Raw genomic sequence first — 57,671 nt, forward strand, 5'->3', positions numbered from 1 at the left:
CTGCGGGGTCTCAGCCTTTCCTCTATTTCCCGCAGGAGTCGAGCATCATCCGCTCCATTACACTTCGTTTTTTAAACCTTTTTCAAAACAATAAACACGAATTTTCATGCAAATTAATTACATAATAGTTCGTGTTTATTGTTGAATGAAATGCTTATGTCCCAGCCTCATGTATTTGTCATGTAAAGATACTATTAGTTAATTAATGCTTGTAGGGGAGATGGTATACGTCCGCCTCGGTCAATGAGTTTAGCTGAACTAAATGGATTAACTCCCATTACAGGTGCTCGACCTAAAAGACCGCCGAATTCTACGATTTCTCCCTCTTTCTTTCCAGGGACAGGAATGACACGGACAGCTGTTGTTTTTTTATTAATCATTCCAATAGCTGCTTCATCGGCAATGATTGCTGATAACGTAGCTGCTGTAACATCTCCAGTCAGGGCAATCATATCAAGTCCAACAGAGCATACACAAGTCATTGCTTCCAGTTTAGAAAGGGTTAAGCTGTCATCTAAAATTCCTTTAATCATTCCATTATCCTCACTTACTGGAATGAAGGCGCCACTTAATCCACCAACATAACTACTTGCCATTGCTCCACCTTTTTTAACTGCGTCGTTCATTAAAGCTAATGCTGCAATGGTCCCATGTGTTCCGACACGTTCCAAACCAATCTCTTCTAATATTTCTGCAACACTATCATTAATAGCATTAGTCGGTGCAAGGGATAAATCCATAATTCCAAATGGTACATCTAAACGTTCCGCAACTACTCGTCCAATTAATTCCCCAGCTCGAGTTATTTTAAAAGTTGTTTTTTTGATGATTTCTGAGACTTCTCCTAAATCAGCTTCAGGATATTTCTTCAATGCACTTAATACAACGCCAGGTCCACTAACACCAACATTGATTACAACTTCTCCTTCACCTGCTCCATGGAAGGCTCCAGCCATAAATGGGTTATCTTCAACAGGATTACAGAAAACCACTAGCTTAGCACATGCTAGACCATTTTGATCTTTTGTATTTTCAGCAGCTTTTTTAATTATTTCACCCATTTGTTTTACTGCATCCATATTAATACCGGTTCTAGTCGTAGCAACAGATACGGAGGCACAAACGCGTTCTGTCACAGAAAGTGCCTCTGGAAGGGCAGCTAATAATGTTTGATCACCTTTAGTAATCCCCTTATGTACAAGGGCAGAATATCCACCTATAAAATCTACATTTAAATCTTTTGCGGCTTTATCTAATGTTTTTGCTAGGGTTACTGCTTGTTCTACTGTACTATTTCCTAGAATTTCTGCAATTGGAGTGATAGAAATACGCTTATTAATAATGGGAATTCCATATTCCTTTTCAACAGCATTTGCTACTTCCGTTAATTTGCTTGCATACTTTGTAATTTTTTTATAGACAGACTCATTTAACTTTTGAAAATCTGAATCAGCACAATCATAAAGGCTGATTCCCATCGTAACAGTACGAATATCAAGGTTTTCCATCTGTACCATATTAATGGTTTCCATCATTTCATTCAATGCAATTTTCATTTTCTGACCCTCTTTTCTTAAACACGGTGCATGGATTGAAAAATTTCTTCTAATTGGATATTAATTTTTAAATGAAGTTGCTCGCTTAATTCATCAAATTGTTTTGTTAAGTTATCCAAGTTCTCTTTATCGGTAATATCTACTAACATCATCATTGTAAAGAAATCTTGTAGGATAGTTTGACTGATATCTAGGATATTAATGTGATTATTAGAAAGGATTGTTGTTACCTTACTGATAATCCCAATTTGATCTTTTCCAATGACACTTACGACTGCTCGACGTTGTTGAACCATTATTTCACCTCATACCTCACAATTTTGTTTGCTTCTCAAATAAAACGATTTAATGAATGTATGAAAAAAACAGATTGGATACACCAATCTGTTTCAAAGGATAAGAAGAACCAGGACATGATTATAAATATGCATTGGTTGTTCTTCTGTCCTTTTACCTGAGATTGTGAATCCTTCGGTGCCGTTTGGGAATCCAAACGGTCTCTCCAGAAGCTGCTCCTGTTATAGTTTGATCCATAACATTCATAGCATGTAATTTATTTAAGAAATATAATGTGATGTTAACAGTTTTTTTTCATGTGGTCAACCAAATATTTCTTTTAAGCGCATGGAATATTGGAGCGGAAATTCACTTGGAAAATGGGATAAGTTTGTAGCTATTAATAGGGATAAAAAAGGTGATAATGTTTATTATATAACGAAGGATGGAGGTGAAGAAGATGTCAAAAGCACATAGAGAAAAAGAAAGAGAATGGGCTGTTCGTAAGCAGAAACAAAAGCCTCATGGGAAAGTAAAAACAAAAAAAGAATTGGCGGAAGAATAGTTTCTTCCTTATTATATGTAATATATAAAGCGCATACAAAAAAGAAGTCAATAAAAGGAGGCAATCCCTATATAGACTTCTTTTTTGACCATTATTTAATGATACGATAGTTTTTGTGGTTAACAACTGTTCTTTGCTCTAATTCTAAATCACGATAATTATTCATATAAGTTAAGTCTACAATAACTGAATTTTCATTTACTTTTTCAACAATTCCTTGTAACCCTCTAAATTCAATTATATTTCCAACCTCAGCTCTTTTCACTCAAATCTCTCCTTATCATTCCAAATTTTATATAAATTCTGATTATAGTTTGCACTATTAGAACTTATTCGTAAAAAATAGCAATATAGTAATCTTAATAAATATATACTATGAAACTGCAAATAAAATGTGTATTATTTACTTTTTTGAAATAGTCTTTTTTCGTTGCAACTTGAAGGTAAGTTCTACCTAGCATGATGAAATAAAGGGAAATGCTGTTTATCGAAAAATTATGTATTTTTAATATAAAAGAAAGTGAAGGAAGTAATTTTGGACTTCATTATCCTATTTTTGACTATCACTAATGGTTACACTATCCTAATATTAGATGATATTATAACATAATTAAGAAAAATATCCATAATAATATCAAAAAATAATATTAAAAAAGGAAAAGTGTAGAATTCTTTGCTTAAAATATTACAATAAATTAAAATATGGACTGAAAAAAAGATAGAAAGGGTAATTGGTGAGTGGTATGAATAAGGAATTGGCAGAAGAAATATTAGAGCAGTTAAAGAATAAAGAAATAGAAAGTTATCGAGTTAAAAAAGAGGAATTTCTCACTTTTCGATCAGAATTGGTAAAGAGAGAAGACTTTAAGCATTTTAAAGGAATTGCAGAAATTGGCGGAGATGTTACATATAAATATATGGACGAGCCAAGAAGTTGAAAAATAGGGCACTTAGCTTTAGATCCACTTTAAACGACGGACACTGAAAAACTGTTTGCTAATTATTCATCGGTGGAGTTTTAAGGCAACTCCACTGATGGAAATCTTTTTATTCCTTTCTATCCAAATTAACATAGAAAATGAGTTTATTTAAATGATTTTAAACTGGTGAAATGTTTACCTTTTATGGGGAGTAAAAAATATAGATTAACTTGTTGAGGAGATTAGCAAGGACGGAAAGTACCACTACAGGAAAAAAGGAGACCACTGCAAATATTGGAGTGGTCGAGTGAGTGGAAGAATATTCAGATGTGTGTAATAAATACCTACTCTTTTAAAGCGTATCTTTATTATCCATTCGAGAAAGTTCTTTTAAGCCGTTGATTATCTTCTGTTTTGCGTCATTATCTTCCGTTCCTTCAAAACCATATTCAAATAGACTCCCGATTTTTTTCTTCCAGGTTATATGGCCAGGCATAATTATCTCGTTTCCATTTAAAATGAACTGAAGTTGTAATAATAAGCGCGAATCATCAACAGGTAAGTTATATTCTGTCCTAAATCTTAATCCATTGGGACTTATATTATAGATAAGAGCATGCCCTTTACTAGAAAGTGTGTCTTCCTCAACCTTTAGTGTAAATATAGCGTCAAGAGAATCATTCAATTGGTAACGAAAAGCTTCATTACGTTTGTATCTCATATTCTCCCTCCCTTTATTTTTTTCTCCAATAAAAAATTATATTTATCATGTTAAATCGCGTGAACTTGACGAATACGCCCGCTTTATATTTTCAAAGGAAAAAACTTCAGCATTTATCCCACTTTTCAAACTTTATAAGACTTAACCGTAAGCTTATGGAATTCGAGGGAAAAAGAGGGGAATCAACTGTCTGTACAAAGCTGAATCGTTCCAACTAACAATCAGTGGATAAATGACGCATACCACTGAAACGGTTAATTTTATTAGTTAAACTATACATACTTGAAAGTTCAATAATATTAAAGCTTGTTTAACGAGATATTGCAATATATTTTTCGACTAATAAATGTTTTCTATACAAATGTTTGAAGGATTTGTTACAGAGCTTTGTCACCATTTTAAGCTGTTTTCATAATATGTCCGCTTTTAATTATAATTATCTTTTTAAGTGGACAGTCACCATTTTTAATTGTATAAAAGTTGATAATTAGGGGATTTTACTAAACAGGAAGTAACTTCACACCAAGGCTAGGTTTATCAAATAAAAAATGCTAATTTTCGCCATAAAGTGAACAAATTTTTGTCGTTTAATAAATTTTGATTGTCTAGATAAGAAAGAAATGCTATTCTTTCATTTGAGATGTCTTTTTCAAAAACTTAAATTGCCTGCCTATTTTGAACAGGTCATTATATGTTCTCATCTTTTTAGAAGATGCTATAAATGGTTGTGAAGAAAGTTTGTGTGCATAGACAGCGATATTTTTCGACAAAATACATAGCTTTCGGTTTACAATTGTAATATAAAAATTATATATTATTAATGATAAACAATTGTTAATTTATATTAAGGTTGTTTAAGTTTGAAAAGTTTATCTATATGGTTACATCTTATAACTTAATCGATAAAGGAGAATGATTTTATTATGGTAGAAAAACAATTTAAAGTTATTGCAGATACAGGAATTCATGCTAGACCAGCAACGCTTTTAGTACAAGCAGCTAGCAAATTTGATTCAGATATTCAATTAGAATACAAAGAGAAAAAAGTAAATCTTAAATCGATTATGGGTGTTATGTCATTAGGAATTGCTCAAGGTGCTGAAATTAAAATTATCGCAGAAGGTAATGACGAGCAAGAAGCTATTAATGGATTACAAGAAACGTTAAATAAAGAAGGTTTAGCAGAATAATGAGTTTTTTACAAGGAATTGCTGCATCTAGTGGAATAGCCATTGCAAAAGCTTATCGTTTAGTTGAACCAGATCTTTCATTTGAAAAGACTAGTGTAGAAAATGCTGAAAATGAAATTTCTCGTTTTCAAGATGCTTTAACGAAAGCAAAATCAGAATTAGAAGCTATTCGTGAAAAAGCTAATAAAGAGCTTGGGGCGGATAAAGCTGCGATTTTTGAAGCGCATTTATTAGTATTAAGTGATCCAGAATTAATTGCACCTATTGAAGATAAAATTAAAACAGACCTAGTGAATGCTGAATACGCATTAAAAGAAACAACAGATATGTTTATTACAATGTTTGAATCAATGGATAATGAATATATGCAAGAAAGAGCTGCAGATATTCGTGACGTGACAAAGCGTGTAATGTCTCATCTTTTAGGCGTACATTTGGCAAATCCAAGTATGATTTCTGAAGAAGTAGTTGTTGTTGCAGAAGATTTAACACCATCTGATACAGCACAGCTTAACCGTCAATTTGTTAAAGGATTCACAACTGATATTGGCGGTAGAACTTCTCATTCAGCAATCATGGCTCGCTCTTTAGAAATTCCTGCTGTTGTCGGTACTAAAAAGGCTACAGATGAAATTAATAATGGCGATTTAGTAATTGTTGATGGATTAAAAGGAGAAATCCATATTAATCCAACACCTGAAATGGTAGAAAGCTATAAAAAGACTGCAGAACAATATGAACAACAAAAAGCAGAATGGGCAAAACTTGTGAATGAACAAACAGTTAGCTCTGATGGTGTTCATGTAGAGCTTGCAGCAAATATTGGTACACCAAATGATTTAGAAGGTGTTATTAATAACGGTGGGGAAGCAGTTGGTTTATACCGTACTGAATTCCTTTACATGGGTAGAGATCAGCTCCCTACAGAAGATGAACAGTTTGAATCTTACAAAGCTGTCCTTGAAGGAATGAAAGGGAAGCCAGTTGTAGTTCGCACATTAGATATTGGTGGAGATAAAGAGCTTCCATATTTAGATTTACCAAAAGAAATGAACCCGTTCTTAGGTTTCCGTGCAATTCGTTTATGTCTAGAGGAGCAAGATATTTTCCGTACGCAATTAAGAGCATTATTACGTGCAAGCTCATATGGAAATCTAAAGATCATGTTCCCAATGATTGCTACATTAAATGAGTTCCGCCAAGCAAAAGCTCTTTTAGAAGAAGAAAAAGCTAACTTAACAAGTGAAGGCGTTCAAGTAGCAGAAAAAATTGAATTAGGTATCATGGTTGAAATTCCTTCTACTGCAGTTCTTGCAGATCAATTTGCTAAAGAAGTTGACTTCTTCAGTATTGGTACAAATGACTTAATCCAATACACAATGGCTGCTGACCGTATGAATGAGCGTGTTTCTTATCTTTACCAACCATACAATCCTTCTATTTTACGTCTTGTTAAAATGGTTATCGATGCAGCGCATAAAGAAGGTAAATGGGCAGGTATGTGTGGAGAGATGGCAGGAGATGAAACAGCAATTCCTTTATTATTAGGATTAGGCCTAGATGAATTCTCTATGAGTGCTACATCTATCTTAAAAGCAAGATCACAAATTCTAAACCTTTCTAAAAAGGAAATGGAAGAATTAGCAGAAAAAGCATTACAAATGTCTACAACAGAAGAAGTTATGGAAGCAGTTAAAGCTGCAGCAAAACTTTCTGAATAAAATAGGTTTATCCTTAAAAATAGTGGGTATAAATAAAAATAGCATAAGCTCTTTTACAAGTTAGCTTAACGCTATTCTCATTTTCCCCTTATTTGAACTGACTAGATGATTCTAGTCAGTTTTTTATGTGGTTATAAAGATTCATACATGAAAAGCAAAGGATAGAGGTAAAATATTCGTATATTCATTCTTAAACTCTATGACTATAATGAGTAAGGAAAATAGGTGGGAAATCAACTCGACTATTTTTAAAGGGTCCGAGTGGTTTGAGGTAAATGCCCTCACTCATGAGTTATCAGGGCACTGAAAAAGTCTAGTTTTCCAAATAAAATGAGGTTTTATTTATTTGAAAGTGAATAATAAGCCTCGGAAAACAAAAACCTACACTAAGTTAGAATGGTTTGGTAACTACCATTCACCAGGTAATTCACTTTTTCAGTGGCCACTGAGTTATACCGAGTAGGCTCTATTTTCTCGCAAGGATGTAAAGTACTTTTAGCTGTTATCGTATAACAAACTTTACGAAAATAGTTTTTCCATATTATTGGACAGGTTTATGGAGAATAAATAATGGGAAGTGGTTTAAAAAAGGATTTTTTATTATACATATGTACAAAGAATTGCTTTTTCGTTTATGTTAAGTGCAAAAAAAGTCAGGACAGAACAATAAGGAGTTGAATAAAGTCACATGGATTTTTATCAAAAGGAAAAAGACGTCGTATTAAAAGAGTTACAGTCATCTGCACAAGGTTTATCATCAGACAAAGTAAAGTCACTTTTGGAAAAAGAAGGATATAATGAGCTCCAAGATAAAGAAAAAGTGCCAACATGGAAGCTCTTTTTAGAAACGTTTAAAGATCCGATGGTTATTGTGTTATTAGTAGTAATCATTATCCAATTGATAATGGGTAAATTTGTCGAATCCTTAATCATATTTTTAGTACTATTGCTTAACTCGGTTATTAGTGTTATTCAAACAAAAAAAGCAGAAAGTTCATTAGATGCCTTGCGAAATATGAGTGCACCAGAGGCTAAGGTGAGACGAGATAACACGAATAGTACAATTCCAGCCCGTGAGCTAGTTCCAGGTGATATTGTTTTCCTAGAAGCTGGTGACTATGTTCCAGCTGATGGACGAATTGTAGAAAGTGGTTCCTTAAAAGTGAATGAGGGGATGTTAACAGGGGAATCAGAAGCGATTGAGAAACAAGATAAGGTTATATTAGAAGAATCTGCGCTTGGTGACCGTATTAATATGGTCTATAGTAGTTCGCTGGTTGTTTATGGACGAGGTACTTTTGTAGTAACAGGTACTGGAGAAAAAACGGAAATAGGTAAAATTGCAGATATGCTAAATACTGCTGAAGAAAAACAGACACCATTACAACAGAAGCTTGCAGAATTTAGTAAGAAATTAGGAGTAGGAATTCTTCTTTTATCTATTCTTATTTTTGCCATCCAAGCATTAAGAATATGGTTGGGAGATGAAACGGTAGATGTCACCACGTCTATTTTGAATGCATTATTATTTGCAGTTGCAGTGGCGGTGGCCGCTATTCCGGAGGCTCTATCCTCCATTGTTACGATTGTTCTGTCTGTTGGAACAAATAAAATGGCTAAACAAAGTGCTATAATTCGTAAATTGCCTGCAGTAGAAACATTGGGTTCTACAAGTGTGATTTGCACAGATAAGACAGGGACATTGACACAAAATAAAATGACCGTAACAGATTACTTCATTCCAGAAGGAGAAAGAGAGCATCTCCCAGAAGATCCCGCCCATTGGAATCAATCAGAAAGATTACTCTTAAATATAGCGGTTTTATGTAATGATTCTTATATTAATAAAGAAAATAGGGAAGTAGGAGATCCAACGGAAGTTGCTTTGATTAATTTCTATAATGATGGAAAAAGAAGCTATGAAGAAATTCGTTTAAGATATCCAAGAGAAGCAGAACTACCGTTTGATTCAGATCGAAAGTTAATGTCTACCGTCCATACGATTGATAATCAACGGCTTATGCTTATAAAGGGTGGCCCAGATGTAATGTTCAGTCGGGCTACGAAAGTGCTAGTCAATGAAAAAGAAGAACCTTTTACAAATGAATGGTTAAACAAATTTCAGGAAGCAAATGAAGATTTCTCCCGTCAAGCATTACGAGTACTAGCATATGGATATAAAATCATGCCGAAAGATAAAATGACGATTACGGAAGAAGAGGAAGCAGATATTATCCTAGTAGGGTTAAGTGCCATGATGGATCCTCCCCGAGAGGCAGTATATGGATCAATTGAACAAACAAAGAATGCAGGTATACGTACTGTGATGATTACTGGGGATCATAAAACAACTGCCCAGGCAATTGGTCGCAAAATCGGTTTAATGGAAGAGAACGATATTGCCTTAACTGGTCAAGAGTTAGATGCTTTATCGGAAGCAGAATTAGACCATAAATTGGAGGATATATCTGTTTATGCTCGTGTGTCTCCTGAGAATAAAATTCGAATTGTTCGAGCGTGGCAAAAGAAAAATCGAATTGTTGCTATGACAGGAGATGGTGTCAATGATGCGCCAGCTTTAAAACAGGCTGATATCGGTATTGCAATGGGAAGTGGAACCGATGTGGCCAAAGATTCAGCAGATATGATCTTAACAGATGATAATTTTGTATCAATTGTTAATGCTGTTGGTGTAGGAAGAACTGTTTTTGATAATATAAAAAAATCAATTGGTTATTTATTTGCAGGGAATTTTGGAGCAATTATTGCTATATTATTTGCGGTAATAGCAGGTTGGGCTAATCCTTTTACAGCATTACAGCTGTTATTTATTAATTTAGTGAATGATTCCTTACCAGCGATTGCCCTTGGCATGGAAAAATCAGAGCCAGGCGTAATGAAGCGCAAACCAAGGGATGTTAATGAGGGAATCTTTGCCGGCGGAACACTTCGAGCAGTCGTTGTAAGAGGAGTATTAATTGGTATAGCAGTTATTATCTCCCATTATATTGGATTACAACATTCGGATGAATTAGGAGTCGCTATGGCTTTCACCACCTTAATTCTTTCACGTTCTTTGCAGACTTTTGCTGCAAGATCTAGTACACAAACGATTTTTGGTGTTGGGTTATTTTCCAATAAATATGTATTAGGTGCTGTTGGAATATGCTTCTTGTTATATTTGATTACTATCTTGCCATTCGCTAGAGAAGTCTTTGCTATTCCAGCTTCGTTTGGCATGAATGAATGGTTAATAGCAACTGGCTTAGCAATCGCTGCTGTAATTGCAATGGAAATAATGAAAGTCCTTATAGTGAGGATATTACGTAAATAAGTTGAAAAAAACTACCCTTTATATAAAATCGGTGTAAAGATTTGTATAATGGGTAGTTTTTCAGTCATTGTGAGTACGACTTTAGAAGAGAATTTAGACATTTATAAATGTTTTCATGTTACTATAAAGAAAAACAATGTTTAAATAAAATTGGAACATTGTATAAAGGAGAGGAATAGCATGTTGGCAAAAGAAACTACTACCATTGGCTTTATCGGTACAGGAGTAATGGGGAAAAGTATGGCAAGACATTTATTACAGGCAGGTTATCCTGTTATTGTACATAATCGCACGAAAGAAAAAGCAAGCGACCTTGTAGAAGAAGGTGCAGAATGGGTAGACAGTCCATACGAGATGGCTTTAAAGGCGAATGTAATTATTACGATTATTGGTTATCCAAAAGATGTAGAAGAAGTCTATTTGGGGGAGAATGGATTAGTTAACAATGCAAGTGAAAATACCTATTTAATCGATATGACAACATCTACTCCTAGCCTTGCGAAGAAAATATATGAAGAAGCAAAAAAGAAAAATATTTATGCTGTGGATGCGCCAGTTAGCGGTGGAGATGTAGGAGCAAGAGATGCAAAATTATCTATTATGGTTGGTGGGGACGAAGAGGTGTATAAAGAACTTCAGTCCATCTTTGAGATATTAGGCACAAATATCGTTTATCAAGGACCTGCAGGCTCTGGTCAGCATACAAAAATGTGTAATCAAATTGCTATAGCCTCTACCATGATTGGCGTTTCAGAAGCAATTGTTTATGCAAAGAAGGCAGGATTAGATCCAGAGAAAGTTCTAGAAAGCATATCAACTGGTGCAGCAGGAAGCTTCTCTTTAAGTAATCTTGCGCCAAGAATGATAAAAGGCGATTTTGAACCAGGTTTCTATATAAAGCATTTTATTAAAGACATGCGGATTGCTCTTAAAGAAGCAGAAGAAATGAATATGGAAACACCTGGTCTATCTCTTGCAGAAACATTATATAGCCATTTATCTGCTAAAGGAGAAGAAGAAAGCGGCACACAAGCTTTATTTAAATATTGGGATTGATAATAAAGAGCTTCCACATCTGTGGAAGCTCTTTGCTTCTAATTCATATACGTTGTCATATATTTCTCTAATCGATTACATGCTTCTTCTAATGTTTCCATTGAATAGGCAAATGAAATCCGGAAATATCCTTCTCCTAATGCAGAAAAAGCACTGCCAGGAACAACCGCTAAATTTACTTTATCAACTAAATCGAGACAAAAGTCAAAGGAATTCAACTTTGTTGTCGGTACTTTTATGAAAAAGTAAAAAGCACCATCTGGCATTACTACGTCCAATCCGATAGAAGTTAAGCGATTATATACATATTCTCTTCGCATTCGATAGTCATCTCTCATTGGCTCGGCATCATTTATACCAACTGTTAACGCCTCTAGTGCAGCTCTCTGAGAGACAGAGGAGGCGCAAGTTACATTATATTGATGTACTTTAATAATTTGCTGACTAAGATATGCTGGTGCAAATAATAGTCCAATTCTCCAGCCGGTCATACTATGGGATTTAGATAGTCCGTTAATGACAATGGTTTGTTCACGGAGAAACTCAGCAATAGATACATGCTTTTGATCATAGAGTAATTCACTATATATTTCATCTGCTAAAATAAAGATGTCTTTACCCTTAATAAGAGCAGCAATTTCCATTAATTCTTCTTTCGATAAGCTGACTCCTGTAGGATTGGATGGGTATGGCAAGACAATACATCTAGTTTTTTCTGTGATGTATTTTTTTATTACGTCAGCTGTAAAACGAAAGGAGGTATCACGAATGTCTGCATATACTGGAATAGCATCACATAAACGGATAATTGGCTCATATCCAGGATATACAGGACCAGGGAGTATTACTTCGACTCCTTTATCGAGAATGGTTCGAAAGGTAACATCTATTGCTTCACTAGCTCCAACTGTAACAAGCACTTCATTAGAAGGATCATAAGAAAGATTATATTTATTATGTACGAACTGTGATGCTGCTTTCCGTAATTCTAGCTCCCCAGCATTATGTGTGTAGGAAGTGAAATTTTCGTCAATAGACGTTTTAGCAGCTTCTTTAATATGAAGAGGTGTCGGAAAATCTGGCTGACCAATCGTTAAAGAAATCATCCCTTCCTTTCCAGCGACCATATTAGAGAACTTCCTAATGCCAGAAATCTCAATATTTTTAACTTTTTTATTGATTAAATGTTCCATATTAAGTCTCCCATCATAATGTATTCTATTATGATATCAAAAGCGGAGATTATTGAAAACCATAGACAAAATAAAAAAGAGCAGTGACAAAAAAATCAATCACAGCTCTATCTATTTATCGTGAATTAGTAACCATAATCCCAATCAACGTCTTCTTCCATTAGGAATAATTGCTCATGATTCTCTAATTTTTCCGTTATTTGTACAGTTTCTTCGTGTTTTTTCCATGCTTCTAAGTCAATATTTTCTAAAAAAGTTACAGATAAGTCTTCATGAAAAAGAATTGCAGTACCCTTCATTGTGTACTCGTCCTCTCTTTAAATATATTTTAGCAATTATCTTTTCATTCTCTCCTTCACTTGCTTACACTTTTAGATTATTCCAATTGCACTAAATCGTCTAGGTCTTTGTTATACTTTTCACGAAATAGTAAAAAAAATATAAACATTTTATGAATATTTAAAGAAGGAAGGAAACAAAGGAATTCATTAATTGTATAAAAATTGTAAACCTTTCACCTATTACATAAAAAAGGTTGTTTAGATAATAAATTCCATTTATCATAAGAATAGGAGGGGGAAATTAAATGGTAACAACAATACATATAGAAAAAAACGAACAACCTGAATATGCAGGATTTTGGATTCGCTTTGGAGCATGGGTAATCGATAGTATTATTATCGGGATTCCCTTATTAATTCTTTCAAATGTCATTTTTGCTTTGTTTGTAAATTCAATGGAAATCCCGGAAGAGCTATTAATGGATCCAGCAAGTGTAGACACATTATCTGATGCAGAAATGTTATCGATAATAGGACCGATGATGACCGCATTTTTTGGAACAATGGGTATATGTTTGCTTATTAGTCTTTTTTATTATTCGCTACTTCATTCATCAAAATGGCAAGCGACAATTGGGAAAAAACTTTTAGGGTTAAAGGTAACAGATAAAAATGGGAATAGATTATCTTTTTGGAGAAGCCTAGGAAGATATGTAGTATCAAGTCTTTTATCGGGAATCCTTTTGATTGGTTTTATTTTGGCTGCTTTTACAGAGAAAAAACAAGCATTACATGATTTAATTGTTGGTTCTCTTGTGGTGAGAAAATAATGCGTTTTATTTCCTATCGGGGACAACGAACAGTAAATAAAATGTCATACTTGCTTTTTGGAGAGGAGAGCTTGATGGATGGAGTCAGTAACAAATAAAGTTCAAATGGAAAAAAAAGGATGGGCGTTGTATTTTTCCTTGCCCATTCTTTCTTGGGCATTATATGATGCTGCTAATACCATTTTTTCGTCTAATATTAATACAGTCTTTTTCCCCTTCTATTTAAAGGGAATGATTGGTTCAGGTGAGGTACAGCAACAAATAGCATCCACGTTTATTTCGTATGCAAATGCCCTTGCAAGCATTTTATTAGTTATCTTTACACCGTTATTTGGAGTAATTATGGACAGAACAGGAAAAAAGAAGAAATATATTGTAATCCTGACACTATTAACAGTGCTAGGAACAATTGCAATGGGGATCTTTTCGTCTATTGAGTTTTCACAAACGATACTTGGAATACCATTGTCCTTAGGTTTCGTGGTTCTTTTTTTTGTACTATCGAAATTTACGTATCATTCTAGCTTAGTATTTTATGATTCAATGATTTCTGATTTAGGTAGCAAGGAACAAATCCCGTTAATTTCCGGATTTGGTGTCGCAGTAGGTTATATCGGAACACTTATTGGATTATCTGTTTATTTATTTATAGATGACGGGGCTTTTAATCAATCATTTATACCAACTGGGATTCTCTTTTTGCTCTTATCCTTGCCATTATTTTTTTTCATTAAAGACAAACCAAAAGAAAATGTCCAAAAGCAATCTATTTTCTCAGGCTATGGTGAAATAGTGGAAACCTTTAAGCAGATGAGGAATTATCGAAAGATTTTTACTTTTATGCTTGCCTATTTTTTTCTTAATGATGCCTTAGCAACTACAATTGCTATGATGGCAGATTATGCAAATACAGTTATTGAAATAAGTTCAGGTAAATTCATTATTCTATATCTTGTGTCAACTATTGCAAGCATCATTGGATCCTTTATCTTTGGATATATTGCAAAAAAAGTTGGAGCATATCGAGCTGTACGATATGTAGGGATATTATTAGTTATCGCTTTGATTATTGCAACATTTGCTTGGAATCAAGGGGCATTTTGGATTGCTGGGAGTCTTTTTGGAGTTGCTCTAGGGAGTATGTGGGTAACGACAAGAACATATATTGTTGATATTACTCCAGAAGAGAAGAGAGGCCAGTTCTTTGGACTATTTGCCTTTTCTGGTAAGGTATCTTCCATTATCGGTCCATTTGTATATGGTACGATTACACTCATATTTGCTGATTTAGGAAATATAGCGAGCAGGATGGCGCTAGGCTCGTTAATTATTTTAACTATTATTGGATTAGTAATCCATGCACGCGTAAAAGAAGAATGGTAGGCTAGGCTGTTCAAGAAGGCTAACGAAAGCAGATATTCCGTAAATGGTGAAACCAATGGAAAAAGCTGCTTGATTGTTGCCTTTAGGAACAGTCTTTTTTAATATAACTGTATTAGGTATAGTAATTGTTGGCTAGATGGATTAAAAAAGAGGATATTGTTAGCGAGCAAAGATAGTTTCTAATTGGAGAAAATTGAATAAACTTACTTTAAGAATAGATAAATAGTCCGATATAAAGAATAGGTAAATAACTGAAAAGTGGATTTCATAAATGAACGAATTTTTAGAACCACGAAAGGACAGAAATAAATGAAAAACGACAAAGGAATACTTTTAGAATCTGGAACAAATGAGCTTGAAATTGTGGAATTTAGTGTTGGAAAGAACAATTTTGGTATAAATGTTATTAAGGTGAAGGAAATTATTAATCCAGTACCGATTACTCCAATACCACATGCCCATCCCTATGTAGAAGGAATAATGGAACTAAGAGGAGAAGTATTAACAGTAGTTAATCTTGCAAACGTATTAGGATATGCTCCTTCTGATACTCCTGAAAAAGATAAATATATTGTTTCTGAATTCAATAAAACAAAAATTGTTTTCCATGTTCATAATGTTACACAAATCCACCGGATATCATGGGAAAATATTGAGAAACCATCTGAGACTTATTATGGATCAGAAAGCCAAATAATTGGTGTAGTTAAATTAAACGGAGAGATGATTTTACTGCTGGATTTTGAAAAAATAGTGGTAGATATTAATCCTGAATCCGGAATTAATGTACAACAAGTGAAAAAATTAGGGGAAAGAGCAAGAAGTGATAAGAAACTAATTGTTGTGGAAGATTCTGCCCTTCTAAGAAAATTACTGGAAGATACGTTGAGCGCTGCAGGCTTTCAATACATTACATTTTTTGAAAATGGTCGTGAAGCATTAGCTTATTTAACAAAAAATGTGGAGAATGGTACTTCTATAGACGAGGTTGCCCAGTTAATGATTACAGATATTGAAATGCCACAAATGGACGGGCATCATCTAACAAAGCTAGTTAAAGATAATACAAACTTATCTAAGTTACCTGTCGTTATATTTTCGTCATTAATTACAGAGGGTTTAAGACATAAGGGGCAGGTTGTTGGAGCAAATGCCCAAGTAAGTAAACCAGAGATTAACGAATTAATTCAAATTATCGACGACATCATTTTATAATACTTATGTTTTAAAAGAAAAGTATGTGATTTAATGAAAGCTGCCAAGCTATTTTGACCTTAAGAGCAAAATAGCTTGGCAGCTTTTCTTTGTTAAAGAGATAAGTTGATTAGAGGGATTAGCCCCTTTGCAAATAGTTGAGAAAGAGCAAAAATTAATAGCTTTCACCGAGCTTTTTAAATACTGGTTTTTGGTATTGCTTTTTGCGGAATGTTTGATTAGGTGGCGAATCTTCTTTTAAACCAGTGTAAACGGATAAAAGCTTTTTTGATTGTGTTAAGGATAGAGTTGATTTGGGATTTCGAACACTTTGATTGAGAGATCCTAAATGTGGCAATTCCTCAAAATCCTTTTTAGTTGGAGGTAGATGAAAAGTATAGTTTTTACATGCAATTAATAGATCTGATTGTTGTTGGCTATATTTTGGATTGTTTGAGAAGTGTAGACCCATTTTTTTTGCTTTGCCTTCTGCTAATAGCTTATGTAAACTGTCATGCTTCAATTTATATAAAAACTTTGGGTTTGGAGCAGTTTTTGCATGACGATTTACAACAGAAATTGCTTGGAGAAGATTTTCAACAGTAGGTTGTATTGGTGGTGGATATTTTTGCTGCTTATTCAATCGGTTAATGCTCCTTTCTTACTAAATTGTACAAGTTATTATACTATTTTTACGAGAGAAAAGGAAATAAAAAGAGAATATCTTTTCCGTTATTTCTTTAAAATTAGAATAATAATCTAGGATTAGCCCTTTTATACGAATAAACTAAATTTTTTATCTATTTAAGTACAAACTTTCATATATATGCCGATAAAAGTAGTAAAAGAAAATTAGATTGGATAGCGATTGTTAATAGAGTTAATCTTATTCGAAACAAAATAATATATCGCTGCATGTTAGGAATGAGATGGATGAACGAATTTAACAAGAATAATGCAAGTAAGAAAATGATAGCACAATCTAAATCAAATATAGAAAATATTATTTTTGAAATTATTTTTATGTATATAAAAGATATGGTATTTATTATGAAAGCAGAAAAAGACAATACTTTTCGGTATATCTTTGTCAATGAGGCTGCCTTTTTATTTTCTCAATTACCAATTGATTTCATAGGGAAAGGGTTTCAAGATGTCTCTTCTAAGAAAATAGCTGATAGATTACAACAGGAATATACGATTGTATGTGAAACAAAGAAGAATCATATTTATACAGATCAAATACTGACAGATAATGGCGATATCATTTATGCGGAATCTGTTTTGACGCCTATTATAGATGAACAGAATGAAGTAAAGTATATTGTATCCATCACAAGAGATATTACAGAGTCCATTAAAGAAAAACGATTGTTGCATGAAAGCGAACAGAAATATCGTTCATTAGTTCAAAATAATTTAGATGCCGTATTCACGGTTAGCTTAGATGGGGTTATTCAAGAAGTGAATCCAACTGGATTAAAGTTAATTGACTTTAGTGATGTAAAACTGCCACTGTTTTCACTGTATGAACTCATAGATGAGGGGAATACCTTATTTTACGATAGCTTTAGAAAATGCAAATTAACGGAAACATCCCAATCGCTAGATTGTAAGTTAAAAAGCAAAAATGGAAAAAAACTGTCCATTCATACAAAATTTGTTCCCATTAAAGTGAATGATACCATTAGAGGTATTTATGTTATCTTAAGGGATATTTCTGAACGTGCGGAAACGGCAGAAAAAATTCGCTATATGTCCTTTCATGATCAGCTAACGGGTCTTTATAATAGAAGAGCCCTTGTTGAAGATTTAAATCTGGAGATTAAGAAGGCTGAAACAGAGAAAGTTACGTTTGCCTTAATGACGATTGATTTAGATCGGTTTAAATATATCAATGATACATTTGGTCATATTGTCGGAGATCAAATTCTCATAAAAGTTGCGGAACGATTATTAGAATTTAAAAATCATAAATGCCATGTATATCGACAGGGAGGAGATGAATTTAATATTCTCCTGTCCAATACAAATAGACAAGAAACAGCAAGCTTAGTTCAACGTATTATCTCAAGTTTTGCAAATTCCTTCTACTTAAACTCTCATGAATACTATATTAGCCCGAGCATCGGAATTAGTATGTATCCATATGATGGAGATGACATGGAGAAAATCATTAAGAACGCGGATGAGGCACTTTTTCGCGTGAAAGAAAGAGGTAAGGCACATTATCAATTCTATCGTTCTGATATGACTTCAAATTTAACAAATGTAGTATCATTAGAAACAAAATTGCGAAAAGCAGTCCAAAAAAATGAACTAAAATTGTATTATCAGCCACAAATTGATTTAAAGAGTCATACATTTAATAGTTTTGAAGCATTATTAAGATGGGAGAGTCCTTCATTGGGACTAGTTGCACCCAATGATTTTATCCCACTTGCTGAAGACACAGGTCTCATTATTTCTATTGGAAACTGGGTAATCGAAAAGGCATGTGAGCAAATAAATACATGGAAAACTTTATACCATAAGGATGTGCGTATAGCAGTTAATATCTCACCAAAGCAATTTCAACAACCCAATTTTGTTGAAATGATACGTTACTCTATTCAAAAATTTAATATTAAACCGTCCTTGCTGGAGATTGAGATTACAGAAGGGGTTATGGAGAATATTAAAGAAGCAATTCCTATTTTGCGAAAACTAAAGGATTTAGGGGTTATTATCTCTGTCGATGATTTTGGAACTGGTTATTCTTCTCTAAGCTATATTAAGCAATTTCCGATTGATGTATTAAAAATTGATCAATCCTTTGTAAAAGATGTGGTTACAAATGCAAAGGATGCTGCCATTACGACAACGATTATTCACTTAGGACAAAATTTAGGGATAGAAGTTATTGCAGAAGGTGTGGAAACGAAAGAGCAAGAAGACTTCTTAAAAGAGGCAAATTGTCAAAAAGCACAAGGCTTTTATTATTCTCGACCATTGACTTGTGAAGAGGCGGAGCAATTTCTTAAGGATTTTTAAACATGAATAGAAAGATGGAAACATAAACTTATATTAAGCGAGTTAATAAAAAGGAAGACCCTAGAAGGATAGCTGGACGCATATCTTTTTGTTAGTACTTAAAAAAATGTAGGGTTGAGTCTATTTGAAAGAAACACGTTGATTGCAGCGCACAGATAATTGCTTTTTGGAGGAAAAGAATAAGGGAATTTGGATTTACACTCGGAATCCCTTCTTTACTTTAACAATTATCAATAGGTGGATGCAATCAACGCTAATCGTTAAATGTTGTTGCAAACAAATTATGAATACGTTCTATTTATTATCCTTTTTATACACTTTTACCGATAACTAATAGCTCTGGACTTTAAAGCATGCCAAGATTTAATAAAAGTCTTTTTATCGACTTTAACATTCTTTTTACCTGATAAGGGGTCATTTAAGTAAACATGATTCTTACTGAAGCCAACTAATACAACAGCGTGTAGGTCTAATGGTGTTTTAATTGTTTTTCCATTGTGTTTCCATGATTCCCATCTATCTGGTAAACGATAATCACCTGTTGTCCAAACTACAATTGGATAACCATTTTGAACATGTTTCTCTAAATCATGGAAAGAATATTTCGTTAAGTTAACGGCTCTTTCTGGGAGGTATTTGTTAACTAGATCTTCCATTGGCTTATCAAATACAGCATACCCAGGCTTTTTTCCAGTCATATCACCTACGAATCCAATAGAGGGGTCTCCCCATTCGATAATATTGCCATTTTTTCGAATCAATGGGTCTATGTCCTTCTGAATATTTTTGTAAAGCTCCATTTTATTTACTTTAACACCAGCGTAATTCAAAACCATCGTTAAACTGGTCACTTCACATCCATATTTTAGTTCAGGATTTTGTTTTATCAAAGGAACATCAAGCAATACACTTTTGTTCGTGCTAGATTCTTGATGTAGTTGTTCTACTTTTGGCTTACTCTCTTCAATATGGAAATATTCCCAAGTTTGCTCGGACCCGAAAAAGGGAGTGAGCAACAGTAATAGCTTACACAACTGCATTTTACTACCTCTTTCTTGCCAACTCCTATTTTTTATCATACGAAATTTCAAACAAAATTATAAGGACATATTATTACCAACACCTTATCCTTTTTTTATTGTGCTTGCCTGTGGAATGATATCATCGGATGAAACTGTGTTTCAGCTAAAAATTGAAAGAATTTTCTATCAATGTTTCTTTAGCTAAGGATTTATATGATATAATAAGGTTTATTTTAATTCTTAGAATAAAGTGAAGAACCTTTGCCTACTTACTGTCTAAAAATAAATATCATCAAAAAAAGGACGAAATGATTTATAACGGAAGCGATAAGCAAAGGAGTTTGCTTTTCTTGTGGGGAGGCTATCAAAATATGGATGCTTTGGATATTTTGACTGATTTAGAAAATGTCATCCCTTATTTTCAAGCTATATTTAGCGCTGATGAACATCGAGTAATCGGTTATGAAATATTAGGAAGATATAATGGAGCAGATGGTGTTGAAAGCCTTGGAGATTTCTTTTTTGATGAAGGAATTCCTGATGAATATAAAATTGAGGTAGATCAAGTTATTTTAACGAAGGCGCTGGATAAAGCGTTGTCCCTTGACGAGGATGTATTGCTCTTTATCAATAGAGATGCTGAAATCTTGATGAAGGATGATGGAGAATCATTTTTAGAAACATTGCTGGAATATGAAGGGAAAGGCTTCAAGTTAGATCGAATCGTTCTGGAGATTTCAGAGCGAAATTATCATGGGCAATTTTATCATTTAGATCATTTATTACTTTATTATCGAACATATGGCATTAAAATTGCCATTGATAAAATGGGAAGTGATAGTAGCTATTTAGACAGACTCGGTGATTTAGCACCTGATATCCTAAAAATTGATTTATTAGCTTTGCGATCTACATCTACCTCGCATGCTTACCAAAATGTTTTATATTCGCTATCTATGCTTGCTCGAAAAATTGGTGCTACTTTATTATTTGAAAATATTGAGATGGTATATCAGCTTCAATTTGCTTGGAAAAATGGTGGGAGATTTTATCAAGGATACTATTTACACTATCCTGAGGCAAATTTCGTTGATCGCAATTGTAGAAAAGAAATATTAAGAGATTTGTTTCATGAGTTCATTTTTTCAGAAAAGAAAAAACTATCAACAATTTTTGAATTAACAGAGGATTTTCAAGTTCAATTACAGTCATTGCTTGTTAAATATAAGAAATATTCTTCCTATGAAGAGCTTTTGAAATTACTTACTGCTGATTTAACAGATGTTGCTTTTCGAATGTATGTATGTGATGAAGATGGATTTCAAAAATCTGCAAATATTATTAAATACGATAGTGATTGGATTATTCAGCCTGAATATGCACACAAAAATTGGAGTTGGCGACCATATTTCCTAGAAAATATTATAAAAATGAGGAATGAAAAAAGAGGGATATTGTCTGATTTATATAGTGATATCGAAACAGGAGAAACAGTAAGAACTTATTCATACCCATTAAACGCCAAGGAATATTTGTTTATTGATTTATCTTATAATTTTCTTGATCGAAAGAAATTGCTACTTAGTTAAAACAAGCTGAAGAGATTTTCTCTTCAGCTTGTTTTTATGCCATAAATTAAGGGTAAAGTTTAAATGAAATAAATAGAGAAGGAGAGAGTAGGATGAATAAAAGCTTCTTTACTATAGTGATTATTTTGCTTCTTGGTATATTTCCATATTCCGCACATGCTACCAGCCATTTGACAAGTAGGGATGAAGTCTTTGCTTTTGTAGAAAAGGCATTTCGAGCACAGGTGTCATTAAGTAAAGAAGCGAGGGATATGGAGGAGATACAAGAAATATTGGCACCTTATTTTTCGGAGAAACTAATCTATTTATTTCTTAATGAAAACTTGACTGGAGAAAATGGGGCATTTTATACATACGGTAATGAATTCGGAAAATATTATCTGCCTTTTTATCAGTTATCCGATCAAACCTTTATAGAAACAGAAGAAAATAGTATTCTTCTATATGAATATTATGAACCAATTATATTTGGAGAAAAAGTATATGAAGGAGCCTATGAAGGAGTGCTTATAAGAAAGGTGAATGAGAATTGGATTGTTACGAATATGCTGACAGATAAAGAGGTAAGAACCATTATAAATAACAAAGAAAATAACTATAGTACATTGGTTTATATGCCCTTGTTTGCAATAGAAAATCAAGTAACTTATATCAGTAACAATTGGAAAAATCATAATGTACAAACGCTAAAATAGCTTGTAAGAGTTATTTTCTAGATTTTGAGGTATTAGCTATAATGAAAGTGTGGCGCACTTTTTTACGTATAGTGTACGCCACATTGGTGACTTGCTGTTAAAGATTTAAAGCAATTTTAAGTTTTTCCAAATCGAAACCATAAATTACAGTTCCATCTACCACAAAAGTTGGGGTTGAAAAGGATTGGTATTTCTTTATTAATTCTGTTTTCGCACGCGAATCCTTTTGAATATCTTTTATTACAAAGTCAAATCCATGTTCTTTTAAAAAGAGCTTGGAATATTCGCAAGGGGGACAGTCAGGCTGGGTATATAACGTGATTTGGTGCATTTTGTTCCTCCTACATTCATTCTACTTCTAATCATACAAAGAAAGCTTTTTTCGTGCAATTCATTTTAGCAAATGATAGGAATAGGTTTAAACAGGAAAGGTTACTTTTTGGATTCTGAGGGAGCTGTAGATGTGCGGAATTAGACAAATGATTATTTCCATTTTGCTATAAGAAAGGTGTTTTTTTGTTATGATTTTATATGTTAGAATATTCAGATGAAATAAATAATAAAAAAACAACTAGTTTTTTTTAGTTTTACTTGGACAAACTCTCGACAATCTTTTATTCTGTTAGTATTGGCATTTTACACAAGAGGCGAATGGTACTTTATTTAACGAAGAAAGTGTATAGAAACATGCTAATAGTGAAACCTATTGTTAACAAAAGGTTTGTTTTGAAAGGAGAGAGAGCATGTCACAATTACAAGGCATATTAACAAGATTAAAGAATCTGCAAGAGCAGGCAACTGGGGGAGAACCAACTCAACGTTTCTTCGAGGTAAATGGGGAGAGAAAGTGTCAAGTTACATTTCATCCAAAAACAGAAACGTTTGAACTAGAAGTCTATAATGACAAAGAAAAACCAAAAAGATATCAATTTGATAATGTTGATATGATTACAATTGAGATTTTTGATTTAATTCAGTAAGATTTTTAAGAAGCTTTTTGCATTTACGGATACCCAAATGCAGAAAGCTTTTTTTATACTTTTAATTTTACTACATGAAAAAAGCAAGTGAATCCATACTAATAGTTGAGGTGATAAACATGATGCCAACGGTTATTTGTCCAGAATGCTCTCGTGAGGAAAAATTAGAGAATGTACTGACAGCTCAATCTAATCAAAATGTAATCTTTCAATGCCCTCATTGTCAACTACTTGTAAGGAATATAAAAACGAGTAAGGGTTAAAGGAGCATTAAGCCGGAAACTGTGATAAAATGAGGTATAAATATATTTTGTGAGGAGTTTTCGGCTATGATAAGTATGCACAGCGAAGAGTTTTTAAACATCACTTTAAATGATTTATTAATTCCGTCTGAACGGGTTGCACATGTACAGGTAGGAAACAGTTTAGAACACGCTCTGCTAGTCTTAACAAAAAGTGGATACTCAGCAATCCCTGTATTAGATGCACATTATAAGCTCCATGGATTGGTGAGTACGCCAATTATTATGGAGAGTATACTTGGACTAGAAAGAATTGAATTTGAAAAATTAGAAGAAATAAAAGTAGAAACAATTATGAACACTGTAATGCCGAGAGTGAAGAGTAATAGTTCTGTATTACATACGATTAAACATTTGGTAGACCATCCTTTTATTTGTGTAGAAACAGAAGATGGCTATTTTGAAGGGATTTTAACGAGAAGAGCAATATTAAAGCGACTTAACAATTATTTACATCAAAACAATCACCAATAATCTATAACAATTAAATTCCTTTCACCTACTGTAGCCGCTCTTATTCACCTCTTCATTAGAGTTCTTTCCCTCTTTTGATAACAAATTTTTTATATGAGGATACTATCATGTCAACGATTTCTGAATTAAAATTATTAACCGTTCTTGCACAAGAAATGAATATGAGAAAAGCAGCAGAAAGACTTTTTGTCACACAACCCGCCCTTTCTCAAAGGCTGCAAAATATCGAGAAAGATTGGGGGACACCATTATTTATTAGGTCACAAAGAGGGCTTTCGCTTACTGCTGCTGGCGAATTAGTAACGAAATTCGCAATGGAAACGCTAAAGAAAGAAGAAGAAGTGAAAGAATCCATTCATGCTTTCAAAGAAGAAGTGTATGGAACATTAAAGATAGCTGTTGCAAGTATCGTAGGACAGAACTGGCTTCCGGAGGTCTTAAAACGATTTGTTGAGCGCTATCCTCAGGCAAAGGTATCATTAGTAACAGGCTGGAGTAGCGATATGATGAAATCTGTTTCTGAGGATAGTATGCATATAGGTATTGTAAGAGGAGTATCCGATTGGAAGGGAATTAAAATTCATTTATTTGATGACCCCCTTTATTTAGTGGATCGAGAAATTGCGAAGCTTGAGGATATTGCTTTAACGAATCGGCCGTTTATCCAATTTAAAAGTGATTCAAACTATTACGAAGAAATACAGGTTTGGTGGCATCGGAATTTTCAACTGCCTCCGAACAATACTATTGTCGTGGATCAGATTGAAACATGTAAACAGCTTTCTTTTAATGGGATTGGTTATAGTATACTTCCTTCTATTGCCTTAAAAAAAGTAGATGATGCACTTTCCCGAATTCCGTTATTTAATGATTATAATGAGCCAATCACAAGAGGAACTTGGTTAATTGGCTATGAAGCAACTTTTCAATTAAAACAGGTACAAGCTTTTTTAGAAATTGTTCACGAATATCTGGAAGAAGAAAAAAGGGGAAAGGGATGAATCGAAGATAAAAGTTAGTATTTATGGCTTGTTTTCATCACTTTTGTTTGGTAAAGTAATTTTTAGTATTGCATATATACATAATGGAGGTATTAGTTTATGAAAATGATGGATGCAAATGAAATTATTTCATTTATTCAAAATAGTACAAAATCTACACCGGTAAAGGTATACGTGAAAGGCGATTTATCTGCAGTTGATTTTGGTGAAAATGTTCAAACCTTTATCAGTGGAAATTCTGGTGTAGTTTTCGGAGAATGGGCTGATATTCAAAGTGTCATCGAAGGAAACCAGGACAAAGTTACAGATTATGTGATTGAAAATGATCGTAGAAACTCTGCAATTCCTTTACTAGACTTAAAAAATATTAAAGCGCGTATTGAGCCAGGTGCTATTATTCGTGATCAAGTGGATATTGGCGACAATGCAGTAATCATGATGGGTGCAGTTATAAATATTGGTGCTGCAATTGGCGAAGGTACAATGATTGATATGGGCGTTATTATGGGTGGACGTGCTACCGTAGGGAAGAACTGCCATATTGGTGCAGGTGCAGTATTAGCAGGTGTTATTGAGCCACCTTCTGCTAAACCAGTTATCATTGAAGATGATGTATTAGTGGGCGCAAATGCAGTTATCGTTGAAGGAGTTACAGTTGGTCAAGGATCTGTAGTAGCTGCAGGCTCTATTGTACTAGAAGATGTCCCAGCAAACACATTAGTTGCAGGAGCTCCTGCACGTGTAGTTAAAGAAATTGATGATAAAACTAAATCAAAAACGGAAATTATGCAAGAGCTACGTCAACTATAATTTTCAGTGTAAAGCGTGGAGAAGTTTCCACGCTTTTGTTTTAGAAATAGAGAAAAGGAAAGCATTCATCAGAAAATAGGAAGAGAAGGGGATTTATATGGGGAATACGATTGATTTAATCCAAATCCGCAGAGATTTGCATAAAATTCCAGAGCTTGGATTTAAGGAATTTAAAACACAACAATATTTACTCGGAAAAATTCAAAGCTTTTCAAATGAACGAGTAGAAATAAGAACATGGAAAACGGGGATTATTGTTAAGGTTCATGGACTTAACCCAACGAAAACGATTGGCTACCGAGCAGATATTGATGGATTGCCAATTGTTGAAGAAACGGAATTACCATTTCTATCTGAGCACCCTACAGAAATGCATGCTTGTGGACATGATTTTCATATGACCATTGCTTTAGGCTTACTTGCAAATATAATGGAAACTCCTATTAAAGATAATGTTGTGTTTATTTTTCAGCCTGCTGAAGAAGGACCAGGCGGAGCAAAGCCTATGCTTGAAAGTAAGGAGCTTAAAGAATGGATGCCTGATATTATCCTGGCTCTTCACGTAGCTCCTGAATATCCAGTAGGCACCATCGCAGTAAAGCCGGGCTTGCTATTTGCAAACACTTCTGAGCTTTTTATTGATTTAAAAGGGAAAGGCGGGCATGCAGCATACCCACATCTTACTAATGATATGGTAGTTGCAGCATGTAGTCTGGTTTCCCAGCTTCAGTCTGTTGTATCCAGGAATATTGATCCGCTCGATAGTGCTGTTGTGACCATCGGAAAAATCACAGGTGGAACTGTGCAAAATGTCATTGCTGAAAATGCAAGACTAGAAGGGACAATGCGAACCCTTTCAAGTGAGGCAATGGATAAAGTAAAGAAACGTGTCCAAGCTTTGGTGAATGGTATTGAAATTGGCTATGACTGTGAGAGTACGATTGATTTCGGTAGTGGTTATTATCAAGTCTATAATAATGAGCCATTAACAAGAGAGTTTATGGATTTTATTGAATACGAAACAGAAGCAAATGTGTTGGAATGCAAAGAAGCAATGACGGGCGAAGATTTTGGCTATATGTTAAAGGACATTCCAGGGTTTATGTTTTGGCTAGGTGTTGATTCTCCATATGGTTTACATCATAGCAAGCTTAATCCGAAAGAAGACGCATTACAAGTAGCTGTTAATGTTTTAACTGCGTATTTAATGAAAAAAGGAAATTAATTGTTCGGACGGTTGCTTATTTGTAAACAAAAAGCTTACTGCTTTATATTGGAATAATAGCAGTAAGCTTTTTTAAAGCATTAATTTTCTTTTTCAATCACTAGGGGTGCTTGTGGGAATTGAATCCCATTTTCATCAAGCGCGACTTTCGCTTCCTGTCTAATCAAGCGTTCCATTCCCCATTGCTCCATATTTTTTGTTTTTGCAATTATTCTTATTGTAATCGTATTTGCACCTAAATTTTGTATACCAATTAGATTTGGGCCATCTGTTATAGTGTCGTTTTCGTCTGCAATACGTTCACAAACTTGCTGTAGTATTTCTAATGTTCTCTGCAAATCATTGTTGACTGAAATATCTATATCCACTAGAGCTTGCATTTCTCCCCGGGAATGATTACTAAGCTGTGTAATTTCTCGATTCGGGATAAAGTGTAAAGTGCCATCTGCTGCTCGTATTTGGGTTGTTCTAAGGCCAACTTGTTCTACTGTGCCTGAAAATTCTCCAATCGTTATAAGTTCCCCAACATCTAATTGTTTTTCTAATAGGATAAAAAATCCTGACACTAGGTCACTAACAAGTCCTTGAGCTCCAAAGCCGACTGCTAATCCTATAATTCCTGCACCAGCCAATATTGCTGTAGCATCGATACCGAGCAATTGGAGTATGGTTATAATGAGAATGAAAAATAGTACATAGGTAATTAGGTTATTAATCAGGCTCTCCAGTGTAAAAGCTCTACCTCTAGAGATAGAGTTTTTTTGAATATAGGATTCGAATAATTTATTTATTAGCTGCTTAGCCATTTTTTTAATTAGAAGATAGCTAAGAAGGATAAGCAGTATTTTTATTGCTACAAGGGCAGTATTTAAGAAGAAGTCTCCCCAATGTATGGTTTGTATATAGGTTTTTAAATTGTTTAAATAGAACATTTAATGCTGTACTCCTTTTATAAAAATTAACTAGCCAAGTATTTTCTTTTTATTCCCTTATATGTATTTGATAAACTAGAGGTTATATTAATATTTTTTAGAGAGAAAAGGAAAGAGGGTAAATACTACTGTGAAAATAGGTGATCCACTTCCCGAATGGGGTGCTCCGACACTATGGATTAATGGAGAAACAAAAGGAATGGAGAAAGGTGGAAATAAAGTAACTTTAATTCACTTTTGGTCTATAAGCTGTTATTTTTGTAAAAGGGCTATGTCAGAACTAAACCAATACAGAGATTTTTATCAAGAAAATTTGACTGTTATCTCTGTACATTTTCCTCGTTCGGAACATGATTTGAACATAGAATTAGTGAAAAAAACGGTGGAGGAATATAAGATGACACAATCCATTTATGTAGATCATGAATTTCAGCTAGCCAAAGCATTTTCAAATGAATATGTGCCATCTTATTATTTATTTGATCAGGCTGGGAAATTACGATACTATCAGGCTGGCGGGATTAATTTGAAAATGTTAGATACCCGAATAAGTCGAGTATTAAATGGCCAATTAGACAGAACTTAGCGAATATAATTTGGCATCTGGAAAGTATATCAATACAGCTTCATTTAATGTTATAATAATGGCGTTTCATTAGATAACGGGAAACATCATTATTTAGGAGTTTTAACTGGTATTGATAAGATAGTTATGAATAGGTGTTGCTTCTCGCTTAAAATGAATGTTTATTATAGGAGATAATAATACTTGTGATGCGAGATAAAATTTATACGATAGTTGGAGGATTTAATAGTGAAAAGAGCATTTGCGGTAATTGGCCTAGGAAGATTTGGAGGCAGTATTTGTCGGGAATTAACGGAACTAGGTATGGATGTTATGGTAATTGATAAAAGTGAAGAAAAAGTAAATGAATATGCAAATCTAGTTTCACATGCAGTGGTCGGTAATGCAGTAGATGAAACGGTATTAAAGAGTCTTGGAATCCGTAATTTTGATCACGTTATAGTTGCGATAGGCGAGGATATACAAGCGAGTATTTTAACTACTTTAATGTTAAAGGAGCTAGGTGTTAAAAATATAACGGTAAAGGCTCAAAATGATTATCATGAGAAGGTGTTGAGTAAAATAGGAGCAGATGCAGTAGTTCATCCAGAAAGAGATATGGGGAAGAGGATTGCGCATAATATTGTTTCTAATAATGTCCTTGATTATTTGGAGCTTTCTGATGAACATAGTATTGTGGAAATTAAGGCTAGCCACAAATTAGATGGTCGTTCCATTATTGATTTAGATATTCGTGCGAGATATGGAATCACGATTGTTGCTATAAAAAGAGACAAGGAGATTATTGTTTCTCCTCAGGCATCAGAACCAATAAGAGAAAATGATATTTTGATTGTTATTGGTGCGGATTCAGATATTAATCGTTTTGAAAAAAAGGTAATGTCTTAATCATTAATAAGAAAAAGCGAGGACTCTTGCCTAAATACAGTACAAATGAAAGAAAGATATTGGGTTTATGGTGCTAGACTTATAATTATTTAGTTTTTTAAAAATACTTTCATAACCGAAAAAAAGGCGCTGTATGTTCAAGAATTGAACATACAGCGCCTTTTATATACCGTTATACTTCCATAATTATTGGAAGAATCATTGGTCTACGTTTTGTTTTTTCGTAAAGGAATGGAGAAATCGTATCAATAATTTCATTTTTGATTTCAGACCATTGTGTTGTTTTGCGTTCCATTACTTTATTTAGATGCTTGCTTATTAAGTTCTGTGCATCATTTATTAAATCGCCAGACTCGCGCATGTATACAAATCCTCTTGAAATAAGATCTGGTCCAGCTGCGATTCTAAAGTCTGTCATGTTAATGCTTACTACTACAACGACTAAGCCTTCTTCTGAAAGAATTCGGCGGTCGCGTAATACAATATTGCCTATATCTCCAATTCCGCTTCCGTCAATATAAACGTTTCCGGATGGGATTTTACCAGCAACTTGCGCTGTATCACTTGAAAGTGCCAATACTTCACCATTATCCATGATAAAGCAGTTCTCTTCCTTGACGCCACAGTCAACAGCAGTCTGCGCATGTGTTTTTTGCATTCTGAATTCTCCATGGATTGGCATAAAGAATTTAGGCTTAATTAGTCGTAGCATTAGCATTTGCTCCTGCTGTCCACCGTGACCGGAAGTATGAATATTGCTAAGTGGCCCAGAAATAACTTCAGCACCAGCTCTAAAAAGCATGTTTATTGTTTTATTAACGCTTAGTGTATTACCTGGTACAGGGTTAGATGAGAAAACAACTGTGTCACCAGGAATAATTTGGATTTGTCTATGTGTTCCATTTGCAATTCTTGAAAGAGCAGCCATAGGTTCGCCTTGACTTCCTGTACATAAAATCACAACTTGATTAGCCGGTAAACGATTAATTTGCTGAGGATCTACAAAGGTTTCTTTTGGAGCTTTTATAAACCCAAGCTCTAAGCCAATATTAATGGCAGCCTCCATGCTTCTTCCGAAAACAGCGATTTTACGACCGAATTCTACGGCAGCATCTGTTACTTGCTGTAAACGATAAATATTAGAAGCGAAAGTAGCGAAAATCAATCTACCATCTGCTTTAATAAATATGTCATGAATACTTTTGCCAACCTTTTTTTCGGACATTGTGAAATTAGGCACTTCACTATTTGTGCTGTCAGATAATAAACATAAAACGCCTTCTTTACCGATCTCAGCCATTTTTGTTAAGTTGGCAGGCTCCCCAACGGGCGTAAAATCGAATTTAAAATCTCCAGTGTGTACGATGTTTCCTGGTGGAGTTTTCACGACAATACCATAGGAATCAGGTATACTATGAGTTGTTCGAAAGAAGGAAACAGATGTTTTTCTAAATTTAATCACATCATCTTCTTGAATTTCACGCATCGTAGTTTGACGCAATAGTCCATGCTCTTCTAACTTATTACGAACAAGTGCTAATGCTAATTTTCCACCATATACAGGGATATTAACTTGTCTTAAAAGGTAAGGAATACCACCAATATGATCTTCGTGACCATGCGTGATAAATAAGCCTTTAATTTTGTCTACATTCTTCTCCAAGAAAGTATAATCGGGAATAACATAGTCAATTCCTAAAAGCTCGTCCTCCGGAAATTTAATACCAGCATCAATTAAAATAATTTCGTCTTGAAACTGGACACCATAAGTATTTTTACCGATTTCCCCTAGTCCACCGAGGGCAAATACAGCAGTTTGATCATTTTTTACAAATTTCATTATTCAATCTCCAATACTGTAAAGTCTTCGTTTTGTTGTTCATACTCTAAGAATGCACCTTCTACACGAGTTATAAACTCGATATTATATGGTTTTTCTGCCAATTTTGTTCTAACATCTCTTTCAGAAACACCTTTAACATATATTGTTCTTGTGTTTTCTCTTACTGGTACCTCTGTTTTTAAATCTTGAAAATATACTTTAAATATCATGGTAATTCGCTCCTTAATCATTTATATCTAAAATTATTATATAAAAAAATAACATGTTTTTCATGTTTTTTCTTTTAATAGCAATTATTATCAAAATCCATTGTTTGAAAGATAATCAACTTTATTATGTAAAATATTTTTAAATCTTTATAAAATAAAAGGTCAGACTCTTCCCACTAAGCTTGGTTTATATAGTGGTATAATAACCACTATATTTAACAAAGCGTGGCATAGGTCGGACCATAAGAATACCCTTCAATTTTTTTAAGCTATTGTTTTTTTACGCAGTAAATCTTTCCACTGTTTTAAGAGCTTTTTTCTTAGCTTCTTTAACATAGTGGATCATCTCCTTAATTCTATTTTAAACCATTCTTGTACAAAGTAAAGTCATCTTCACATTTTATATTTTCTTTTTGTAAAAAAATAGTTTTTTGAGATGTTGTTTTTTTTCCGATTCTTTCTTTTTTTTAAACTGAAGGTGATTTTACATGTGTTAAATCACATCGAATGGTTCGTTCATTTAATAGGCTTTTTTATATATGATAACAACAATCTTATTAAAAACAGCCTTTTATAGTAATAGTATATGAAATTTATTGCAGGATTCTCATGGTTAATGTTGGTAATTGTAAAATAGGCTTTTATTTCGTAATAATTAACTTTATATGAAAGCGAATGGGTCCCCTCTAATGGAAGAGGGGAAGCAAGAAGATTGATTTTTTTCTATTGTAATTGTTTAGGAGTGGAAGGGAGAAGAAGGCTCGAAGAAATTTATTAAATGATCGAACCAGGAGGAAAGAAGGAATGTTCTTAACTCTATCTTTCCACAGGAATTGCATTTTCAATAGGAAGAAAAGGATCATTTTCATTAATGTAATCATAGAACATGACACCATTTAAATGATCAATTTCGTGTTGGAATACAATAGCTGGTAAGCCCTTTAGTCGTAGCTTTACTTCCTTGCCATCTAAATCAATAGCTTTTAATGTGATTCTTGCATATCTTGGCACAAATCCTGGGATGGCTTCGTCTACAGATAGGCAACCTTCTCCTGTAGTTAAATAGGCTTTTTCAACCGAATGGCTAATGATTTTTGGATTGAAAAGGGCGTAGCTATATTGCTTGCCATTTTCATCTTTAACATGAACAGCAATCATTCGTTTGGAAACATTTATTTGTGGTGCAGCTAATCCAACACCGCCTCTTAAACCATATTTTTCCGCTAATTCAGGGTCTTGACTATTTATTACATATTCAAGTAAGCTTTTTAAAATTTCTTTATCTTCTTGACTTGGTGGCATTGTAACTTCTGCTGCTACTCTTCTTAATGTTGGATGACCATCCCGAATAATATCTGCCATTGTTATCATCATAATCACTTCCTTGTTCTATCTATAAAGTAGTCTAACAGAGAAAGAATGAAAAGTTAATACAAGAGAATAGTACTTTATGCAATAAGATAATCATATATACCCATAATATATTATAGGACAGGCTAATATGTTTAATATATAAACCGTTTCATTTTACTTAAATTGAATAACACTATATTATGACGGAATTAAAAAGGGTTAGTAATAAGGCAAAGGGAGTAATAATAAGCCAACCGTTATTGTAAAAATACAGAAGAATCGATATAGTAATAAGAAAGTGAGGAGGAAACAGATGAAACGAAGTATGCTATTGTTTAGTACAATCTTGCTATTTGCAATGATTGCTGCTGGATGTAATTTTCAGTCTCCAAGTGAGAAAATGTATGAAAAACTAGAAGAAGTGGTTGAAATTGAAATTGGCTTTGAAGAGCAGCAAGAGCCTCTTGTGACTTTAGAGAAGAAAGAACAAGACATCTATTCCGAAATAATTAGTCTTGGCTTAGAAGATATGGATGAAATCACAAAATTATCAGATGAGGCCATAGAATCTATTGCCAAGAGAAAAGAATATATGGATAAAGAAGCAGAAAGCATTAAACAGTCGCAAGAAAAGTTTGAGACAATTACAACTGATATAGAAGAACTAGAAGAAAAAGAAGATAAAGAGCTAAAAGAAAAAGCAGACGAACTTTATAAAACAATGATGGCCCGTTATGAAGAACATGATAAATTATACGCTAATTACATAGAAGGGCTTAACAGTGATAAAAAACTATATGAAATGTTTAAAGATGAAGATGTGAATATGGATGATTTAGAAAAGCAAGTAAAGAAAATAAATGAAACATATGAAAAAGTGTATGAAAATAATCAAACCTTTAATGAACTGACGAAAAAATATAATGAACTAAAAGTAGACTTCTATAATGAAGCAGGAATAAAAATTAAGATGAGTGATGAGAAGGAAGAGGAGTAAGTAGCTTTTTTATATTTTTTTATGTCTTCCAAGTTTTATTTTCATTTACCGCAGGAACAGAATCTGTCAAGGAGCAAGAAAATTGCTGAATTGGACAAACTGTTACTGTGGTTTTTTTATAGGGGAAAATAAATTTTTTTTGAAATACGTGGCTGTCTATAAGATGGACCAACATGGCACAATGGTGGAGGTGAGAATTAGCAAAAGTTTTACGGAAATTCCTGCGAATTAAAATACATTTAATGATAGAAACTGTTGTTACTGTACTTCTGTATTCTTTAATCGCAATAATGTGTTTATTCGACAAGGAGGAAAATTATTATAAAACAGTTGTAAATAGTGGTATCTGTATAATACAGATGTAGTTTTATAAATAATACAGTTGTATTAATTTTATGTAAAAAAATAATAAAAACTTAGAGCTTAAAGATTGACGGATAATATTTAAGTATATTAAACTTATAAATGTATTGAACAGTTGTATTAATATTTACATATTAATAATTGATACAGTCTATACGGAAACCGAATTAATTTATAAGACGTTTTTTCTTGCGTAATTTGTGGAAAACTGTTTTAGTATGGTTTTTTTTGTTACTTAAAGTGATATGCTGTAAGTAATAGAAAGCGTTACCCAACTGAATGTTTACCACATTCAAACACATTGTAAACATCTATTTGTTTTTACAGAAAAAAGTCTTTTAATATGAAAGGAAAGGGTGGCTTTAATGGCTTCTAAAACAAAGAAGGCACAATTTGATGTGCAAGCACAGCTTGAACAAGTGGCAAACCAATTTCAAACACTTCAGATTCTAAATGAAGAGGGCGAAGTTGTAAACGAATCTGCAATGCCTGATTTAAGTGATGAGCAATTACAAGAATTAATGACTCGTATGGTATATACACGTATTCTTGATCAACGCTCTATCTCATTAAACAGACAAGGTCGCCTAGGTTTCTATGCACCTACTGCAGGACAAGAGGCTTCTCAATTAGCTTCACAATTTGCATTAGAAAAAGAAGATTTTATTCTTCCAGGATATCGTGATGTTCCGCAAATTATTTGGCACGGGCTTCCTTTATCTCAAGCATTCTTATTCTCACGTGGTCACTTCCAAGGAAATCAAATTCCTGAAGGTGTAAACGTAATTTCTCCACAAATCATTATCGGTGCACAATACATCCAAACTGCTGGTGTAGCATTAGGAATGAAAAAACGTGGTGCTAAATCTGTTGCAATTACGTATACAGGTGATGGTGGTGCTTCACAAGGTGATTTCTATGAAGGAATTAACTTTGCTGGTGCATTCAAAGCTCCTGCAATTTTCGTTGTACAAAATAACCGTTTTGCAATTTCTACTCCAGTTGAGAAACAATCTGCTGCGAAAACAATTGCTCAAAAAGCAGTTGCTGCAGGGATCCCTGGAATTCAAGTAGATGGTATGGACGCTTTAGCAGTTTATGCTGCTGTTCGTGAAGCTCGTGAAAGAGCAATCAATGGTGAAGGTCCAACATTAATCGAAACTTTAACTTACCGTTATGGTCCACATACAATGGCTGGAGATGACCCAACTCGTTACCGTACAGCTGATCTTGACAGCGAGTGGGAAAAGAAAGACCCATTAGTGCGCTTCCGTAAATTCCTTGAAAACAAAGGCATTTGGAACGAAGAAAAAGAAAACGAAGTAATTGAGCGTGCTAAAGAAGAAATTAAAGAAGCAATCAAAATTGCTGACGAAGCTCCAAAACAAAAAGTAACTGACTTAATGAACATCATGTATGAAGAGCTACCAGTTAATCTTCAAGAACAATATGAAATTTATGCAGCAAAGGAGTCGAAGTAAGCCATGGCGCAAATGACAATGATTCAAGCAATCACTGATGCGTTACGCACAGAATTACGTAATGATCCAAATGTATTAGTATTTGGAGAAGACGTAGGTGTAAACGGCGGTGTATTCCGTGCGACAGAAGGTCTTCAAAAAGAATTCAGTGAAGATCGTGTATTTGATACTCCATTAGCTGAATCTGGAATTGGTGGTTTAGCAATCGGTTTAGGACTTCAAGGTTACCGTCCAGTACCTGAAATTCAATTCTTTGGTTTCGTATATGAAGTAATGGACAGTATTTCTGGACAAATGGCTCGTATGCGCTATCGTTCAGGTGGACGTTACAACGCACCTGTAACTATTCGTTCACCATTTGGTGGTGGGGTTCATACTCCTGAACTTCATGCGGACAGCTTAGAAGGATTAATGGCACAACAACCTGGTCTTAAAGTTGTTATCCCATCTACTCCTTATGACGCTAAAGGTTTGTTAATTTCTGCTATTCGCGATAACGATCCTGTTATCTTCTTAGAGCATATGAAATTATACCGTTCATTCCGTCAAGAAGTTCCAGAAGAAGAGTACACTATTCCTCTTGGAAAAGCGGATGTAAAGCGTGAAGGTAAAGACCTTTCTATCATTACTTATGGAGCGATGGTTCAAGAGTCTATTAAAGCAGCAGAAGAATTAGAAAAAGAAGGATATTCAGTGGAAGTAGTTGACTTACGTACTGTAAGCCCACTTGATATCGATACAATCATTGGATCTGTTGAAAAAACAGGTAGAGCAGTTGTTGTTCAAGAAGCACAAAAACAAGCTGGTATTGCGGCTAATGTTGTTGCTGAAATCAATGATCGTGCAATTCTAAGCTTAGAAGCTCCAGTTTTACGTGTAACTGCACCAGATACTGTATTTGCATTTACACAAGCTGAAACTGTATGGCTTCCAAACTTTAAAGATATTATTGAAACAGCTAAAAAAGTTCTAACTTTCTAATTAATACCGAATAATATTTACGCAACAATTAGAAGATAAGTTAGTTGAACGAAGAAAATTTTTTCATAAGATTATTAGGAGGTTGTCACATTGGCTTTTCAATTTAGATTGCCTGATATTGGTGAAGGTATTCACGAAGGCGAAATCGTAAAATGGTTTGTTAAACCAGGCGATAAAGTTCAAGAAGATGATGTATTATGTGAAGTGCAAAATGATAAAGCAGTAGTAGAAATACCTTCTCCTGTTGAAGGTACTGTAGAAGAAGTTAAGGTTGAAGAAGGAACAGTAGCAGTTGTAGGCGATATTTTAATTACATTTGATGCTCCTGGATATGAAAATCTTCAATTCAAAGGCGATCATGGTGATGAAGCTCCAGCTGATGCTGAAGAAGCAAAACCTGAGGCTGCTGAAGAAAGCAAAGCACAAGAAGCAGATGTTGATCCAAGCAGACGCATTATTGCAATGCCTTCTGTACGTAAATATGCTCGTGATAAAGGCGTAGAAATTCAAGCTGTTTCTGGTTCTGGTAAAAACGGACGTATTTCAAAAGAAGATATTGATGCTTACTTAAATGGTGGTGCAACACCTGCTAGCCAACCAGCTGCAGAAGCTGCTCCAGCTGAAACAGCAACGGAAGCTCCTAAGCCACTTGCTATTCCAGAAGGTGATTTCCCAGAAACTCGTGAGAAAATGAGTGGAATTAGAAAAGCGATTGCTAAAGCAATGGTAAACTCTAAGCATACTGCTCCTCACGTAACATTGATGGATGAAGTGGAAGTGTCTAAATTAGTTGCACATCGTAAGAAATATAAAGAAGTTGCTGCAGCAAAAGGTATTAAATTAACATTCTTACCTTATGTAGTAAAAGCTTTAACAAGTGCACTAAAAGAATTCCCTGCTTTAAACACATCATTAGATGATGCTACAAGCGAAATCGTTCATAAGCATTACTATAATATCGGTATTGCTGCTGATACAGAAAAAGGTTTATTAGTTCCTGTTGTTAAAAATGCTGATCGTAAAGGTATCTTTAACATCTCTAACGAAATTAATGAACTTGCTGTTAAAGCAAGAGACGGTAAATTAGCTCCAGCTGAAATGAAAGGTGCATCTTGCACAATTTCTAACATTGGTTCTGCTGGTGGACAATGGTTTACTCCAGTAATCAACCATCCTGAAGTTGCTATTTTAGGTATTGGTCGTATTGCTGAAAAAGCTATCGTTCAAGATGGAGAAATTGTTGCTGCTCCTGTATTAGCACTTTCTTTAAGCTTTGACCACAGAATGATCGACGGAGCTACTGCTCAAAATGCAATGAATCATATTAAGCGTTTATTGAACGATCCAGAACTATTGTTAATGGAGGCGTAAAACATGGTAGTTGGAGATTTTCCTATTGAAACAGATACTATAGTCATTGGTGCGGGTCCTGGTGGATATGTTGCAGCAATTCGCGCAGCACAATTAGGACAAAAAGTTACAATTGTTGAGAAAAACGTATTAGGTGGAGTTTGCTTAAACGTTGGATGTATTCCTTCTAAAGCTTTAATCTCTGCTGGACACCGTTATGAGCATGCTGCACATTCTGCAGACATGGGTATTACAACTGAAAATGTAAAAGTTGACTTCTCAAAAGTTCAAGCTTGGAAAGACAGTGTTGTTAAAAAACTTACTGGTGGAGTAGAAGGACTTTTAAAAGGGAACAAAATTGATATTGCATATGGGGAAGCATATTTCGTAGATGCTAACACATTAAAAGTAATGGATGAAAAATCATCTCAAACTTATACTTTTAAAAACGCAATTATCGCAACAGGATCTCGTCCAATCGAAATCCCTACTTTTAAATTCTCTAAGCGAGTTCTTGATTCAACTGGTGCTCTTGCACTTCAAGAAATTCCAGAGAAAATTGTTGTAATCGGTGGAGGATATGTTGGTACTGAATTAGGTGGAGCTTACGCTAACTTTGGTACTCAAGTGACTATCCTAGAAGGTGCTGATGAAATTCTTGGTGGTTTCGAGAAACAAATGTCTTCATTAGTTACTCGTAACTTAAAGAAAAAAGGTGCTGAAATCATCACTAAAGCAATGGCTAAAGGTGTAGAAGAAACGGACACTGGCGTTGTGGTTAAATATGAAGTTAAAGGCGAAGAAAAATCAGTTGAAGCTGATTATGTATTCGTAATGGTTGGTAGAAAACCTAATACAGACGAACTTGGATTAGAACAAGTTGGTATCGAATTAGGCGAACGCGGAATCATTAAGACAGATAAGCAATGCCGTACAACTGTAAGCAATATCTTTGCTATCGGTGATGTTGTTTCTGGTCCTCCATTAGCTCATAAAGCTTCTTATGAAGGTAAAATTGCTGCTGAAGTTATTGCTGGACATAATGCAGAAATCGACTATTTAGGAATTCCTGCAGTTGTATTCTCTGAGCCAGAATTAGCTACAGTTGGTCACACAGAAGCATCAGCTAAAGAAGCTGGTATCGAAGTGAAAGCTGCTAAATTCCCATTTGCAGCAAACGGACGTGCATTAGCACTTAATGATGCTGAAGGTTTCATGAAGCTTGTTACACGTAAAGAAGATGGTCTTGTAATCGGTGCTCAAATCGCTGGTCCAAGTGCATCTGATATGATCGCTGAATTAGGTTTAGCAATCGAAGCTGGTATGACAGCTGAAGATTTAGCTATGACTATCCATGCTCACCCAACTTTAGGTGAGGTAACAATGGAAGCAGCGGAAGTTGCAATTGGTAACCCAATTCATATCTTACGTTAATTGCTAAAAAAAGAAGTCCTCTTTATAAGAGGGCTTTTTTTTGACTTTTAAAAGGAAAGAAATCTATTAATTTTATCCATTTTTCATATAGTCAGCTTTATTCCGTCCAGCCATATTACTGTTTTTTTGAAGAAAATAATTATAAAATAAAACAAAAGATTGATACATATACTAGTATTAATTGTTAGGTTTTAGGAAGGAAGGGTGGTGGTTTTTCTTGAAGATTTATACGGCAATTTTATTTCAACTAATCATTTGGAGTGGCTTTTCGATCATAGAATGGTTATCAAGACATGATTTAATCCTCTATAAAGTGTTTATGTTTGGGGTGTTCTTTTATTTAGCGATTATTATAGGAAATACAATCATAAAATCAACAAGAAAAACGATGTTAGCCACGATGATTAGTTTATCTATTTACGGATCCTTCCATTTAATTATGACGATTATTTCTGTAGTCTAAATATAACATAACATACAATTAAAAAGGATTAGATAAGTGTTTTGCTCTGAATCATTTGGACTTGCTTTTTTGGATAAGAAGAAAGTAGAGAGGCAATCTCTGTTACCATATTCATTTCCTTATAAACAAAACAGTAATACAATACAAAAAATGCCCTTGGATAATCAAAGGCATTTTATTTAAATAGAATTAAAAACCATGCAACTATTTATTGTCTCCGCTTTGATGGTATTTTTCCAAAATAGCTTTTAAGAACAGTGAAGATCGATAGTATTAATAAGAAAAACATAAGAAAGCTAAACATAAATGAAACGGGATGAAAAATAGTTTTCGTTTGCATGGGAGATTCGAATGAAACTTCTAATGGATAGGCATTCGATGAGGCAGGCAACAGCTTTTGTTGTTCTGCAAATGGGATGGGACCACCAAAACGAAAGGATTGTGTTAATTGCGTCGGTTTTTGTACTATGTAATTTTTAAAGAGAAACGGGGTAGCAAGACTAATTAGTAAACTTATAATCGTCATAATCAAATATTTTTTCAAAAAGATAACTCCAATCTGTTCTTACCTATAGAAATAAATGTATAGCATTTTTTATATCCAAATAGAAGACAGGAATACCTTCATTTGGCATTCCTGTTACCTAAAGCACTATTATCTTATCGCGCGATGCTCTTTAATAACGCGAAGCTTTTTGAAATCGTAATCCTCAGGCCCCTGAACAGGCAATCCTGCTTCCATATTTCGTTTTATATAGGCAAGGTTATCTTCTGTAATAATTTCGCCAGGGATGAATATAGGGATTCCTGGCGGGTATACCATAATAAATTCCGCAATGACTCTTCCAACTGAATCATCAAAATTAATTAATTCTGTCTCAGAGTAGAAAGCATCTCTTGGTGTTAGCGCTAGTAGAGGGATGTTTGGCAGCATTACTCGTGCCTCCACTTTAGACGCTTTATCTTTTCTTTCTTCAGCAAGTGCTTTTAGGGCATCAATTAAAATATTGGCCTCTTTTTCTGAATCTCCAGGTGTAATAATGCACAGGATATTATACAAATCTGACATTTCCACTTCTATCCGATAATTTTTACGAAGCCACTCTTCCGTATCATGGCCTGTTATGCCAAGATCCTTCACGGAAATAATTAGTTTAGTCGGATCATAATCAAATGCAGAGTCTGACTCAAGAATCTCTTCTCCAACACAGTATAAGTGTTCAATGTCATTAATTTGTCTTCGAATGTATTGTGCAAGATTAATCGTTTTATCTATTAGTTGTTTTCCCTCTGTTGCAAGTCGCTTTCTCGCAACATCTAATGATGCTAGCAACAGATAGGATGTGCTAGTTGTTGTCAACATACTTAGAATGGACTGGACTCGCTTGTAGCTAATTAGGTCGCCTCTCATATTTAAAATCGAACTTTGTGTCATAGAACCACCAAGTTTATGTACACTTGTTGCTGCGATATCTGCACCTGCTTGCATTGCAGACATGGGCAGCGCCTCGTGAAAGTGAATATGAACTCCATGTGCTTCATCCACTAGAACAGGAATATTGTAGGAATGAGCTAAATCCACAATTGTTTTTAAATCAGCTGAAATGCCAAAATAAGTTGGATTAATAACAAGTAGTCCTTTCGCATCTGGATGAAGGTCTAAAGCATGCTGAACAGATTCAACCGTGATTCCGTGAGAAATACCAAGGTTTTTATCTACTTCTGGGTGGATAAAAATTGGAATAGCTCCGGCAAATATAATCGCAGACATAACAGATTTATGAACATTTCTTGGAACAATAATTTTATCTCCTGGGCCACAAACACTCATGATCATTGTCATGATAGCACCACTTGTGCCTTGAACGGAAAAGAAAGTATGATCTGCTCCAAACGCTTCAGCAGCAAGTTGCTGGGCGTGTTTAATCATCCCTTTTGGATAATGAAGATCATCAAGAGGACCAATATTAATAAGGTCTATCGAAAGGGCGTTTTCTCCGATAAAGTTTCTAAATTCTGGATCCATTCCATTCCCTTTTTTATGCCCAGGTATATGAAATTGTATAGGATCTTTTTTAACATGTTCCAATAATCCGTGGTATAACGGTGTTTCGTGTTGTGACAATTTATTACCACACCTCTTTATTAAGTATTTTTATGCAAACATTAGCGAACTTTATTGAAATTTCTTATGTACGTGCTAGAAATTTATTGTACCTATTTGTCGCCCTATTGTCTTTAATTTCGTTACTCTTAACAAGTTTTACCCTAATTTCAAATTATAAAAATCATAAAACAAAAGAATTATAGCATTTTTTATTTTCTTTGCATACAATTAGTTTTTACTATAGCAAAAAGAATTATTTTTTTACATGCCTTTTTGGGTGCATAAGCTTATAAAACAAAGGAAAAAGTTAGTATGAAGAAACAAGTTTTACTTTCTTGCTTACTTAAATTACAATAGATTTTATCTGAAAATACTTTAAATAATAGGATGTGGAAAAATGGATTATCAATACCCAATCGATATCGATTGGTCAACAGATGAAATCATTACGGTAGTTAAGTTTTTTGAATGTATTGAGAAAGCCTATGAAAAAGGTGTAGAAAAAGCTGAATTAATGGAACAATATCGAGCATTTAAAAAAATTGTCCCAGGGAAAGCGCAAGAAAAGAATGTCTGTGATGAATTTGAAGAAGTAAGTGGATATTCTACATATCGAACAATCAAAAAGGCGAAAGATGCTACAGAGAATAGCAGAATAAAGATGCCATAGGAAAAGGGTTATACATAAAAAGCATTCTAAGAGCAATCTTGCTAACTGTAAAGTCATGATGCTAATTAGGGTGCTTTTTTTTTCCGCATCTATTGAAGGCTAGTAGAGTGATTCTTAATAGACAAAAAAACTTGGTATACCCAAGTTTTTTTGTCCTCTTTAATACTCCATTGATAATTTATAAATTGGAAGTAATGTATCATATGTATGTTCAATTAAGGAGAGTAATGCTTCTCCATTTGAAAGAATCGGATTACCAACTGGGATTTGCTGACCAACTAAAAATTCAGCTTTTTTTACATCGCGGAACCTTGTTAAAGCTGCTTTTAAATCGGCTTCTTCTATTTTTATAGCCTCTTTTTTCATATGATCCATGGAAAGGAAATAATCTTTCGGCAGAGATGACTGTATTAGCTCGTAATTTTCTAAAAAGCCTTGTGCAATTTCTTTCTTTTTTGGAAGTTCGTATATATAAGCTAGCCATATAAAGAGATGGTCATCAAATAAGCCAACTTGGAAATGTGGATGTTGTTTATATCCACGCTTATTATTTGCAATCGCAAGCCATGTATCTTTTGGGGGATTCACGGTCCGTCTTGCGTGCTTGGCAATATGGAGGAACATTTCCATTCCGAGTTTACCTGAAAGTTCATCTGTAAGCTCTGCGCCAATTTCGAGGAATTTCGGCTGAATTCTCTCTTGAATTGCTTCCATTCTTGAATCCAGTCCTTCAATCTTAAATGTATCAAAATCTTTTTGTATAAAACCAGTGAACGACATTATTTCTTATCTCCTTTTGAGTTTATCTCTTATGTTTCCGGGTAAATAGTTTATATATAATCAAGTAAGCTATTTAGTTATTTTCTTGTATATTCATCTTTTGATATGCTTTTCGCCAATATTGTAGCATACATAAATAATATTATGAAGAAATTTGGATTGCACTAGGTTATCGCACAAAAAAGGAGCAAGCTAATTGGTTTTCACATAATATATATGAAATCACAGAAATGCAAGTCGATGAAAGGGGTGTACTGTCAGTGAAACAATTGATGAATTTAGCGAAGAAAATGGAAGTGGAAAAGGAAAAAAGGGCTGTTCTTCGTCTAGAAATGGATTATGAATTGGCTACCTTATTCGATGCAATCAATGAAAAAGATGAAAAACAAAAAAAATTAAGTAAGCAAAAACTAGAAAGAATCAGGCAGGAACTTCTAAGACTTAAAGCATTATAAGGAATATAATAGATAATCATGCAGCTGACTCTATAGGAAGGAAATTTGAATTCCTATAGAGTCAGCTGCATGATTTTGCTTGCTACATTATTTAGGGAATGATAGGAAGGAAACTTGTTTAATGGCAATCGACTTTTTAAATAGTTATTCTATAGCACTGCAATTTATAGAATTTTCTTATTTTATGATACTATAGAGAATAAGATAGCTTCTTTTGAAGTATGTTTAGAGATTATATTAGCTAAAATATAGGAAGTGCTGGAAAAAAGAATGTAAAGAAGGTTGAGAAAATGACAAATTGGCTTGAAATTGATAAGTATGCAAAAGAATGGATAAAAGAAGCGGGGGAAAGGATCATCAAGTCTTTTTCATCTGAGCTCATTATTCAAACAAAATCTAATAAAAATGATTTAGTTACGCAAATAGACAAGGGGACGGAAGAGTTTTTGATAAATAAAATAAATGATGTTTTTCCTGCTCATCGAATTTTAGGAGAAGAGGGAGTAAGTGAATCTTTAGAAGATTTAAAGGGGATTGTCTGGATTATTGATCCAATTGACGGAACGATGAATTTTGTCCATATGCAACGGGATTTCGCGATTTCAATCGGTATTTATGAGGATGGAATAGGGAAAATCGGCTTAATTTATGATGTAGTTGCAGATGAACTATACCATGTTCAAAAGGGGAATGGGGTATATATGAACGAAACAAAGCTACTCCCTTTAAAGGACACCGCTGTTGATGAGGCTATTATTGGATTAAATGCAACATGGGTTACGAAAAATAAACGTATAGATCCGAGCATTTTAGAACCACTGGTAAGGGAATCTAGAGGAACGAGATCTTTCGGGTCAGCTTGTTTAGAACTTGCCTATATTGCAGCTGGACGAATGGATGCTTATCTCACTTTAAGATTATCGCCATGGGATTACGCAGCAGGCAAGATAATGGTGGAAGAACTTGGAGGAAAGGTAACAACTTTAAAAAATGAGCCTCTTGATTTATTAACACAACAATCTTTTTTTGCTTCTAAACCTGGATTACATGAGGAAATACTCGAAAAATATTTAAAGGATGGTAACTGGTAAAAGACTAACACTGCTGTTTTTCCAATATTTGTTGCATTTTCTTTTTCTTTTGGGATCGAAGTGACCAAATCCCACACATTAAGAAAAAACAAATGAGTGTGCCAACTAATGTTTTTTCAGCAATACATATACCGATACCAATAAAACTTGAAATTCCATAGATGTTATAGTAAAAAAATGGATATTTATCAAAATTCATGATTATCTTCCTTTATTATGGTATATATTAATCGGAAATAATAGCGTATGATAATGATTAAATGATCCCACAGCGACTAGATGTGGGTTTTTTATCTATTTTCTCCTTCTATAATACAATGGGATGGCTTGGAAAGAACAGAAAAAATGTAAAGAAATTGATAATTATCGGATAAAAAGGTTAGTTTAAAAAATATTTTTCGAAAATAGCGTTTTCATTCAGTGTTTTTTATAAAAGCTTTTAGGTTTCTTCGGAATTATGTGATATAATGACTCAGTTATAATATTATTAAAAAAATAAATTAAATCAAGATAGACATATTTAGGTAGGAGTGAAATTTTTGAAAATTAGAGAAGATATTCGTAACATTGCTATTATTGCTCACGTTGACCACGGTAAAACAACGTTGGTTGACCAGCTGCTAAAACAATCCGGCACATTCCGTACAAACGAGCATGTGGAAGAACGTGCAATGGATTCCAATGATTTAGAAAGAGAACGTGGAATAACAATATTAGCGAAAAATACTGCTATTCAATATAAAGATAAACGTATTAATATCCTAGATACACCAGGACATGCTGATTTTGGTGGAGAAGTAGAACGTATCATGAAAATGGTTGACGGTGTTCTACTTGTTGTTGATGCATATGAAGGTTGTATGCCTCAAACACGTTTCGTATTGAAAAAAGCATTAGAGCAAAACTTAACTCCAATTGTAGTTGTTAACAAAATTGACCGTGACTTTGCTCGTCCTGCTGAAGTAATTGATGAAGTTCTTGACTTATTTATTGAATTAGATGCAACAGAAGAACAATTAGAATTCCCTGTTATCTATGCATCAGCTATTAATGGTACAGCCAGCACAAACCCTGAAAAACAAGATGAAAACATGCAATCATTATATGATTCAATTGTAGAGCATATTCCTGCACCAGTTGATAATCGCGAAGAGCCTTTACAATTCCAAGTAGCTCTTTTAGACTACAACGACTATGTTGGAAGAATTGGTATCGGTCGTGTATTCCGCGGTACGATGAAAGTTGGTCAACAAGTAGCTTTAATGAAATTAGATGGAACTGTTAAACAATTCCGTGTAACAAAAATCTTTGGTTTCTTCGGATTGAAACGTCAAGAAATCGAAGAAGCATACGCTGGAGATTTAATCGCAGTATCAGGAATGGAAGATATTAACGTTGGTGAAACTGTATGTCCTTTTGAACATCAAGATGCACTTCCAGTTTTACGTATCGATGAGCCAACTCTTCAAATGACTTTCTTAGTTAATAACTCTCCATTTGCAGGTAAAGAAGGTAAATATTTAACTTCAAGAAAAATTGAAGAAAGATTACGCGCTCAATTAGAAACAGACGTAAGTTTACGTGTTGAAAATACAGATTCTCCAGATGCATGGACTGTATCAGGACGTGGAGAGCTTCATTTATCTATCTTAATTGAAAATATGCGTCGTGAAGGTTATGAGCTTCAAGTTTCAAAACCAGAAGTTATTGTTAGAACAATCGATGGTGTTCGTTGTGAGCCAATCGAGCGTGTACAAATTGATGTTCCTGAAGAGCATACAGGTTCTGTAATGGAGTCAATTGGTGCTCGTAAAGGTGAAATGTTAGATATGATTAATAATGGTAACGGACAAGTTCGTTTAATCTTTAACGTACCTGCTCGTGGACTAATTGGTTATACAACTGAATTCTTAACATTAACACGCGGATATGGTATCATCAACCATACATTCGATAGCTATCAACCAATGGCATCAGGCCAAGTTGGTGGACGTCGTCAAGGTGTATTAGTAAGTATGGAATCTGGAAAATCATCTACTTATGGGATTATGCAAGTAGAAGACCGCGGAATTATCTTTGTAGAAGCTGGGACTGAAATTTATGAAGGGATGATTGTTGGTGAGCATACACGTGAAAATGACATTACTGTTAATATCACAAAAGTAAAACAAGCAACAAACATCCGTTCAGCAAACAAAGACCAAACAGCAACAATGAAAAAACCAAGAATTATGACACTTGAAGAATCTTTAGAATACTTAAATGAAGATGAGTATTGTGAAGTAACTCCAGAATCCATTCGTTTACGTAAAAAAATCTTAAATAAAGCAGAACGTGAAAGAGCTGGCAAGAAGAAAAAATCTGCTGAATAAATAAAAGAAAAGGAGTCATCTGTTGATGGCTTCTTTTTTGTGTTTAGAGTAGGGCGGAGGTAGGGATTTCGCTGGAAATTGTCATTTAGAGTGAGTAAGGTGGAAAAATAGTGTTTTTATTGGAGATGAAAACCAGATTTCGCAAGTTGAAAGAGAAAAGTGGTGTTCATAACCCCCACTTTTTTCCATTGAGCAAGAAAATCCAAAGTGAAAGGTAACAGAGAATATCTCATACTAGCTACCATGATCTAAAACCAAACGTAATAAAAATAGAAGCATAAATTCGTGTTTCCAACAAATAACCTCTAAATAACGAAGCAGTTAAAAAAGAAGTATGTAAAAAAAAGAAGACCTTAGCTAAAAGATCTTCTTTTTATTGATACTGCTTGTCTACTTACCAATCATCTTCTTGCGTTTTGTTTTGATAAAGAACAAAGTTGCCAGAATCTATTCGTTTCTTTGTATTTTCCGCAATTCGTTCTTCACATTCTTTACACATATACGTATGAATCGGCCGATTTCGTAGTCGTTTTGCCTGAAAGGAATTTTCGTCTATATCTTCAATTTTATCACATATTACACATTTTACTTTCAACAGCTGCACCTCTAATCCTATAAGATCGAAAAAAATAGATTATAGGCACATTATATATAAAATCGTATAGAAAATCGAATTTTAATCTCTTATACGATTATTCGATTGCTCATCTTGGTCATTTTTCAGTTCTTTTTCTTCTTCTTCATTCAATTTTTCATTCGGCTTTTTCATATCCCCATCTGGCTCATTTTTAATCATATCAGCAGGTACTTCAGGGATTAGTCTTCCGCTAATATCGGCCAATTCATTAAAGATACCTTGGATTGGCTTCCCATTTTGTATATCTTCGCCAATTTCTTTTAGTCTTGCATTCATATCAGGATCAGCAATAATGACAGCATTTGCCCCATCAGGATCGTTCTTTAAGCTTTCTGCAACAGAATATTTGATGGAACCGACTTCTGAACGATCTAAGTCAGCGTTAATATCCACACCTACAAGGGCATATTTACCGATGACTACTGCTGTTGCATCATTGACATTTTCGATACTTGTTGCAAGGGAAACGAGTCTTTTGGCAATATCCTGTCCTGTTTTACGGTCAACTTCCTCGATAGTAGAATTTTTTACATTTGTAACATGAGGGGTATCATCTCTATTCTCTGATTGTTGGCTATTTTCTACATTATTGTTATTACATCCAGCAAGCAGAAAAAGGATTGCAATGAACAAATATCCTTTTTTCATAAAAATTACCTCCTTTAATATTGAAGAATAACTTCTAAAAGTGTGCATTTTCACCTGATTTGTTGGTGGAAATGAGCATTTTTATGTTTTTTTATACTTCCTCTCTCTTTATTGTGAGAAATATCTTCTATCTTTATGCGATAAAACATATATTTTACCAAGGTTCTTTCCGTTACACGGATAGTGCAGCAATATATGACGTTTTAGAGCAGGGGGCATCGGTTTGAGTAAAATTTACGTATTGGATACAAATGTCTTGTTACAGGATCCATATTCCATTTTTTCTTTTAGTGACAATGATGTAGTAATTCCAGCAGTAGCATTAGAAGAGGTAGACAGCAAAAAACGGTACATGGATGAAATCGGAAGGAACGCAAGACAAATATCTAGATTGATCGATAATTTAAGAGAAGCAGGAAAGTTGCATGATAAGATTCCTTTGGAAAATGGCGGAACTATAAGAATTGAACTAAATCACCGATCTTTTCATGAGCTTCAAGAAATATTTGTGGAAAAAACGAATGATAACCGAATATTAGCAGTTGCAAAAAATTTATCAATAGAAGAAAGCAAAAAAGAAAATGGACGAACCGTTATTTTAGTAAGTAAAGATACACTAGTCCGTGTTAAAGCAGATGCAATTGGGCTTATGAGTGAGGACTTCTTAAGTGACCGAGTTGTTGAAAATGAAGATTTGTATACCGGTTTTATGGATGTACAAGTAACGATTGATGTATTAAATCGCTTTTATGAGATTGGACAGCTTCCTGTCACGGAAATTGGCAATGGAAGTTATTATCCTAATCAGTTTCTCATCTTAAAGGATGTATTAGGGTCTTCGTCATCTGCGTTAGCAATTGTTGATTCATCAAGAAAATATGTGAAAAAGCTAGTGTTTGATCATGAGCATATTTGGGGAATTCGCCCAAGAAATGTGCAGCAAACAATGGCAATTGAAATGTTATTAAAGAAAGACATGCCGTTAGTTACGCTAATAGGGAAAGCAGGAACAGGAAAAACTTTATTGGCATTAGCATCAGGATTGATGCAAACAGAAGATTTTGGCGATTATAAAAAATTATTAGTTGCAAGACCTATTGTACCAATGGGGAAGGATCTAGGCTTTCTTCCTGGAGAGAAGGAAGAGAAATTAAGGCCATGGATGCAGCCGATTTTCGATAATCTCGAGTATTTGTTTAATACAAAGAAACCTGGTGAATTAGAAGCAATTCTTGCAGGAATGGGCTCAATAGAAGTAGAGGCATTAACGTATATTAGAGGAAGAAGTATCCCTGATCAATTTATTATTATTGATGAAGCACAAAACTTAACAAAGCATGAAGTGAAAACGATTTTAACAAGGGTAGGAGAAGGAAGTAAAATTGTTTTAATGGGAGACCCAGAACAAATCGACCATCCTTATTTAGATGCTTTTAATAATGGATTAAGCTATGTGGTAGAACGTTTTAAAGACCAGCCAATAGCTGGACATGTAAAATTAGTCAAAGGAGAGAGATCGTCTCTAGCACAGTTAGCTGCAGATTTATTATAAACTTTAGCTTTTTTACGCCATCTAGCAATTGCTAGATGGCGTAAATGTGGATGGATGCTCTATTATGTAATTTTAAATGCTTTGACATTTTTGATAGGCGTTTGTTTCTTGGCTTTTGTATTATCAAAAATATATACAGGACCATCTTCTGTAAGCGGTTTTCCTTTTACGCAAAATAATAAGAAAATCGAATCGATTTCTTCTAGTGGAATAGTATATTCTTCTTCATCTGTTGTGATTAACAGATTTTTTGCTACTTCCTTTGGTTCAGTATTTTTTATAAAAGGAGCTAAAGGCATATAAAAGGTACCAGTTAGCATTTCTACTTTTTTATAAGTTTTTGTGGATTGCTCTGGCACTTTAGCACCTTCTGTAATCTCTTGATCCCAGTGCTTGGATGCTTCTTTTGTATATGCTTCTAATTCATCCTTTACTTCGACTGGCGCGAATACTGACTCAGCGGTTTGTTTACGATCATCAAATATCCATACAGTCGGATCAATGGTTATCGGAAAATTTACTAATCCGGTAACTTGAATAATAGTATTCATTAAATTCTCCTCCTTATTCTTTATTCGTTGATTGTATTAAAATTCTGCTAATTAATGAGGACATGATTGATTTATAATTAGCAGTCTAAAAACAATATTAATTTAAGTATAGCTTCTTCTTGTCTTTCTGTCATTTAGAAGGTTAGAAACGAAATTTTAGATTTTTTAAGGGGGATTGTTCTTGCAATTTTCCTAGGTTGAGTTTAAACTTTATAGATAGGATAATCGCTCGGAAACGGGGGGATAGGATTGACTTCTGAAATGATTATTAATCATAAAGAAAAAGCAAATGAGCTATTGAAAGCTGATGCTGAGAAGATATTAAAACTAATTAAAGTTCAGATGGATAATTTAACAATGCCTCAATGTCCTCTATATGAAGAGGTATTGGATACGCAAATGTATGGATTGTCTAAAGAGATAGATTTTGCTATTCGATTAGGATTAGTAGAAGAGCATGTTGGCAAGAAGATTTTAGATGAGTTGGAAAAAGAATTATCGAATTTGCATGAAGCTTCTATAAGAAAATAAAAAGTAAACTCAAACAAAAGCATTCATTGTTTGAGTTTTTTTAGTGGTTAGGTGTATTATTCTAAAATAAGGGAAGTACATACGAAATAGGATTAGTTAAAAATATATATAAGTTTACGCCCGATATTTTAAGAGAATGAATAGAAGTTTTATCCTTTTCAGCAGGAAATAGATAAGAGACAACGAATACTCTAAATGAGGAGAATGAATAAGGGATGCGGTTGAATGATAAAGAAGATATTAAAATCGTATGATTACACAATTATTATAGCGATGGTGCTGTTAATTTTATTTGGCTTAATTATGATTTATAGTGCGAGCATGGTTTCAGCAGTCCAATATTATGGACATGATAGTAGTGATTTTTATTATAAGAAGCAGATTATGAATATTATAGTAGCGGGTGCTGCATTCATTGTTGTCGCACTTTTTCCATACAAGGCCCTACTAAGCAATAGAATATTAGTACCAATGGTGTTTGGGTCTATTTTTTTCTTAGGTGGAATATTTTTGTTTGGTAGTGTTTACGGAAATGCGCAAAGTTGGTATAAAATTGGAACCTCAAGTCTTCAGCCGGCAGAGTTTGTTAAACTATCTGTAATCATTTATTTATCGGCTATCTATTCAAAAAAGCAGTCTTATATTAATGAATTCAATAGGGGTGTTGTCCCACCACTAGCCTATTTAGTTATTGTTTGTGCTTTAGTTATGGTTCAACCAGATTTTGGGACAGCGGTTATTATTCTGATGATTGGTGCAACAATTATTCTCTGTTCAGGAATGAATTGGAAGAATTTATCGAAGCTGATGCTTATTGGATTAGGATTTATACTCCTATTGCTACTTTGTATGCAGCTGGCTGGTAAAAGTGTGTTTACGGAAAAGCAAATGGCGAGAATATTTGTGTTTATGGATTCCCCTTTTGGCGAAGATGTTGTGCAAGATTCTGGTTATCATATGAGTAATTCACTTATTGCGATTGGCTCTGGTGGTCTTAAAGGAGTTGGCTTGGGACAAGGAGTACAAAAGCTTGGCTATTTAACAGATGGTCACACCGATTTTATTATGGCTGTAATAGCGGAGGAACTAGGTATCTTTGGTGTAGGCTTTGTAGTATTAGGTCTTGGCTATATTGTTTTACGGGGCATTTATACGGGATTAAAGTGCAAAGATCCTTTTGGAAGCTTACTAGCGATAGGGATTTCGAGTATGGTTGGGATTCAAGCGTTTATTAATATTGCCGGGATTTCTGGATTAATCCCATTAACCGGTGTGCCAGTACCTTTTGTAAGTTATGGTGGATCGTCCCTTTTACAATTATCTATTGGAATGGGGATTTTAGTGAATGTTTCGATGTTTGTAAAATATGAGAGGGTTTATAAACCAAAAGTTGAAGATGTTGCTGATATTCCACAGGCGAATCAACCTACTTCCCCATTTGTTCGAACAAACAGACCTTTATAGCAAAGGGCTTCCTAGTAACAAACTTTACGAAAAATGCCTAATTAATAGATTCATAAAAGATAGCACAGATAGTTGGTGCTATCTTTTTTATATTTTAAAATCTGAACATTGATATTTAAAAGGTTAATTAATTTGCTTCCTTGTAAAAAAAAGCTATAATAAAAAGAGTGTCTTTTATTCCTAAAACGCTTTCGAAGTGTTTATCTAAAATGGACAAATTTTCCAATAATGTGAAAACTGAAGTTTTTTCAAAAAAAAGAGAGAAATCTCTGTGAAAATATGTTTTAATAGCAAAAGAGTCTTTTTTAACATTACTATGTTGTTAAATGTGAATAATGACACAAATGGAAATGAACGGTTATTTAAATAGTATTTTCTTTACTATGTAATAGAAGGGGGAGACATAATCAATGGCTAATTTTCGTGCATATTCAAATGCCAAATTGACGGATAAGCAAGCCGAAACAAGTGCCTGGAAGGACTTTCTTGCATTAATTAAAATAGGAATTGTGAATTCAAACTTAATTACGGTATTTACAGGTATCTGGCTTGCAATTGTCTTTACAGATGCAAAGTTTTTAGAGCACATTGATATCATTTTATATACTTTGATTGGCTCAGGACTAATTATTGCTGGGTCGTGTGTGTTAAATAATTTTATTGATCGTGATATTGATCCATTAATGGAAAGAACAAAGGCAAGACCGACTGTAACAGGAAAAGCAAAGCCTTCAAATGTTGCAGTCCTAGGTTTTGGATTTCTTTTAATAGGTACTTTGTTTTTATTGCTAACAACTATCACTGCTACAGTTATTGCTTTAGTTGGAGCATTTAGCTATGTTGTGATTTATACAATGTGGTCTAAGCGGAGATTGGTATCAAATACTGTTATCGGGAGTTTTTCAGGAGCAGTGCCTCCACTAATTGGATGGGCCGCAATTGATCCTGGACTTGATGTTATTGCTTGGAGCCTATTTTTAATTATGTTTGTTTGGCAGCCACCGCATTTTTATTCTTTAGCGATTAGAAGAGTAGAAGAGTATCGAGCAGCAGGAATTCCGATGTTACCTGTTGTAAAAGGATTTGAAGTAACAAAGAAACATACGTATATATGGATTGTTGCATTATTTCCACTACCATTTTTGTTATATCAAATTGGTATCCCATTTTTAGTTTTAGCAACGTTACTAAATATTGGCTGGGTTATTACAGGAATTCGAGCAAGTAAAAAGCAAGATGAATATAAATGGGCTACAGCAATGTTCATCTATTCCATTCAATATTTAACAATACTATTTGTATCAATGGTGGTATTTACATTATTCTAAAGAAAAATCGCTTTTTTAGGGGAAAAACGAGTTTCGAGAATAATGACTTGTTTTAATAGAAATAAGGGAATTTGGGGAGTTAGTTAAACAAAGAGGTAAATACTATATGGAGTGGGTAGTTTAATGGAATTTACATTACCGATTTTGCCGACAATAAGTACTACATTTATCGTTTTGAGTGGCATTTTTGTAGCTATTGGCTGGGGGTTAATCAAGAAAAGAAAAAGAAAAGAACATCAGATGGTAATGCTTTTTGCAGCTGTTTTTGCCGTAATCTTTTTTGTTATCTATGCATCAAGAACGGTTTTTATTGGCAATACTTCTTTTGGGGGACCAGATGATATTAAGATTTATTATACAATCTTCTTAATATTTCATATTACACTAGCTACAATCGGGGCGGTGTTAGGAATTATTATGTTGTATACAGGCTATAAAAAACAATATGCGAAACATCGTAAATTAGGTCCAATGACAAGCATTATCTGGTTTATTACCGCTATTACAGGAACAGCCGTCTATTTACTTCTCTATGTTTTCTATCATGGTGGAGAAACAACGTCTGTTATAAAGGCAATATTAGGATTTTAATAAATGCTTCGAGAGAATAGAAGCATTCAGACTGAAGACAAATTCCTTGGAATAAAAGGACTCTGTTTTCAGTTTTTTTATTATTTTGTGGACTAAAAATGGAAAAACTACTTATTCTATTAAAATTATTTAAATTAAGTTATACTATTTAGTAAGAAGTCAACATATATTGATAGAAACAATGCTAGAGAGGGGGGAATCCTCTGAAAATCTTATTAAGAACTGTCGTAATTATTGCAGTATTATCAGCAATTGGATTCTATTTTAATATAACAGATGATAAGGAACAGCCAGACGTACTAGTTGAAAATGGAGATAACCCTACAAAAGTGGAGGATAATCTCAATGAAGCAGCAGAGAATTCGCAAATTCTACCAGTTCCTAAAGAAGGATTAGGGAGCTTGATTGGTAAAAGTGTCAATGAACTAAAAGAGAAATATGGTGAACCAACTAGAATCGATCCGTCAGCCTATGAATACGATTGGTGGATTTATAATAAGAATGTATCTGAGTATTTTCAGGTGGGAATTCTAAATGACAAAGTGGTGACTGTCTATGCAATTGGTAGTGCTGTGAATATTAATCCTTATAAAATCGGACAAGAAGTTGGGGATATATATACGATGACACCAATTGAAACAAATATTAGCTTTAATTATGAAAATTCTTCTTACCGATTCGAATTATCGGAGGATGAAATAAATAACCGTCCATTAATTCAGATAGGTGATTATTATGCACAGCTATACTTTGATAAATTTAATGGAACTTTATCAAGTGTTCGTTACATGGATGCACGAACATTACTTCATTTAAGGCCTTATGAATTAGTTTATCGAGGAGAACTATTAGAAACAGATAATAATGTGGAATATAGTGAAGAAATTCAAGAAGGCAATGAAAAACAAATATTAGATATGACAAATGTGTTAAGAGAAAGATTTAAATTAAATAAAGTAGAATGGGATCAACCTACTGCTGAAGTCGCATTAGGCCATAGTAAAGATATGTTTGAAACCGAGGATTTCTCCCATACATCAGAGAAGTATGGAGATCTAGAGGACCGTTTAAAGGCAGGAGACGTATTTTATCAAGTTGCTGGAGAGAATATTGCAGCAGGCTATGCGGATGCCCCTGCAGTAATCGAAGGCTGGTTAAATAGCAAAGGACATCGAGAGTGTTTATTGAATGAGAAATTTACTCATCTTGGAGTAGGCGTATTTGATAAATACTATACACAGAATTTTATTGAAAAATGGTGAAATAATAGTATGAAAGAAGCTGACAACCACAATCATTTGATTGGTTGTCAGCTTTTTTGGTTTGGTTTTTCTAAAAGATTATTGCTTTTTCAATAGGAAAAATAAATAAAATAGGCCACGGGTTTATAGCAATAAAATTTACAGGATGACACAGAGGATTTGCACGTTTTCTAAAGTGCATCATAAAGTAATATAGGCAGATGTATCAAATTAGAGGTGAAATAATGATGGCTAATAAAGAACTTCATCCTTCTGTAGAAGAATTTAAAGCATTTGTGAAAGCAAATCCCAAAATATTAAAAGAAGCGAGAAGTGGCAAGGTGACATTACAAGAATTATATGAAGATTGGTATTTATTAGGTTCTGATGATGCAAGATGGGACGGATTACGAGAAGGTGCTTCTGAATCTTCTAGCAAAAAGGAAGAAGAGACAGAAGCAAATCGAACTGTCTGGATGTCTAATATTGTTGATACACTAAAAAAGATGGATCAAAATCAAATACAGGGATACTTAGCAAACTTAAATCAAGCTTTAGGAACGATTCAAGGTGTCATTTCACAATTTGCTCCTAATAGTGGTTCTAGTGGATCATCTGCGCCAAAAGAACAAAAACCTTCTGGGCCGTTTTCTTTTAGAAAAGATTAAGTAGGAGGATGGATATGAGACAAAGCATTAAAGAATATATTGCGCAGAATCCAGAATTACAACAATTTATAAGAGAACAGCCGCAATGGTATAGACAATTAAGCAGAAATCCAAATCAGTTGGAAACCTTTGAGATAGCATCTCTTCATTATTATAAGAAAACCATTCCAGATCACGTACAAAAATTTTCAAATGGTGTTCAAATGGCATCCATGATGGTTAGTATGTTTCAAGCAATGAATGCTGAATCATAACTTTTTAAGATAAACATTATTTAGAGTAAAAAAAGCATGAATGGTAATACTAACCGAAATGAAAATTCATTAAAAATTACCAGGAGTGTTTACTTTGAAAAAAATCCGAATGATTTGTATTCCTGCTTTTCTCCTTTTAACCGGATGTGGTGATGATGTTCCAGATCCAGAAGTAAAGACAAATAAAGAAGCTGCAACTTATTCTGCCATACCTACGGCTGCAGATGTACAAGCCTCTTTCTCCCCTACAGCAAAAGAGGAATTTGATGTGCGTCATATTGTTAAAGGAAATAAAGTATTTGTGGAATGTAAAGTGAGAGACTATTCTTTTAGAGAAGATAGCAATGGGAAATTAGGAAAAATCGTTTTGGAGATAAATGGGGAGAAGAAGGAATATTCTTCTGCTGCATTTGTGATTGAAGGATTAAAAACAGGAAAACATACAATGAACTTATCTGTTATGGATGTTGCCAGCAAAACAACAAAGTTTAAAAAGTCAT

Annotated in this window: 58 protein-coding genes and 1 riboswitch (1 of these 59 running past the window's edge); of the genes, 38 read left to right on the forward strand and 20 right to left on the reverse strand. The window is 34.1% G+C overall.

Annotation, left to right across the window (positions count from 1 at the left end):
- Positions 1-194 precede the first annotated feature (194 nt).
- Together ADJ83_RS10530 and ADJ83_RS10535 are read right to left on the reverse strand one after the other, a co-directional pair.
- Positions 195-1,556 carry a PFL family protein gene (locus ADJ83_RS10530; RefSeq protein ID WP_031534153.1) on the reverse strand — a complete coding sequence of 454 codons (1,362 nt, stop codon included), beginning with the start codon at positions 1,554-1,556 and terminating at the stop codon, positions 195-197.
- A gap of 17 nt (positions 1,557-1,573) precedes the next feature.
- Entirely contained in the window at positions 1,574-1,852 is a 279-nt protein-coding gene (locus tag ADJ83_RS10535; protein ID WP_031534154.1) for an ACT domain-containing protein, read from the reverse strand.
- 136 nt (positions 1,853-1,988) lie between these two features.
- A riboswitch (glycine riboswitch) is annotated at positions 1,989-2,072 on the reverse strand.
- Positions 2,073-2,292: 220 nt separating this feature from the next.
- Here ADJ83_RS10535 and ADJ83_RS26200 point away from each other — a divergent pair.
- Positions 2,293-2,397, forward strand: a complete 105-nt coding sequence (locus ADJ83_RS26200) for a DUF6254 family protein (protein ID WP_231512488.1) — start codon at positions 2,293-2,295, stop codon at positions 2,395-2,397.
- Between the two features lie 91 nt (positions 2,398-2,488).
- Here the strand turns inward: ADJ83_RS26200 and ADJ83_RS24560 are convergent, their stop codons facing one another.
- The gene (locus tag ADJ83_RS24560; RefSeq protein WP_065429081.1) at positions 2,489-2,662 is read right to left on the reverse strand and encodes a YkvS family protein; all 174 of its coding nucleotides are present in this window, start codon (positions 2,660-2,662) and stop codon (positions 2,489-2,491) included.
- 478 nt (positions 2,663-3,140) lie between these two features.
- Here ADJ83_RS24560 and ADJ83_RS10540 point away from each other — a divergent pair, with 478 nt between their 5' ends.
- The gene (locus ADJ83_RS10540; RefSeq protein ID WP_031534157.1) at positions 3,141-3,335 is read left to right on the forward strand and encodes a hypothetical protein; all 195 of its coding nucleotides are present in this window, start codon (positions 3,141-3,143) and stop codon (positions 3,333-3,335) included.
- A 334-nt stretch (positions 3,336-3,669) separates the two neighbouring features.
- Here ADJ83_RS10540 and ADJ83_RS10545 read toward each other — a convergent pair whose 3' ends face one another.
- A complete protein-coding gene (locus ADJ83_RS10545) occupies positions 3,670-4,038 on the reverse strand; it encodes a PilZ domain-containing protein (protein WP_031534159.1) in 369 nt (122 codons plus the stop codon).
- A gap of 923 nt (positions 4,039-4,961) precedes the next feature.
- On the opposite strand from ADJ83_RS10545, the gene ADJ83_RS10550 reads away from it, so the two are divergent.
- From ADJ83_RS10550 to ADJ83_RS10565, 4 genes are all read left to right on the forward strand, one after another.
- Positions 4,962-5,228, forward strand: coding sequence for a phosphocarrier protein HPr (locus ADJ83_RS10550; RefSeq protein ID WP_031534161.1), 267 nt, complete (start codon positions 4,962-4,964; stop codon positions 5,226-5,228).
- Positions 5,228-6,949, forward strand: coding sequence for a phosphoenolpyruvate--protein phosphotransferase (gene ptsP / locus ADJ83_RS10555; protein WP_031534163.1), 1,722 nt, complete (start codon positions 5,228-5,230; stop codon positions 6,947-6,949). Before ADJ83_RS10550 ends, ptsP begins: the two co-directional genes overlap by 1 nt.
- 688 nt (positions 6,950-7,637) lie before the next feature.
- The gene (locus ADJ83_RS10560; protein ID WP_031534165.1) at positions 7,638-10,283 is read left to right on the forward strand and encodes a cation-translocating P-type ATPase; all 2,646 of its coding nucleotides are present in this window, start codon (positions 7,638-7,640) and stop codon (positions 10,281-10,283) included.
- A gap of 180 nt (positions 10,284-10,463) precedes the next feature.
- Positions 10,464-11,339: an NAD(P)-dependent oxidoreductase gene (locus ADJ83_RS10565; RefSeq protein ID WP_031534167.1), complete on the forward strand. Its 876-nt coding sequence runs from the start codon at positions 10,464-10,466 to the stop codon at positions 11,337-11,339.
- Positions 11,340-11,377: 38 nt separating this feature from the next.
- Here ADJ83_RS10565 and ADJ83_RS10570 read toward each other — a convergent pair whose 3' ends face one another.
- Together ADJ83_RS10570 and ADJ83_RS25580 are read right to left on the reverse strand one after the other, a co-directional pair.
- Positions 11,378-12,532, reverse strand: a complete 1,155-nt coding sequence (locus ADJ83_RS10570) for an aminotransferase A (protein ID WP_031534168.1) — start codon at positions 12,530-12,532, stop codon at positions 11,378-11,380.
- Between the two features lie 125 nt (positions 12,533-12,657).
- Complete coding sequence (locus ADJ83_RS25580; protein ID WP_155986730.1) at positions 12,658-12,831, reverse strand: hypothetical protein; 174 nt, start codon at positions 12,829-12,831, stop codon at positions 12,658-12,660.
- A 287-nt stretch (positions 12,832-13,118) separates the two neighbouring features.
- Between ADJ83_RS25580 and ADJ83_RS10575 the strand changes: the two genes are divergently transcribed.
- The 3 genes from ADJ83_RS10575 (at position 13,119) to ADJ83_RS10585 (ending at position 16,241) form a co-directional block, all read left to right on the forward strand.
- On the forward strand, positions 13,119-13,643 hold the full coding sequence (locus ADJ83_RS10575; RefSeq protein WP_031534169.1) for an RDD family protein: 525 nt from the start codon (positions 13,119-13,121) through the stop codon (positions 13,641-13,643).
- A 78-nt stretch (positions 13,644-13,721) separates the two neighbouring features.
- Positions 13,722-15,026 (forward strand): MFS transporter, encoded by a 1,305-nt coding sequence (locus ADJ83_RS10580; protein ID WP_031534170.1) that lies wholly within the window; start codon positions 13,722-13,724, stop codon positions 15,024-15,026.
- A 309-nt stretch (positions 15,027-15,335) separates the two neighbouring features.
- Positions 15,336-16,241, forward strand: a complete 906-nt coding sequence (locus ADJ83_RS10585) for a chemotaxis protein (RefSeq protein WP_031534172.1) — start codon at positions 15,336-15,338, stop codon at positions 16,239-16,241.
- Between the two features lie 154 nt (positions 16,242-16,395).
- Here ADJ83_RS10585 and ADJ83_RS10590 read toward each other — a convergent pair whose 3' ends face one another.
- The gene (locus ADJ83_RS10590) at positions 16,396-16,863 is read right to left on the reverse strand and encodes a YkyB family protein (protein WP_031534174.1); all 468 of its coding nucleotides are present in this window, start codon (positions 16,861-16,863) and stop codon (positions 16,396-16,398) included.
- Between the two features lie 290 nt (positions 16,864-17,153).
- Here ADJ83_RS10590 and ADJ83_RS10595 point away from each other — a divergent pair, with 290 nt between their 5' ends.
- Complete coding sequence (locus ADJ83_RS10595) at positions 17,154-19,253, forward strand: sensor domain-containing protein (protein ID WP_031534176.1); 2,100 nt, start codon at positions 17,154-17,156, stop codon at positions 19,251-19,253.
- 320 nt (positions 19,254-19,573) lie between these two features.
- On the opposite strand, the gene ADJ83_RS10600 is transcribed toward ADJ83_RS10595, so the two are convergent.
- Entirely contained in the window at positions 19,574-20,293 is a 720-nt protein-coding gene (locus tag ADJ83_RS10600) for a C39 family peptidase (RefSeq protein WP_031534178.1), read from the reverse strand.
- A gap of 353 nt (positions 20,294-20,646) precedes the next feature.
- Between ADJ83_RS10600 and ADJ83_RS10605 the strand changes: the two genes are divergently transcribed.
- Positions 20,647-21,864, forward strand: a complete 1,218-nt coding sequence (locus ADJ83_RS10605; protein WP_031534180.1) for an EAL domain-containing protein — start codon at positions 20,647-20,649, stop codon at positions 21,862-21,864.
- 92 nt (positions 21,865-21,956) lie between these two features.
- Positions 21,957-22,559 (forward strand): DUF3993 domain-containing protein, encoded by a 603-nt coding sequence (locus ADJ83_RS10610; RefSeq protein ID WP_048717754.1) that lies wholly within the window; start codon positions 21,957-21,959, stop codon positions 22,557-22,559.
- A 97-nt stretch (positions 22,560-22,656) separates the two neighbouring features.
- Here the strand turns inward: ADJ83_RS10610 and ADJ83_RS10615 are convergent, their stop codons facing one another.
- Positions 22,657-22,890, reverse strand: coding sequence for a glutaredoxin domain-containing protein (locus ADJ83_RS10615; RefSeq protein WP_031534183.1), 234 nt, complete (start codon positions 22,888-22,890; stop codon positions 22,657-22,659).
- 412 nt (positions 22,891-23,302) lie between these two features.
- Here ADJ83_RS10615 and ADJ83_RS10620 point away from each other — a divergent pair, with 412 nt between their 5' ends.
- The 5 genes from ADJ83_RS10620 (at position 23,303) to ADJ83_RS10640 (ending at position 27,351) form a co-directional block, all read left to right on the forward strand.
- Positions 23,303-23,539: a YkuJ family protein gene (locus ADJ83_RS10620; RefSeq protein WP_016200943.1), complete on the forward strand. Its 237-nt coding sequence runs from the start codon at positions 23,303-23,305 to the stop codon at positions 23,537-23,539.
- Between the two features lie 329 nt (positions 23,540-23,868).
- Positions 23,869-24,315, forward strand: a complete 447-nt coding sequence (gene cbpB, locus ADJ83_RS10625) for a cyclic-di-AMP-binding protein CbpB (protein ID WP_031534187.1) — start codon at positions 23,869-23,871, stop codon at positions 24,313-24,315.
- A gap of 107 nt (positions 24,316-24,422) precedes the next feature.
- Positions 24,423-25,316 carry a LysR family transcriptional regulator gene (locus ADJ83_RS10630; protein WP_031534189.1) on the forward strand — a complete coding sequence of 298 codons (894 nt, stop codon included), beginning with the start codon at positions 24,423-24,425 and terminating at the stop codon, positions 25,314-25,316.
- Between the two features lie 99 nt (positions 25,317-25,415).
- Positions 25,416-26,126 (forward strand): 2,3,4,5-tetrahydropyridine-2,6-dicarboxylate N-acetyltransferase, encoded by a 711-nt coding sequence (dapD, locus tag ADJ83_RS10635; protein ID WP_031534191.1) that lies wholly within the window; start codon positions 25,416-25,418, stop codon positions 26,124-26,126.
- 97 nt (positions 26,127-26,223) lie between these two features.
- Positions 26,224-27,351: an N-acetyldiaminopimelate deacetylase gene (locus ADJ83_RS10640; RefSeq protein WP_031534193.1), complete on the forward strand. Its 1,128-nt coding sequence runs from the start codon at positions 26,224-26,226 to the stop codon at positions 27,349-27,351.
- A gap of 80 nt (positions 27,352-27,431) precedes the next feature.
- Here ADJ83_RS10640 and ADJ83_RS10645 read toward each other — a convergent pair whose 3' ends face one another.
- Positions 27,432-28,283, reverse strand: coding sequence for a mechanosensitive ion channel family protein (locus ADJ83_RS10645; protein ID WP_031534195.1), 852 nt, complete (start codon positions 28,281-28,283; stop codon positions 27,432-27,434).
- Positions 28,284-28,413: 130 nt separating this feature from the next.
- On the opposite strand from ADJ83_RS10645, the gene ADJ83_RS10650 reads away from it, so the two are divergent.
- Together ADJ83_RS10650 and ADJ83_RS10655 are read left to right on the forward strand one after the other, a co-directional pair.
- Positions 28,414-28,869, forward strand: coding sequence for a TlpA family protein disulfide reductase (locus ADJ83_RS10650; protein ID WP_031534197.1), 456 nt, complete (start codon positions 28,414-28,416; stop codon positions 28,867-28,869).
- A gap of 228 nt (positions 28,870-29,097) precedes the next feature.
- On the forward strand, positions 29,098-29,757 hold the full coding sequence (locus ADJ83_RS10655; protein WP_031534199.1) for a potassium channel family protein: 660 nt from the start codon (positions 29,098-29,100) through the stop codon (positions 29,755-29,757).
- 172 nt (positions 29,758-29,929) lie between these two features.
- On the opposite strand, the gene rnjA is transcribed toward ADJ83_RS10655, so the two are convergent.
- The 3 genes from rnjA to def all read right to left on the reverse strand — a co-directional run bounded on the left by rnjA (position 29,930) and on the right by def (position 33,180).
- Complete coding sequence (gene rnjA / locus ADJ83_RS10660) at positions 29,930-31,597, reverse strand: ribonuclease J1 (protein WP_031534201.1); 1,668 nt, start codon at positions 31,595-31,597, stop codon at positions 29,930-29,932.
- A complete protein-coding gene (locus ADJ83_RS10665; protein ID WP_031534203.1) occupies positions 31,597-31,809 on the reverse strand; it encodes a DNA-dependent RNA polymerase subunit epsilon in 213 nt (70 codons plus the stop codon). The genes rnjA and ADJ83_RS10665 overlap by 1 nt, the downstream gene beginning before the upstream one ends.
- A gap of 816 nt (positions 31,810-32,625) precedes the next feature.
- The gene (gene def / locus ADJ83_RS10670) at positions 32,626-33,180 is read right to left on the reverse strand and encodes a peptide deformylase (protein WP_031534205.1); all 555 of its coding nucleotides are present in this window, start codon (positions 33,178-33,180) and stop codon (positions 32,626-32,628) included.
- A 295-nt stretch (positions 33,181-33,475) separates the two neighbouring features.
- Between def and ADJ83_RS10675 the strand changes: the two genes are divergently transcribed.
- The 6 genes from ADJ83_RS10675 (at position 33,476) to ADJ83_RS10700 (ending at position 40,231) form a co-directional block, all read left to right on the forward strand.
- A complete protein-coding gene (locus tag ADJ83_RS10675; RefSeq protein WP_031534207.1) occupies positions 33,476-34,159 on the forward strand; it encodes a YkyA family protein in 684 nt (227 codons plus the stop codon).
- Between the two features lie 728 nt (positions 34,160-34,887).
- Positions 34,888-36,003 (forward strand): pyruvate dehydrogenase (acetyl-transferring) E1 component subunit alpha, encoded by a 1,116-nt coding sequence (gene pdhA / locus ADJ83_RS10680; RefSeq protein WP_031534208.1) that lies wholly within the window; start codon positions 34,888-34,890, stop codon positions 36,001-36,003.
- 3 nt (positions 36,004-36,006) lie between these two features.
- On the forward strand, positions 36,007-36,984 hold the full coding sequence (locus tag ADJ83_RS10685) for an alpha-ketoacid dehydrogenase subunit beta (RefSeq protein WP_031534209.1): 978 nt from the start codon (positions 36,007-36,009) through the stop codon (positions 36,982-36,984).
- Between the two features lie 90 nt (positions 36,985-37,074).
- Complete coding sequence (locus ADJ83_RS10690; protein WP_031534210.1) at positions 37,075-38,355, forward strand: dihydrolipoamide acetyltransferase family protein; 1,281 nt, start codon at positions 37,075-37,077, stop codon at positions 38,353-38,355.
- A 3-nt stretch (positions 38,356-38,358) separates the two neighbouring features.
- Positions 38,359-39,768 carry a dihydrolipoyl dehydrogenase gene (lpdA, locus tag ADJ83_RS10695; protein WP_031534213.1) on the forward strand — a complete coding sequence of 470 codons (1,410 nt, stop codon included), beginning with the start codon at positions 38,359-38,361 and terminating at the stop codon, positions 39,766-39,768.
- Between the two features lie 217 nt (positions 39,769-39,985).
- The gene (locus tag ADJ83_RS10700) at positions 39,986-40,231 is read left to right on the forward strand and encodes a hypothetical protein (RefSeq protein WP_031534215.1); all 246 of its coding nucleotides are present in this window, start codon (positions 39,986-39,988) and stop codon (positions 40,229-40,231) included.
- A gap of 208 nt (positions 40,232-40,439) precedes the next feature.
- On the opposite strand, the gene ADJ83_RS10705 is transcribed toward ADJ83_RS10700, so the two are convergent.
- Together ADJ83_RS10705 and ADJ83_RS10710 are read right to left on the reverse strand one after the other, a co-directional pair.
- Positions 40,440-40,775 (reverse strand): hypothetical protein, encoded by a 336-nt coding sequence (locus ADJ83_RS10705; protein WP_031534217.1) that lies wholly within the window; start codon positions 40,773-40,775, stop codon positions 40,440-40,442.
- A gap of 111 nt (positions 40,776-40,886) precedes the next feature.
- A complete protein-coding gene (locus ADJ83_RS10710) occupies positions 40,887-42,356 on the reverse strand; it encodes an aminotransferase class I/II-fold pyridoxal phosphate-dependent enzyme (protein ID WP_031534219.1) in 1,470 nt (489 codons plus the stop codon).
- A 379-nt stretch (positions 42,357-42,735) separates the two neighbouring features.
- Here ADJ83_RS10710 and ADJ83_RS10715 point away from each other — a divergent pair, with 379 nt between their 5' ends.
- Positions 42,736-43,008, forward strand: a complete 273-nt coding sequence (locus ADJ83_RS10715; RefSeq protein WP_031534221.1) for a UPF0223 family protein — start codon at positions 42,736-42,738, stop codon at positions 43,006-43,008.
- A 159-nt stretch (positions 43,009-43,167) separates the two neighbouring features.
- Here the strand turns inward: ADJ83_RS10715 and ADJ83_RS10720 are convergent, their stop codons facing one another.
- Positions 43,168-43,788: a DUF1054 domain-containing protein gene (locus tag ADJ83_RS10720; RefSeq protein ID WP_031534223.1), complete on the reverse strand. Its 621-nt coding sequence runs from the start codon at positions 43,786-43,788 to the stop codon at positions 43,168-43,170.
- Positions 43,789-44,048: 260 nt separating this feature from the next.
- On the opposite strand from ADJ83_RS10720, the gene ADJ83_RS10725 reads away from it, so the two are divergent.
- Complete coding sequence (locus ADJ83_RS10725) at positions 44,049-44,243, forward strand: hypothetical protein (protein ID WP_031534224.1); 195 nt, start codon at positions 44,049-44,051, stop codon at positions 44,241-44,243.
- Between the two features lie 290 nt (positions 44,244-44,533).
- Positions 44,534-45,334, forward strand: coding sequence for an inositol monophosphatase family protein (locus tag ADJ83_RS10730; protein WP_031534226.1), 801 nt, complete (start codon positions 44,534-44,536; stop codon positions 45,332-45,334).
- Between the two features lie 4 nt (positions 45,335-45,338).
- Here ADJ83_RS10730 and ADJ83_RS10735 read toward each other — a convergent pair whose 3' ends face one another.
- Positions 45,339-45,533 carry a DUF5325 family protein gene (locus tag ADJ83_RS10735; RefSeq protein WP_031534228.1) on the reverse strand — a complete coding sequence of 65 codons (195 nt, stop codon included), beginning with the start codon at positions 45,531-45,533 and terminating at the stop codon, positions 45,339-45,341.
- 340 nt (positions 45,534-45,873) lie between these two features.
- On the opposite strand from ADJ83_RS10735, the gene typA reads away from it, so the two are divergent.
- Entirely contained in the window at positions 45,874-47,706 is a 1,833-nt protein-coding gene (typA, locus tag ADJ83_RS10740; RefSeq protein WP_031534229.1) for a translational GTPase TypA, read from the forward strand.
- A gap of 394 nt (positions 47,707-48,100) precedes the next feature.
- Here the strand turns inward: typA and ADJ83_RS10745 are convergent, their stop codons facing one another.
- Together ADJ83_RS10745 and ADJ83_RS10750 are read right to left on the reverse strand one after the other, a co-directional pair.
- Positions 48,101-48,301: a YlaI family protein gene (locus tag ADJ83_RS10745; protein WP_031534230.1), complete on the reverse strand. Its 201-nt coding sequence runs from the start codon at positions 48,299-48,301 to the stop codon at positions 48,101-48,103.
- A gap of 81 nt (positions 48,302-48,382) precedes the next feature.
- The gene (locus tag ADJ83_RS10750; RefSeq protein ID WP_031534233.1) at positions 48,383-48,991 is read right to left on the reverse strand and encodes a YhcN/YlaJ family sporulation lipoprotein; all 609 of its coding nucleotides are present in this window, start codon (positions 48,989-48,991) and stop codon (positions 48,383-48,385) included.
- A gap of 223 nt (positions 48,992-49,214) precedes the next feature.
- Here ADJ83_RS10750 and ADJ83_RS10755 point away from each other — a divergent pair, with 223 nt between their 5' ends.
- Positions 49,215-50,543 (forward strand): PhoH family protein, encoded by a 1,329-nt coding sequence (locus tag ADJ83_RS10755; RefSeq protein ID WP_035415906.1) that lies wholly within the window; start codon positions 49,215-49,217, stop codon positions 50,541-50,543.
- A gap of 62 nt (positions 50,544-50,605) precedes the next feature.
- Here ADJ83_RS10755 and ADJ83_RS10760 read toward each other — a convergent pair whose 3' ends face one another.
- A complete protein-coding gene (locus ADJ83_RS10760) occupies positions 50,606-51,094 on the reverse strand; it encodes a hypothetical protein (RefSeq protein WP_031534237.1) in 489 nt (162 codons plus the stop codon).
- 249 nt (positions 51,095-51,343) lie between these two features.
- Between ADJ83_RS10760 and ADJ83_RS10765 the strand changes: the two genes are divergently transcribed.
- From ADJ83_RS10765 to ADJ83_RS10800, 8 genes are all read left to right on the forward strand, one after another.
- A complete protein-coding gene (locus tag ADJ83_RS10765; protein ID WP_031534239.1) occupies positions 51,344-51,625 on the forward strand; it encodes a YlaN family protein in 282 nt (93 codons plus the stop codon).
- A gap of 225 nt (positions 51,626-51,850) precedes the next feature.
- Positions 51,851-53,089, forward strand: coding sequence for an FtsW/RodA/SpoVE family cell cycle protein (locus ADJ83_RS10770; RefSeq protein WP_031534241.1), 1,239 nt, complete (start codon positions 51,851-51,853; stop codon positions 53,087-53,089).
- A gap of 410 nt (positions 53,090-53,499) precedes the next feature.
- Complete coding sequence (cyoE, locus tag ADJ83_RS10775) at positions 53,500-54,417, forward strand: heme o synthase (protein ID WP_031534243.1); 918 nt, start codon at positions 53,500-53,502, stop codon at positions 54,415-54,417.
- Positions 54,418-54,540: 123 nt separating this feature from the next.
- Positions 54,541-55,008, forward strand: coding sequence for a DUF420 domain-containing protein (locus tag ADJ83_RS10780; RefSeq protein WP_031534245.1), 468 nt, complete (start codon positions 54,541-54,543; stop codon positions 55,006-55,008).
- 203 nt (positions 55,009-55,211) lie between these two features.
- Positions 55,212-56,270, forward strand: a complete 1,059-nt coding sequence (locus ADJ83_RS10785) for a CAP domain-containing protein (protein WP_031534247.1) — start codon at positions 55,212-55,214, stop codon at positions 56,268-56,270.
- Positions 56,271-56,497: 227 nt separating this feature from the next.
- Positions 56,498-56,917, forward strand: coding sequence for a YlbD family protein (locus tag ADJ83_RS10790; protein ID WP_031534249.1), 420 nt, complete (start codon positions 56,498-56,500; stop codon positions 56,915-56,917).
- Positions 56,918-56,931: 14 nt separating this feature from the next.
- Complete coding sequence (locus ADJ83_RS10795; protein ID WP_031534251.1) at positions 56,932-57,171, forward strand: YlbE-like family protein; 240 nt, start codon at positions 56,932-56,934, stop codon at positions 57,169-57,171.
- A gap of 94 nt (positions 57,172-57,265) precedes the next feature.
- Positions 57,266-57,671, forward strand: the 5' portion of a protein-coding gene (locus tag ADJ83_RS10800; RefSeq protein ID WP_048717759.1) for a hypothetical protein. Its footprint extends 23 nt past the window's final position; the window shows 406 of its 429 coding nt (coding positions 1-406); its start codon is at positions 57,266-57,268; the stop codon falls past the right edge of the window.

It is taken from the genome of Bacillus sp. 522_BSPC (genome assembly GCF_001076885.1).
In the GTDB taxonomy this organism is placed as follows: domain Bacteria; phylum Bacillota; class Bacilli; order Bacillales; family Cytobacillaceae; genus Niallia; species Niallia hominis.

Excerpts from the sequence above, each read along its gene's own strand:
- ADJ83_RS10585 (WP_031534172.1), top strand. The coding sequence starts at position 15,336 with ATGAAAAACGACAAAGGAATACTTTTAGAATCTGGAACAAATGAGCTT.
- ADJ83_RS10675 (WP_031534207.1), top strand. The coding sequence starts at position 33,476 with ATGAAACGAAGTATGCTATTGTTTAGTACAATCTTGCTATTTGCAATG.
- pdhA (WP_031534208.1), top strand. The coding sequence starts at position 34,888 with ATGGCTTCTAAAACAAAGAAGGCACAATTTGATGTGCAAGCACAGCTT.
- ADJ83_RS10530 (WP_031534153.1), bottom strand. The coding sequence starts at position 1,556 with ATGAAAATTGCATTGAATGAAATGATGGAAACCATTAATATGGTACAG.
- ADJ83_RS10575 (WP_031534169.1), top strand. The coding sequence starts at position 13,119 with ATGGTAACAACAATACATATAGAAAAAAACGAACAACCTGAATATGCA.
- ADJ83_RS10760 (WP_031534237.1), bottom strand. The coding sequence starts at position 51,094 with ATGAATACTATTATTCAAGTTACCGGATTAGTAAATTTTCCGATAACC.
- ADJ83_RS10550 (WP_031534161.1), top strand. The coding sequence starts at position 4,962 with ATGGTAGAAAAACAATTTAAAGTTATTGCAGATACAGGAATTCATGCT.
- lpdA (WP_031534213.1), top strand. The coding sequence starts at position 38,359 with ATGGTAGTTGGAGATTTTCCTATTGAAACAGATACTATAGTCATTGGT.
- ADJ83_RS10665 (WP_031534203.1), bottom strand. The coding sequence starts at position 31,809 with ATGATATTTAAAGTATATTTTCAAGATTTAAAAACAGAGGTACCAGTA.
- ADJ83_RS10685 (WP_031534209.1), top strand. The coding sequence starts at position 36,007 with ATGGCGCAAATGACAATGATTCAAGCAATCACTGATGCGTTACGCACA.
- def (WP_031534205.1), bottom strand. The coding sequence starts at position 33,180 with ATGATAACAATGGCAGATATTATTCGGGATGGTCATCCAACATTAAGA.
- ADJ83_RS10715 (WP_031534221.1), top strand. The coding sequence starts at position 42,736 with ATGGATTATCAATACCCAATCGATATCGATTGGTCAACAGATGAAATC.
- ADJ83_RS10735 (WP_031534228.1), bottom strand. The coding sequence starts at position 45,533 with ATGAATTTTGATAAATATCCATTTTTTTACTATAACATCTATGGAATT.
- ADJ83_RS10645 (WP_031534195.1), bottom strand. The coding sequence starts at position 28,283 with ATGTTCTATTTAAACAATTTAAAAACCTATATACAAACCATACATTGG.
- ADJ83_RS10610 (WP_048717754.1), top strand. The coding sequence starts at position 21,957 with ATGAATAAAAGCTTCTTTACTATAGTGATTATTTTGCTTCTTGGTATA.
- ADJ83_RS10545 (WP_031534159.1), bottom strand. The coding sequence starts at position 4,038 with ATGAGATACAAACGTAATGAAGCTTTTCGTTACCAATTGAATGATTCT.
- ADJ83_RS10620 (WP_016200943.1), top strand. The coding sequence starts at position 23,303 with ATGTCACAATTACAAGGCATATTAACAAGATTAAAGAATCTGCAAGAG.
- ADJ83_RS10580 (WP_031534170.1), top strand. The coding sequence starts at position 13,722 with ATGGAGTCAGTAACAAATAAAGTTCAAATGGAAAAAAAAGGATGGGCG.
- ADJ83_RS10560 (WP_031534165.1), top strand. The coding sequence starts at position 7,638 with ATGGATTTTTATCAAAAGGAAAAAGACGTCGTATTAAAAGAGTTACAG.
- ADJ83_RS10770 (WP_031534241.1), top strand. The coding sequence starts at position 51,851 with ATGATAAAGAAGATATTAAAATCGTATGATTACACAATTATTATAGCG.
- ptsP (WP_031534163.1), top strand. The coding sequence starts at position 5,228 with ATGAGTTTTTTACAAGGAATTGCTGCATCTAGTGGAATAGCCATTGCA.
- ADJ83_RS10790 (WP_031534249.1), top strand. The coding sequence starts at position 56,498 with ATGGCTAATAAAGAACTTCATCCTTCTGTAGAAGAATTTAAAGCATTT.
- ADJ83_RS10540 (WP_031534157.1), top strand. The coding sequence starts at position 3,141 with ATGAATAAGGAATTGGCAGAAGAAATATTAGAGCAGTTAAAGAATAAA.
- ADJ83_RS10615 (WP_031534183.1), bottom strand. The coding sequence starts at position 22,890 with ATGCACCAAATCACGTTATATACCCAGCCTGACTGTCCCCCTTGCGAA.
- ADJ83_RS10730 (WP_031534226.1), top strand. The coding sequence starts at position 44,534 with ATGACAAATTGGCTTGAAATTGATAAGTATGCAAAAGAATGGATAAAA.
- ADJ83_RS10535 (WP_031534154.1), bottom strand. The coding sequence starts at position 1,852 with ATGGTTCAACAACGTCGAGCAGTCGTAAGTGTCATTGGAAAAGATCAA.
- ADJ83_RS10600 (WP_031534178.1), bottom strand. The coding sequence starts at position 20,293 with ATGCAGTTGTGTAAGCTATTACTGTTGCTCACTCCCTTTTTCGGGTCC.
- ADJ83_RS25580 (WP_155986730.1), bottom strand. The coding sequence starts at position 12,831 with ATGAAGGGTACTGCAATTCTTTTTCATGAAGACTTATCTGTAACTTTT.
- ADJ83_RS26200 (WP_231512488.1), top strand. The coding sequence starts at position 2,293 with ATGTCAAAAGCACATAGAGAAAAAGAAAGAGAATGGGCTGTTCGTAAG.
- ADJ83_RS10640 (WP_031534193.1), top strand. The coding sequence starts at position 26,224 with ATGGGGAATACGATTGATTTAATCCAAATCCGCAGAGATTTGCATAAA.
- ADJ83_RS10570 (WP_031534168.1), bottom strand. The coding sequence starts at position 12,532 with ATGGAACATTTAATCAATAAAAAAGTTAAAAATATTGAGATTTCTGGC.
- ADJ83_RS10750 (WP_031534233.1), bottom strand. The coding sequence starts at position 48,991 with ATGAAAAAAGGATATTTGTTCATTGCAATCCTTTTTCTGCTTGCTGGA.
- ADJ83_RS10595 (WP_031534176.1), top strand. The coding sequence starts at position 17,154 with ATGAACGAATTTAACAAGAATAATGCAAGTAAGAAAATGATAGCACAA.
- ADJ83_RS10605 (WP_031534180.1), top strand. The coding sequence starts at position 20,647 with ATGGATGCTTTGGATATTTTGACTGATTTAGAAAATGTCATCCCTTAT.
- rnjA (WP_031534201.1), bottom strand. The coding sequence starts at position 31,597 with ATGAAATTTGTAAAAAATGATCAAACTGCTGTATTTGCCCTCGGTGGA.
- dapD (WP_031534191.1), top strand. The coding sequence starts at position 25,416 with ATGAAAATGATGGATGCAAATGAAATTATTTCATTTATTCAAAATAGT.
- ADJ83_RS10720 (WP_031534223.1), bottom strand. The coding sequence starts at position 43,788 with ATGTCGTTCACTGGTTTTATACAAAAAGATTTTGATACATTTAAGATT.
- cbpB (WP_031534187.1), top strand. The coding sequence starts at position 23,869 with ATGATAAGTATGCACAGCGAAGAGTTTTTAAACATCACTTTAAATGAT.
- ADJ83_RS10795 (WP_031534251.1), top strand. The coding sequence starts at position 56,932 with ATGAGACAAAGCATTAAAGAATATATTGCGCAGAATCCAGAATTACAA.
- cyoE (WP_031534243.1), top strand. The coding sequence starts at position 53,500 with ATGGCTAATTTTCGTGCATATTCAAATGCCAAATTGACGGATAAGCAA.
- ADJ83_RS10780 (WP_031534245.1), top strand. The coding sequence starts at position 54,541 with ATGGAATTTACATTACCGATTTTGCCGACAATAAGTACTACATTTATC.
- ADJ83_RS10630 (WP_031534189.1), top strand. The coding sequence starts at position 24,423 with ATGTCAACGATTTCTGAATTAAAATTATTAACCGTTCTTGCACAAGAA.
- ADJ83_RS10565 (WP_031534167.1), top strand. The coding sequence starts at position 10,464 with ATGTTGGCAAAAGAAACTACTACCATTGGCTTTATCGGTACAGGAGTA.